Annotated in this window: 56 protein-coding genes and 3 tRNA genes (1 of these 59 cut by a window edge); 30 read left to right on the top strand and 29 right to left on the bottom strand. The window is 64.1% G+C overall.

What is annotated here, in order from left to right:
- Positions 1-813, bottom strand: partial view of an NADPH:quinone reductase gene (locus HSR6_RS02540; RefSeq protein ID WP_071932706.1) — the 5' portion only. The gene continues 144 nt to the left of window position 1, outside the view; 813 of the gene's 957 nt are visible here — the first part of the coding sequence; the start codon lies at positions 811-813; its stop codon lies beyond the left edge, outside the window.
- 76 nt (positions 814-889) lie between these two features.
- Here HSR6_RS02540 and sucC point away from each other — a divergent pair, with 76 nt between their 5' ends.
- Both sucC and sucD read left to right on the top strand, forming a co-directional pair.
- Complete coding sequence (gene sucC, locus HSR6_RS02535) at positions 890-2,032, top strand: ADP-forming succinate--CoA ligase subunit beta (protein WP_071932705.1); 1,143 nt, start codon at positions 890-892, stop codon at positions 2,030-2,032.
- Positions 2,029-2,904 carry a succinate--CoA ligase subunit alpha gene (gene sucD, locus HSR6_RS02530; protein WP_071932704.1) on the top strand — a complete coding sequence of 292 codons (876 nt, stop codon included), beginning with the start codon at positions 2,029-2,031 and terminating at the stop codon, positions 2,902-2,904. The genes sucC and sucD overlap by 4 nt, the downstream gene beginning before the upstream one ends.
- Here the strand turns inward: sucD and HSR6_RS02525 are convergent.
- The 4 genes from HSR6_RS02525 to HSR6_RS02510 all read right to left on the bottom strand — a co-directional run bounded on the left by HSR6_RS02525 (position 2,889) and on the right by HSR6_RS02510 (position 5,913).
- A complete protein-coding gene (locus HSR6_RS02525; protein ID WP_071932703.1) occupies positions 2,889-3,629 on the bottom strand; it encodes a DUF429 domain-containing protein in 741 nt (246 codons plus the stop codon). The two genes, sucD and HSR6_RS02525, sit on opposite strands and share 16 nt — an antisense overlap.
- 67 nt (positions 3,630-3,696) lie before the next feature.
- Complete coding sequence (locus tag HSR6_RS02520; protein WP_070364470.1) at positions 3,697-3,927, bottom strand: hypothetical protein; 231 nt, start codon at positions 3,925-3,927, stop codon at positions 3,697-3,699.
- 85 nt (positions 3,928-4,012) lie between these two features.
- Positions 4,013-4,630 (bottom strand): hypothetical protein, encoded by a 618-nt coding sequence (locus HSR6_RS02515; protein WP_071932702.1) that lies wholly within the window; start codon positions 4,628-4,630, stop codon positions 4,013-4,015.
- The gene (locus tag HSR6_RS02510) at positions 4,627-5,913 is read right to left on the bottom strand and encodes an outer membrane protein assembly factor BamB family protein (RefSeq protein WP_070364468.1); all 1,287 of its coding nucleotides are present in this window, start codon (positions 5,911-5,913) and stop codon (positions 4,627-4,629) included. The genes HSR6_RS02515 and HSR6_RS02510 overlap by 4 nt, the downstream gene beginning before the upstream one ends.
- 110 nt (positions 5,914-6,023) lie before the next feature.
- Here HSR6_RS02510 and HSR6_RS02505 point away from each other — a divergent pair, with 110 nt between their 5' ends.
- The gene (locus HSR6_RS02505) at positions 6,024-6,392 is read left to right on the top strand and encodes a hypothetical protein (protein WP_070364467.1); all 369 of its coding nucleotides are present in this window, start codon (positions 6,024-6,026) and stop codon (positions 6,390-6,392) included.
- Here HSR6_RS02505 and HSR6_RS02500 read toward each other — a convergent pair.
- Together HSR6_RS02500 and HSR6_RS02495 are read right to left on the bottom strand one after the other, a co-directional pair.
- Complete coding sequence (locus HSR6_RS02500; protein WP_071932701.1) at positions 6,350-7,135, bottom strand: HpcH/HpaI aldolase family protein; 786 nt, start codon at positions 7,133-7,135, stop codon at positions 6,350-6,352. The genes HSR6_RS02505 and HSR6_RS02500 overlap by 43 nt on opposite strands.
- A 42-nt stretch (positions 7,136-7,177) precedes the next feature.
- Complete coding sequence (locus HSR6_RS02495) at positions 7,178-7,642, bottom strand: FKBP-type peptidyl-prolyl cis-trans isomerase (protein WP_070364465.1); 465 nt, start codon at positions 7,640-7,642, stop codon at positions 7,178-7,180.
- A gap of 98 nt (positions 7,643-7,740) precedes the next feature.
- On the opposite strand from HSR6_RS02495, the gene HSR6_RS02490 reads away from it, so the two are divergent.
- The 9 genes from HSR6_RS02490 (at position 7,741) to HSR6_RS11445 (ending at position 16,018) form a co-directional block, all read left to right on the top strand.
- On the top strand, positions 7,741-8,988 hold the full coding sequence (locus HSR6_RS02490) for an MFS transporter (RefSeq protein WP_199399069.1): 1,248 nt from the start codon (positions 7,741-7,743) through the stop codon (positions 8,986-8,988).
- A gap of 401 nt (positions 8,989-9,389) precedes the next feature.
- Positions 9,390-10,040 carry a helix-turn-helix domain-containing protein gene (locus tag HSR6_RS02485; RefSeq protein WP_071932700.1) on the top strand — a complete coding sequence of 217 codons (651 nt, stop codon included), beginning with the start codon at positions 9,390-9,392 and terminating at the stop codon, positions 10,038-10,040.
- Positions 10,041-10,168: 128 nt separating this feature from the next.
- Positions 10,169-10,432, top strand: a complete 264-nt coding sequence (locus tag HSR6_RS02480; RefSeq protein WP_070364463.1) for a 4Fe-4S ferredoxin N-terminal domain-containing protein — start codon at positions 10,169-10,171, stop codon at positions 10,430-10,432.
- Between the two features lie 27 nt (positions 10,433-10,459).
- The gene (locus HSR6_RS02475) at positions 10,460-10,708 is read left to right on the top strand and encodes a 4Fe-4S ferredoxin N-terminal domain-containing protein (RefSeq protein WP_083258796.1); all 249 of its coding nucleotides are present in this window, start codon (positions 10,460-10,462) and stop codon (positions 10,706-10,708) included.
- Complete coding sequence (locus HSR6_RS02470) at positions 10,705-13,176, top strand: molybdopterin-containing oxidoreductase family protein (RefSeq protein WP_071932699.1); 2,472 nt, start codon at positions 10,705-10,707, stop codon at positions 13,174-13,176. Before HSR6_RS02475 ends, HSR6_RS02470 begins: the two co-directional genes overlap by 4 nt.
- Positions 13,173-13,931 (top strand): sulfate reduction electron transfer complex DsrMKJOP subunit DsrO, encoded by a 759-nt coding sequence (dsrO, locus tag HSR6_RS02465; RefSeq protein ID WP_070364461.1) that lies wholly within the window; start codon positions 13,173-13,175, stop codon positions 13,929-13,931. The genes HSR6_RS02470 and dsrO overlap by 4 nt, the downstream gene beginning before the upstream one ends.
- Positions 13,931-15,238, top strand: a complete 1,308-nt coding sequence (gene nrfD, locus HSR6_RS02460; RefSeq protein ID WP_070364460.1) for an NrfD/PsrC family molybdoenzyme membrane anchor subunit — start codon at positions 13,931-13,933, stop codon at positions 15,236-15,238. The genes dsrO and nrfD overlap by 1 nt, the downstream gene beginning before the upstream one ends.
- Positions 15,238-15,783 carry a TorD/DmsD family molecular chaperone gene (locus HSR6_RS02455; RefSeq protein WP_071932698.1) on the top strand — a complete coding sequence of 182 codons (546 nt, stop codon included), beginning with the start codon at positions 15,238-15,240 and terminating at the stop codon, positions 15,781-15,783. The genes nrfD and HSR6_RS02455 overlap by 1 nt, the downstream gene beginning before the upstream one ends.
- Positions 15,784-15,814: 31 nt before the next feature.
- On the top strand, positions 15,815-16,018 hold the full coding sequence (locus HSR6_RS11445) for a DUF7560 family zinc ribbon protein (RefSeq protein ID WP_449271675.1): 204 nt from the start codon (positions 15,815-15,817) through the stop codon (positions 16,016-16,018).
- Here the strand turns inward: HSR6_RS11445 and HSR6_RS02450 are convergent.
- A complete protein-coding gene (locus HSR6_RS02450) occupies positions 16,007-18,310 on the bottom strand; it encodes a hypothetical protein (protein WP_071932697.1) in 2,304 nt (767 codons plus the stop codon). The genes HSR6_RS11445 and HSR6_RS02450 overlap by 12 nt on opposite strands.
- Before the next feature lie 63 nt (positions 18,311-18,373).
- On the opposite strand from HSR6_RS02450, the gene HSR6_RS02445 reads away from it, so the two are divergent.
- Positions 18,374-18,883 carry a macro domain-containing protein gene (locus HSR6_RS02445; protein WP_071932696.1) on the top strand — a complete coding sequence of 170 codons (510 nt, stop codon included), beginning with the start codon at positions 18,374-18,376 and terminating at the stop codon, positions 18,881-18,883.
- A gap of 389 nt (positions 18,884-19,272) precedes the next feature.
- Here HSR6_RS02445 and HSR6_RS02440 read toward each other — a convergent pair.
- The 3 genes from HSR6_RS02440 to HSR6_RS02430 all read right to left on the bottom strand — a co-directional run bounded on the left by HSR6_RS02440 (position 19,273) and on the right by HSR6_RS02430 (position 20,163).
- Positions 19,273-19,347 (bottom strand) — tRNA-Val (locus HSR6_RS02440).
- Positions 19,348-19,396: 49 nt separating this feature from the next.
- Positions 19,397-19,927, bottom strand: a complete 531-nt coding sequence (locus HSR6_RS02435; RefSeq protein ID WP_070364456.1) for a cob(I)yrinic acid a,c-diamide adenosyltransferase — start codon at positions 19,925-19,927, stop codon at positions 19,397-19,399.
- The gene (locus HSR6_RS02430) at positions 19,924-20,163 is read right to left on the bottom strand and encodes a glutaredoxin family protein (RefSeq protein WP_070364455.1); all 240 of its coding nucleotides are present in this window, start codon (positions 20,161-20,163) and stop codon (positions 19,924-19,926) included. The genes HSR6_RS02435 and HSR6_RS02430 overlap by 4 nt, the downstream gene beginning before the upstream one ends.
- Before the next feature lie 113 nt (positions 20,164-20,276).
- On the opposite strand from HSR6_RS02430, the gene HSR6_RS11070 reads away from it, so the two are divergent.
- Together HSR6_RS11070 and HSR6_RS02425 are read left to right on the top strand one after the other, a co-directional pair.
- On the top strand, positions 20,277-20,444 hold the full coding sequence (locus tag HSR6_RS11070; protein WP_198400427.1) for a DUF7838 family putative zinc beta-ribbon protein: 168 nt from the start codon (positions 20,277-20,279) through the stop codon (positions 20,442-20,444).
- A gap of 40 nt (positions 20,445-20,484) precedes the next feature.
- Complete coding sequence (locus HSR6_RS02425; RefSeq protein WP_070364454.1) at positions 20,485-20,856, top strand: winged helix-turn-helix transcriptional regulator; 372 nt, start codon at positions 20,485-20,487, stop codon at positions 20,854-20,856.
- On the opposite strand, the gene gcvPB is transcribed toward HSR6_RS02425, so the two are convergent.
- From gcvPB to gcvT, 4 genes are read right to left on the bottom strand one after another with little or no spacing between them, the layout of a single operon-like run.
- On the bottom strand, positions 20,853-22,286 hold the full coding sequence (gcvPB, locus tag HSR6_RS02420) for an aminomethyl-transferring glycine dehydrogenase subunit GcvPB (protein WP_071932695.1): 1,434 nt from the start codon (positions 22,284-22,286) through the stop codon (positions 20,853-20,855). The genes HSR6_RS02425 and gcvPB overlap by 4 nt on opposite strands.
- Positions 22,286-23,605 carry an aminomethyl-transferring glycine dehydrogenase subunit GcvPA gene (gene gcvPA, locus HSR6_RS02415; protein WP_071932694.1) on the bottom strand — a complete coding sequence of 440 codons (1,320 nt, stop codon included), beginning with the start codon at positions 23,603-23,605 and terminating at the stop codon, positions 22,286-22,288. Before gcvPA ends, gcvPB begins: the two co-directional genes overlap by 1 nt.
- Complete coding sequence (gcvH, locus tag HSR6_RS02410; protein ID WP_070364451.1) at positions 23,605-23,979, bottom strand: glycine cleavage system protein GcvH; 375 nt, start codon at positions 23,977-23,979, stop codon at positions 23,605-23,607. The genes gcvPA and gcvH overlap by 1 nt, the downstream gene beginning before the upstream one ends.
- Positions 23,976-25,094: a glycine cleavage system aminomethyltransferase GcvT gene (gene gcvT, locus HSR6_RS02405; protein WP_070364450.1), complete on the bottom strand. Its 1,119-nt coding sequence runs from the start codon at positions 25,092-25,094 to the stop codon at positions 23,976-23,978. Before gcvT ends, gcvH begins: the two co-directional genes overlap by 4 nt.
- Before the next feature lie 120 nt (positions 25,095-25,214).
- On the opposite strand from gcvT, the gene HSR6_RS02400 reads away from it, so the two are divergent.
- Together HSR6_RS02400 and HSR6_RS02395 are read left to right on the top strand one after the other, a co-directional pair.
- Positions 25,215-25,655 (top strand): NYN domain-containing protein, encoded by a 441-nt coding sequence (locus HSR6_RS02400; RefSeq protein ID WP_070364449.1) that lies wholly within the window; start codon positions 25,215-25,217, stop codon positions 25,653-25,655.
- A gap of 37 nt (positions 25,656-25,692) precedes the next feature.
- Positions 25,693-26,541, top strand: coding sequence for a TatD family hydrolase (locus HSR6_RS02395; RefSeq protein WP_071932693.1), 849 nt, complete (start codon positions 25,693-25,695; stop codon positions 26,539-26,541).
- Here HSR6_RS02395 and HSR6_RS10765 read toward each other — a convergent pair.
- Entirely contained in the window at positions 26,538-27,086 is a 549-nt protein-coding gene (locus HSR6_RS10765) for a SagB/ThcOx family dehydrogenase (protein WP_083426082.1), read from the bottom strand. The genes HSR6_RS02395 and HSR6_RS10765 overlap by 4 nt on opposite strands.
- A gap of 174 nt (positions 27,087-27,260) precedes the next feature.
- On the opposite strand from HSR6_RS10765, the gene HSR6_RS02385 reads away from it, so the two are divergent.
- The 3 genes from HSR6_RS02385 to hmgB all read left to right on the top strand — a co-directional run bounded on the left by HSR6_RS02385 (position 27,261) and on the right by hmgB (position 30,666).
- Positions 27,261-27,842: a DUF2150 family protein gene (locus HSR6_RS02385; RefSeq protein WP_070364446.1), complete on the top strand. Its 582-nt coding sequence runs from the start codon at positions 27,261-27,263 to the stop codon at positions 27,840-27,842.
- 78 nt (positions 27,843-27,920) lie between these two features.
- Positions 27,921-29,168, top strand: coding sequence for a hypothetical protein (locus HSR6_RS02380; RefSeq protein WP_071932691.1), 1,248 nt, complete (start codon positions 27,921-27,923; stop codon positions 29,166-29,168).
- A 160-nt stretch (positions 29,169-29,328) separates the two neighbouring features.
- Positions 29,329-30,666, top strand: coding sequence for a hydroxymethylglutaryl-CoA synthase (gene hmgB, locus HSR6_RS02375; protein ID WP_071932690.1), 1,338 nt, complete (start codon positions 29,329-29,331; stop codon positions 30,664-30,666).
- Here hmgB and HSR6_RS02370 read toward each other — a convergent pair whose 3' ends face one another.
- Positions 30,667-31,371: a helix-turn-helix domain-containing protein gene (locus tag HSR6_RS02370; protein ID WP_071932689.1), complete on the bottom strand. Its 705-nt coding sequence runs from the start codon at positions 31,369-31,371 to the stop codon at positions 30,667-30,669.
- A 97-nt stretch (positions 31,372-31,468) separates the two neighbouring features.
- On the opposite strand from HSR6_RS02370, the gene HSR6_RS02365 reads away from it, so the two are divergent.
- The 3 genes from HSR6_RS02365 to HSR6_RS02355 are packed head-to-tail and all read left to right on the top strand — an operon-like array spanning position 31,469 to position 35,824.
- Positions 31,469-32,020 (top strand): GNAT family N-acetyltransferase, encoded by a 552-nt coding sequence (locus tag HSR6_RS02365; RefSeq protein WP_070364442.1) that lies wholly within the window; start codon positions 31,469-31,471, stop codon positions 32,018-32,020.
- Positions 32,021-32,045: 25 nt separating this feature from the next.
- Positions 32,046-33,488, top strand: a complete 1,443-nt coding sequence (locus tag HSR6_RS02360; protein ID WP_070364441.1) for a replication factor C large subunit — start codon at positions 32,046-32,048, stop codon at positions 33,486-33,488.
- A gap of 59 nt (positions 33,489-33,547) precedes the next feature.
- Positions 33,548-35,824 (top strand): NADP-dependent malic enzyme, encoded by a 2,277-nt coding sequence (locus tag HSR6_RS02355; protein WP_071932688.1) that lies wholly within the window; start codon positions 33,548-33,550, stop codon positions 35,822-35,824.
- Position 35,825: 1 nt separating this feature from the next.
- On the opposite strand, the gene HSR6_RS02350 is transcribed toward HSR6_RS02355, so the two are convergent.
- A complete protein-coding gene (locus HSR6_RS02350) occupies positions 35,826-36,440 on the bottom strand; it encodes a ribonuclease H family protein (protein WP_071932687.1) in 615 nt (204 codons plus the stop codon).
- Positions 36,441-36,512: 72 nt separating this feature from the next.
- Here HSR6_RS02350 and HSR6_RS02345 point away from each other — a divergent pair, with 72 nt between their 5' ends.
- The 3 genes from HSR6_RS02345 to HSR6_RS02335 are packed head-to-tail and all read left to right on the top strand — an operon-like array spanning position 36,513 to position 38,487.
- The gene (locus tag HSR6_RS02345) at positions 36,513-37,022 is read left to right on the top strand and encodes a CBS domain-containing protein (RefSeq protein WP_070364438.1); all 510 of its coding nucleotides are present in this window, start codon (positions 36,513-36,515) and stop codon (positions 37,020-37,022) included.
- 25 nt (positions 37,023-37,047) lie between these two features.
- On the top strand, positions 37,048-37,977 hold the full coding sequence (locus tag HSR6_RS02340; RefSeq protein ID WP_071932686.1) for a DMT family transporter: 930 nt from the start codon (positions 37,048-37,050) through the stop codon (positions 37,975-37,977).
- 24 nt (positions 37,978-38,001) lie between these two features.
- Positions 38,002-38,487: a GNAT family N-acetyltransferase gene (locus tag HSR6_RS02335; protein ID WP_071932685.1), complete on the top strand. Its 486-nt coding sequence runs from the start codon at positions 38,002-38,004 to the stop codon at positions 38,485-38,487.
- Here HSR6_RS02335 and HSR6_RS02330 read toward each other — a convergent pair whose 3' ends face one another.
- Positions 38,488-39,459: an aldo/keto reductase gene (locus tag HSR6_RS02330; protein WP_070364435.1), complete on the bottom strand. Its 972-nt coding sequence runs from the start codon at positions 39,457-39,459 to the stop codon at positions 38,488-38,490.
- 41 nt (positions 39,460-39,500) lie between these two features.
- Positions 39,501-39,734, bottom strand: coding sequence for a hypothetical protein (locus HSR6_RS02325; protein WP_070364434.1), 234 nt, complete (start codon positions 39,732-39,734; stop codon positions 39,501-39,503).
- A 218-nt stretch (positions 39,735-39,952) separates the two neighbouring features.
- Between HSR6_RS02325 and HSR6_RS02320 the strand changes: the two genes are divergently transcribed.
- Positions 39,953-40,381: an RDD family protein gene (locus HSR6_RS02320; RefSeq protein WP_070364433.1), complete on the top strand. Its 429-nt coding sequence runs from the start codon at positions 39,953-39,955 to the stop codon at positions 40,379-40,381.
- A gap of 5 nt (positions 40,382-40,386) precedes the next feature.
- Here HSR6_RS02320 and HSR6_RS02315 read toward each other — a convergent pair whose 3' ends face one another.
- Together HSR6_RS02315 and HSR6_RS02310 are read right to left on the bottom strand one after the other, a co-directional pair.
- Positions 40,387-41,469 (bottom strand): sensor histidine kinase, encoded by a 1,083-nt coding sequence (locus HSR6_RS02315; protein ID WP_071932684.1) that lies wholly within the window; start codon positions 41,467-41,469, stop codon positions 40,387-40,389.
- A 135-nt stretch (positions 41,470-41,604) separates the two neighbouring features.
- Positions 41,605-41,745, bottom strand: a tRNA-Met gene (locus HSR6_RS02310).
- 93 nt (positions 41,746-41,838) lie between these two features.
- On the opposite strand from HSR6_RS02310, the gene HSR6_RS02305 reads away from it, so the two are divergent.
- Entirely contained in the window at positions 41,839-42,708 is an 870-nt protein-coding gene (locus HSR6_RS02305) for a DUF7115 domain-containing protein (RefSeq protein ID WP_071932683.1), read from the top strand.
- Here the strand turns inward: HSR6_RS02305 and HSR6_RS02300 are convergent, their stop codons facing one another.
- The 6 genes from HSR6_RS02300 to trpD form a co-directional block, all read right to left on the bottom strand.
- The gene (locus HSR6_RS02300; protein ID WP_070364430.1) at positions 42,709-43,062 is read right to left on the bottom strand and encodes a DUF5830 family protein; all 354 of its coding nucleotides are present in this window, start codon (positions 43,060-43,062) and stop codon (positions 42,709-42,711) included. It lies immediately after the preceding gene.
- Between the two features lie 37 nt (positions 43,063-43,099).
- Positions 43,100-47,293 (bottom strand): LAGLIDADG family homing endonuclease, encoded by a 4,194-nt coding sequence (locus HSR6_RS02295; RefSeq protein WP_070364429.1) that lies wholly within the window; start codon positions 47,291-47,293, stop codon positions 43,100-43,102.
- A gap of 293 nt (positions 47,294-47,586) precedes the next feature.
- Positions 47,587-48,183 (bottom strand): anthranilate synthase component II, encoded by a 597-nt coding sequence (gene trpG / locus HSR6_RS02290; RefSeq protein ID WP_071932682.1) that lies wholly within the window; start codon positions 48,181-48,183, stop codon positions 47,587-47,589.
- Positions 48,180-49,745: an anthranilate synthase component I gene (gene trpE, locus HSR6_RS02285; protein WP_070364427.1), complete on the bottom strand. Its 1,566-nt coding sequence runs from the start codon at positions 49,743-49,745 to the stop codon at positions 48,180-48,182. The genes trpG and trpE overlap by 4 nt, the downstream gene beginning before the upstream one ends.
- Positions 49,745-50,368, bottom strand: a complete 624-nt coding sequence (locus tag HSR6_RS02280) for a phosphoribosylanthranilate isomerase (protein ID WP_071932681.1) — start codon at positions 50,366-50,368, stop codon at positions 49,745-49,747. Before HSR6_RS02280 ends, trpE begins: the two co-directional genes overlap by 1 nt.
- Entirely contained in the window at positions 50,368-51,372 is a 1,005-nt protein-coding gene (trpD, locus tag HSR6_RS02275) for an anthranilate phosphoribosyltransferase (protein ID WP_071932680.1), read from the bottom strand. Before trpD ends, HSR6_RS02280 begins: the two co-directional genes overlap by 1 nt.
- A 137-nt stretch (positions 51,373-51,509) precedes the next feature.
- Here trpD and HSR6_RS02270 point away from each other — a divergent pair.
- Positions 51,510-51,584, top strand: a tRNA-Val gene (locus HSR6_RS02270).
- 525 nt (positions 51,585-52,109) lie between these two features.
- On the top strand, positions 52,110-53,312 hold the full coding sequence (locus tag HSR6_RS02265) for an FAD-dependent oxidoreductase (protein WP_071932679.1): 1,203 nt from the start codon (positions 52,110-52,112) through the stop codon (positions 53,310-53,312).
- A 122-nt stretch (positions 53,313-53,434) separates the two neighbouring features.
- Here the strand turns inward: HSR6_RS02265 and HSR6_RS02260 are convergent, their stop codons facing one another.
- Positions 53,435-54,694, bottom strand: a complete 1,260-nt coding sequence (locus HSR6_RS02260) for an RNA-guided endonuclease InsQ/TnpB family protein (protein ID WP_070365134.1) — start codon at positions 54,692-54,694, stop codon at positions 53,435-53,437.
- Positions 54,695-54,767 lie beyond the last annotated feature (73 nt).

Here is a 54,767-nt window from a genome sequence, read left to right as displayed (position 1 = left end):
GGGGCCGAAACGTGGCGTGTTGAACATGCTCATCAACACGAGTTCGAGGTCCGTCGCTCGTGCCGCGGCAACGTTCCCAAATCCCGCTTCGGGCTCAGTGTTCCCAATTCCGACAACGCGAGTCCCCACACGGGCGACCTCGGCGTCGAACTGGAGGTACTCGTCGAGGCGATGATCGAGGATCACCGCCGGGCGACCCGCCTCGATGACGGCGTCAGCCAGGTCGTCCCGGGCGTAGTCCAGGGTGTGATCGGCCCCCAGCGCGGAGAGTTCGTCGTGGATCGCTGGCCGCCCGGTCGCGATGACCTCGGCCCCAGTCGCGGCCGCCAGCTGGACGGCCACATGGCCCACACCGCCACCGCCACCGTGTATCAGGCAGGTCTCGGCAGGTTCGAGCCCCGCGTGGTGGACCAGTGCGCGCCAGGCCGTGACGCCGACGAGAGCGATCGCGGCCCCCGAATCGAAGTCGATGCCGGCCGGCAGTGCGGCGAAATGTGTCTCCGGACCCACCGCGAACTCGGCGTAGGTTCCCTGTCGGTCCCGACCGAGCCCGGTGCCGAAGACCCGATCGCCCGGTTCGAACTTGCTGACATCCGGGCCAACCGCCGCGACGGTTCCGGCGACGTCGGCCCCGGGGATCATCGGGAGGCCGGCCGGGGTGTACGTGCCGGTTCGGAAGTAGGTGTCGACGGGGTTGACGGCGGCCGCCGCCACCTCGATCAGTAGTTCGTCCCCACGAGGTTCCGGCCGATCGACCGTCTCGACGGCCAGTACCGAAGGGTCGCCGTATTCGTGATAGCGAACAGCTCGCATACCCCAGTCCACGCCCGCGACCCGGTTAAGTCCCCGCCCGGGAAGGTTTATGTCCGATCCAGTCCCCTCATTTGGCATGCGCTTACACGAGTACCGGGCGAAGGAGGTCTTCGCCGCGGCCGGCATCGAGACGCCAGTTTCGAAGCCAGCCACGGATCAGTCGGCGGCACTCACGGTCGCCCGGGAACTCGGCTACCCGGTCGCGATCAAGGCTCAGGTCCCCGTCGGGGGCCGTGGCAAGCAGGGCGGCATCAAGATCGTCGCCACGGACGCCGAACTCCGGGCGGCCGCCGAGTCGATCTTCGGCATGGAGATCGGTGGCTACCAGGTCGAGACCGTCCTGATCGAGGACGCCGTCGAGGCCGCCCAGGAGCTCTATCTCGGGGTCACGATGGATCGGGGCGAGAAACAGCCGGTCGTGATGGCCTCGGGCAGCGGCGGGGTCGACATCGAGACCGTCGCCCAGGAGACCCCCGAAGCCATCGGCCGGGAACACGTCGATCCGGCCTTCGGGTTACATCCCTACCAGGCCAGAAACGCCGTGTACCGGGCCGGAATCGACCGCTCGGTCGCCGGCGACGTGGCGAGCGTCCTCGAAACCCTCTATGCGATCTGGGAGCGCCGGGACGCCACCGACGCCGAGATCAACCCGCTGATGGTCACCGCCGACGGGGACGTCATCGCGGCCGACGCCGTCCTCAATCTGGACGACGACGCTCTGTTCAGACAGCCGGAACTCGCCGATTTCGACGCCGAACGTCGGGAGGGAACTCTCGAAACACGGGCCGCCGACGCCGGCCTGGAGTACGTGCGACTCGACGGCTCGGTCGGGGTCGTCGGGAACGGGGCCGGCCTGGTCATGACCACGCTGGATCTCATCGATCACTTCGGCGGGTCGCCCGCGAACTTCCTCGACATCGGCGGCGGGGCCGACGCCGATCGGGTCGCTGCGGCCCTCGATGTGGTCTTCGACGATCCGAACGTCTCGGTCGTCCTGCTCAACATCTTCGGCGGCATCACGCGGGGCGACGAAGTGGCTTCGGGGATCAACCAGGCCCTAGAGCAGTACGAGACCCTCCCCGATCCAGTGGTGGTGCGACTCGCGGGGACCAAAGCGGAGGCGGGACGAAACGCCCTGACCGACGCAGTCGAGACCGTCGAAACCCTCGAAGGGGCCGTGAAACGGGCCGTCGAACTCTCCCAGGGAGGTGCCCAATGAGTATTCTCGTCGACGCGGACACGCGGGTCGTGGTACAGGGCCTCACCGGTTCACAGGGGCAATTCCACGCCGAGGCGATGCTGGAGTACGGGACGAACGTCGTCGCGGGGGCCGTCCCAGGGAAAGGCGGCCAGACCGTCGCCGGCGTCCCCGTGTACGACCGGGTCGAAACCGCCGTCGTGGAGACCGACGCCGACGCGTCAGTCGTCTTCGTCCCACCGGCCTTCGCGGGTGACGCATTGTTCGAGGCCCTGGCCGCCGATCTCGATCTGGTCGTGGCCATCACCGAGGGCGTTCCGGTCCAGGACATGGCCCGGGTCTACCGACGCAGCCAGGAGGTCGACACGACGCTCCTGGGGCCGAACTGCCCAGGTGTCATCTCCCCAGGGGCCGCCAAACTGGGCATTCTCCCGGGAAGTGTCTTCGAGCCCGGGTCCGTGGGCGTGGTCTCCCGATCCGGCACGCTGACCTACCAGATCGTCGAGAACCTCACGAGTGCCGGACTCGGGCAGTCCACCGCGGTCGGAATCGGTGGCGATCCCATCGTCGGGATGGACTTCCAGGACGCTTTGGGAGCCTTCGAGCGGGACCCGAAGACCGAGGCCGTGGTGATGATCGGCGAGATCGGTGGCGAGGACGAGGAGGCGGCCGCAGCGTTTATCGAGCGGGAGATGGACACGCCGGTCGTGGGGTTCATCGCCGGGCGGACCGCCCCTGAGGGCACCCGGATGGGCCACGCCGGCGCGATCGCCTCGGGGTCGGGCACTGGCACGGCCCAGCACAAGATCGAGGCCCTCGAAGCGGCCGGAGTCCCAGTCGGGGCCACACCAACCGAGGTTGCTGAATTGGTCGCCAGTCACTCCCCAGAGTAATAGACGATCTCGATCGGCCGGTCGAGTACCGGGTCGTGCTGTGGGGTTTCAGGCAACTGAGTCAGGGCCTCGGGGCCCGCTGCAGCCGCGGCCGCGAGGGCCAGCGCGTCCAGAATATCATCCGTCTTCGAGGCCCCGATCGTCGGGGCGTAGGACGGTTTCGTGAGGGTTTCGACACCGCGCTCGTAGGCCTCCACGAGTGTGGGATCGTGTGATTCGAGTGCGGCCAGTCGCGCCTCGCGACCGGCATCAGTTCCTTTCGAGGCCGAAATCGGTGTCCCGCCGTTCAGCCCGGCAAAACTGAGTTCCGGGTGGGCCTCCCGAAACGTCTCGGCCGGGATCTCCGGGAAGGCCTGGAGGAATCCATCGAGTTCCCGAATCCGGGGGACGATCGCCCAGGCCTGGTTCTGGACGCTGAACTCGGCCGGCCGCTGGCGCTCCTTCGCGGTCTCGATGTTCGGGGCGTAGACCGCCTCCCGCGTGGGGGTGAGAAAGACGCTCCCCTGCCGCCCGGCGAGTTCGCGTTTCGCGGCGAGGTCACACGCCCGCTTGCCGGTCTCGGTAAGCCCGATCGGGATGTCGATGAGAATCCGGTCGGCCTCGCGGTGGGCTCGCCAGAGGTTGAGGACGGTCGGGTAGAACGCTACCGCCGGCGATCCGGTCTCGGGGATCACCGCGGTGACCCAGCCGTTTCCGGCCCAGTCGACGCCGACTGCGCGTGCCATAGCTGAACACGGCGGCGAAGGTACTTAGTCGAACGGATGCCAGAAATCGTTTGGCTGTGAAAGGGGCTCAGTCGGCCATCGGGGCCGACGTCCCGGTGCTGACAGATTCAGTACTCGAGGATTGAGTGGAATCAACGGGGGCGTTGACGAACAGTGCGTGGCCGATCAGTCCCATCGCGAGGAGGCCGCCGACTGCGACGGCGATCTCGAATCGCAGACCAGCCAGTCGAAGCCCGCCGCCGAAGCCGAACAAGACCAGCGGAATGAGACCGAGGACGAAGTCGTAGTAGGTAGTCATGATAGTAACTCGTTTGAAAATAATGGAAAGAGGGTATATAATCCCTTTGGAGGGGTTAGCTAGTGCATCCACATAACTTACACAGCTAGTCGTCCCCTCGTTCCGGCCACCCCCGGTGAAGCTCCACCGAGAGCGCCACGCCCAAAACGGCCAGCGCTCCAGCGGAAGCCACACCAGCGACTGGCTCGGGAAGGAGCACACCTACTCCGATCGTCGCCGGACCGACCGCCACGAGGACGCCACCGAGCCTGGAGCGACCGCGCCGAAGGTACACCGCGCCGAGAAGAACAAGCCCCACCACGAGGAGCAGGCCTCCGAGTAGCCCAGGCAGCAGCCAGGCAATCGATGAATACGGGTCGGGCGCAGCGGTGTCGCCTCTGGCCACGGTCAGCCCGAAGAGCGAAATCGTAAACAGACTGGCCCCCAGGACGGCAGCGACCCCCGTACCCCAGAGCCATCCACTTCGCTCGCGATCCCGCCAGACCAGTGCCGCCAGCCCGACGAGGAGACCGAGCGCGGCCAGTACCGCCAGTACCGGCATCAACTCTCGCTCGATCCAGAGTGGACTGAAAGCCGGTGGATCGAACAGGTAGGACTGCCGGGGCCGGCTTCCGTACCAGGCGGGCGGAATCGCGGCCAGCAACGCGAGCAACCCACCAAAGAGCGCAGCGAGCGCCGGCCCATCTCGACGAAGGCTGGTCATGTCTCCGCGCCCGACACGGCGACGATTCGACCGCCTCGGGTACTCACGACCAGCGCCCCATCGAGTATGGCCGGCGGGTTGGTCCAGGTGTCCGATCGCCCGCCGCCCACCACGGCCCAGGGCACGGCCCCCGAATCTGCCGTGAAGGCGACGATACCGTGTCCAGCGTCAGGGCCGGTACCAACCGAGGTACTCGTCAGGGCGTGCTCGGCCGTCGCCGCTGCCATGGCACCATCACCGATCGCGGAACACCACCGGGGCGTGAGTCCGTCAGCAGCCCGCGAAAGCGCAAACGCGGCTGCGCCAGCCTCGGGTGGCTGCTCCACGGCATAGATCGTCTCGGGCGTGACGACCGGGGACTGAAGTGCCAGGTAGTCCCCACGGGTGTAGCGAAACTCCTCGGTTCCCGAACGGGCATCCAGACCGACCAGCCCATCTGTCGTGCCCAAAACGCAGATCCCGGCATCCAGAACTGGGGCGGACTCGGGACGGATCGAGCGGTGCCACAGACGCTCGCCGGTCTCCGGGTCGCGAGCTTCGATGCCATCCGCCAGCGGGAATACGACGGCCCGCGAGGTTGCTGCCGGCTGGTACTGCTCCCCATCGGCCTCGACAGCACGGTTCCAGCGTGGGGTGCCGTCCAGCTCCAGCGCTTGGACCGACTGGGCCCCCTGGACGTAGACTCCCGCCGCGGTGACCGCCGGTGGGGCGACAGCCTGCATCGCATCGACTCGCCAGCGCACGGTGCCGTCCGCGGCGTCGAGCACGACGAGTCCGTCCTCGGTGCCGACGAACACGTGCCCATCCGGACCAATTCGCGGGGCGATCGTCTTGGCCCGGTGTGAGTAACTGGGAATTTCGGTCACCGGGAGCGGCCCGAACTTCCATCGGGGCTCGCCGGTTCGGACCGACCGGGCGTGAACTCGCGTGGAGTCCGCGACGTAGACCTGCTCGTCGCCCACGACCGGGGCGCTCGCGACGACCCCAACACCGTCCTCGGTCGGGATGTCGAGATCGGCCCGCCACCGGAGTTCGAGATCCGCCGGGGGAAGCTGTCCGGTCGAGAACCCAGTGTTGGCACCCCCGCCTCGCACCGCCGGCCAGCGACCCTCGGGAGGGGCGCTGAATGGCCCGACTGGCTCGGCATCGATCGAAACCTGTTCGGCCGGGTCCGGCGGGTCACTGTCCGGACAGGACGAGGCACAGCCGGCCAGGGCCGTGAGCCCACCCGCCCCCGTCACGCCGGCAGCCGCTTTGAGAAACCCTCGACGCCCGAGTGCCATACCCACCCTCCACCCGCAGCGTGGAAGTAGATTTGGGAGCCTTCGACGGTCACTTGAGCGATTTCGACACCGGCGGGAAAATTTATTGGCATGCCGATAGATCTCGAAACATGAATCAACGACGACTCGCGATCGGCGTGCTCACGGGAGCGTTTCTTGGGCTCTTCTGCATTGTCGGGGTGGGGACCCGGATCGGTTTTGCGGGCAACGAACTGTTCCTCTTCGCGATGTGGTACAACCGGGTCGTGATGGGGCTCGTGATCGGGCTCGCCGGCGGACTCGTCCTCGTCGAATCGCGGTACAACGTCCTCCTCAGAGGCCTGCTACTGGGACTCGTGGTGACGGCGGCCATCGCGTTCACGAGCGAGTTCCGGGACTGGCCGAGTTTCTTCGCCGGCCTCGTCTACGGGCCGATCATCGACTGGGTCGCGACCCGCTACGGCGACTCGGCGGCCGCCGACTCGACGGCCCCCTGGTAATCGGAAACGCCCGCCCGCAGAAAGCCGATGTCCGTCCCGGCGACGAGGAAATCCATCTCCCAGTCATCGAACCGCCGACGGACCGACTCGGGACTGGTCGCGAGGGTGCCAACTGGCAGATCGGCCGCGTTCGCTTCCGAGACGATGCGATCGAGGGCCGCTCGGAAGCGCTCGGACTCGAAGTCCCCGAACACACCAAGTTGCGCGGAGAGATCCGCCGGCCCGACGAACATGGCGTCGAGGCCGTCGAGGGCGACGATTTCTCCCAGGCCCGACAGGGCCCCCGTCGTCTCGATCTGGAGAATGGTCGCGACAGTTCGATTGGCGTTCTCGACGGAGGCTGCCAGGTCGCTCCCGTACCCTGCAGCCCGACCGCCGGCGACGCCCCGATTGCCCGCAGGGGGGTACTGGGTCGCTCGAACGGCCGCCCTGGCCTCCGAGACAGATTCGATCTGCGGGATCACGATCCCGGCCGGACCCAGATCGAGCAAGCGACGGATCGCCGCCCGGTCGGAACTGGGAGCTCGAATCACCGGGACCGTCTCGGACTCGACGGCGTCGACCGCCCGGGTCAGATCGGCGAGATCACCGACCGTGTTCTCGGAGTGCTCCCCGTCTAGCACGAGAAAGTCGAGGCCCTCGTCAGCGAGCACTTCCGCGGCGACCGGCTCGCTCAACATCGACCAGGCCCCCACGAGTTTCTCGCCGGCACGCAGTCGGTCCGCAAAGTCGGCACTGTCCATACCACCTACACCCTCGCGAGCCCGAAAAAGGTAGCCGAACGGTCACTCGACGGCGAGGACCTCGATCTCGAACTCCAGGGTTTCGCCCGCCAGCCGATGGTTGAAGTCGACACGGACCACGTCCTCCTCGACCGAGCGGATCTCCGCGACCGACCCGTCCGGGGTCTGGATGTAGGCCCCGGCCTCGGGGAGCTGATCGCCGAGCTGGGCGCTGAGTTCGTCGATCTCGTACTCGCGGACCCGGCTCTCCTCCCACTCGCCGTAGGCTTCCGCAGGCGGGACCGTGACAGTGGCGGATTCGCCTGCCTCCATCCCCAGCAGGGCCTCGTCCAACCCCTCGATGAACTGGCCCGTCCCGACCGCGGCCTCCAGCGGGTCGTACTCCCGGTCCTCCTCGACCAGGTCGTGTTCCTCGGCCACGGCCCGCCGGGACGTGTCGAAGACCGTTCCGTCCTCGAGACGGCCGGTGTACTCGATTCTGACGGTGTCGCCGGATTCGATCGCCATACGTCAACCCGGCGGAGCAGGCCCAAAAGCCGTTTGCATCGAGTCCGAATCGAGCCGGACCGTTTTTCTCCCCAGGCGATGATGAACTCGGCGTAGCCGTGTCCACGACAACCGCGTCCCCCGAGCGGGAAAACGACCGCTCCATCGCGGCCCTCACCATGCTCGGCCACGGCCTGTTTCACTACTTCGAGATGGCGATCCCGATTTTGCTGGTCGTCTGGATCGATTCCTTTCCCACGGGCGTCGAGGTGGCCGGGCTGATCGTCGCAATCGGGTTTGCGCCGATCGGCATCGCGGCCTTGCCCGGTGGCATGCTTTCGGACCGCTACGGGCCGGGCGTCGTCCTTCTGGGAAGTATCGCGGGCATGTCCCTCGGGTTTGGCGCGCTCGCTCTCGCACCGTCGATCTACGGGGTGGGACTCGCGCTAGCCGTCTGGGGTCTGTTCGCCGGCGTTTATCATCCGGCAGGGATGTCCCTGATCAGCACCGGGGCCGCCAGCCGCGGTACTATCTTCGCCTATCACGGGATGGCCGGAAACCTCGGCACCGCTCTCGGGCCCTTCGTCGCCGCGACGCTCCTGCTCGTCTTCGAGTGGCGAGTGGTCGCCGGGCTGCTCGCACTACCAGGGGTCGCCGCATTCATGTACGGCCTCTCGATCGATTTCGACCCGACTGCCGCGGTGGACGAGCCGGCAGAAGCTGCGGCTGACGAACGGGACGAAACACCACTCATCATGCGGGGCCGCGAACTGCTGCACTCGCTTTTCCCCATCGTGCTGGCGATCGTCGTCTTCGATGGCCTCTTCTACCGTGGTGTCACCGCCTATTTGCCACGGATCCTCCGGGAGCTGTCGGCCATGCCAGCACTCACGATTACCGACGCCCTCGTCGGAGTCAACGTCGGGGACTACATCTTCGTGGGGTTGCTCGTCGTCGGCATCGCCGGCCAGTGGGTCGGCGGAACGCTCTCCGATCGGATCGCCGTCGAGACTGGATTGACCGGGGGGTTTGCCCTCCTCGGACTGTTCAGTCTCCTCTTCGTCCCGGTCGCAGGCGTCGGGTTCGCCCCACTGTTGCTCGTGAGTGCGTTGCTCGGATTTTTTCTCTTTTTCGTCCAGCCGATGTACCAGGTGGCGGTGGCCGTCCACACGCCCGCGGCGACCCGTGGGCTCTCGTATGGGGTTACGTACCTCGGTGAGTTCGGTATCGGCGCGCTCGGGATCGCGCTCGGCGGGGTGTTGCTCGGGTCGTATTCCACGAGGTCGTTTTTCGTCGTCATTGCTGGATTCGCATTTCTCGCCACATTCCTCGCCGTGCTGCTGGGCGTGAAATCGAGGCGATCCTGAGCGAGGCACGCGTTTTCGCCCGGAAAATTGTGTGATCTGGGAGCGACGGAACAAGCACCCGGGTGTCCCCCCGATGACAACGGCGTGTCGGTGTGGGATTGTCACGTGGGTTATCGGCACAAATGACGGTTCGACCAGTGTTCAAAAATGTCCCCCAGGTGCATCCACAAGTGTGACAGTCCATCGAATTTTCCCCTACTAACTCAAACTCTGGAACCTGTCAATCGCCACCAGATAGCTACCAATCAGATTCTAAATATTATAACCCATCAGTATAACCCGCTGACTGGGAGCGGTTATGGAGTTATTAAGCGATACTGATAACAATGGAGTGACTTTTCGTTGTCAAGCCCCTCGTTTGAAGTACCGACCGTCGAGCCAGCAGCCAAGCGAAAATACTCATGCCAGAGACAGCCGGCGACACCGATCAACCCGTGGACTGTGACCCGCCGACCGCTCAGACACGGGATCGACGACAGCTCTTCGTCGAGTTAGAGGTATCGATGGCCGAGTCCTGTCCGGCTCGGGACCTTCCAGAATCGGTCACGGCAGTCAACGTGATTCGTGACCACCTGGGCCAGTGTCACTGCGACATCCGCGGGGAGGCAAACGAGGACCCGGTTCACGTGACAGAACAGGTCTCCCGCACGTGTGCGTGTTCGATCTTTGCGGCCCACGGCTGTGTGCCAAAGATCGAACCGACGGCAGGCGACCGCTCGCGGATCACCACCTATCTCCCGAATCGGACGGTCCTGGGCGAGTTGATCGAGGACCTGCGCGAGAACGCCCGAAGCGTGAGTCTGCTTCGCATCGTGGACTGCTCGCAAGCGGATAGCGAAGACGGACTCACCTTCGACCTCACCGATCTGAGTGAAACCCAGCGGGACACCCTCGAACTCGCGGTCACCGAAGGCTACTACGACGATCCACGGGGTATCTCGCTGGCCGAACTGGCCGAGAAACTCGGCGTGAGTAAATCCGGCGTGTCCCGACGTCTCTCCCGCATCGAGGCGACCATCCTGACGAACATCGTCTCGAAGACCTTGGGATAAGTTCTCAATCCGAGAAGCTGACCTGTAGTTGTAGCAATCTTTTATTTATTGCCCCGTATATAAACTCGCAACTATTGAGGAGAATCTGGTTGGACCCTTCCCGAATAGAGTAACCTGGGTCATGAACTGTGAGCGGTCCACCAAATCTCGAGGACGCCCCGCTCCTCCCGGATGGAACGGACTGGGAGGACCGCATCAAAGCGATTCTGGACGGGGACGACCAGGAACCGGAAGTCGTGGCACTCGGCCAGGAGATGGCCCGGGATGCACTCCGGGTCTCGAAGGGCGAGCTCAGCGATGACGCGTTCAACGCGAAGTATCGGACGAAAGTCAGGCAGGTCTTCGGCAGCGACGCGGCGGAGTTCGGACCGAACGAGACAGACGAGACGTGACGACCTATCGACCAAATATCAAATACTATGAATACACAAACCGATCCACCGGGAACCGATCCCGCAGACGACACCGCATTCGAGTTGAACCAGGACGAAGCGACGAAGATCCTCGAGGGGAGTGATTTCGACACGGAACTCGGCCGCGAACTGGCCCGGGACGCGATCGCAGTCGCGAACGGTGACCTGGACGAAGCGACCTTCCACGACCGCCATCACGAGGCCGTCATCGACGAGTTCGGCGTCGACGAGCGACCGACAGGTGATGGGCAATGAGCGAGAATCCCGCCGAGACGAACGTCTCGCGGCGGACCGTCCTCCGTTCGACGGGGGCGGCTGCCGCGGCGCTCGGTATCGGTGGTGGCGGACTCGTCTCCCTGAGCGAGGCGGCCGATGATGAATCTGGTGTCTTCACCGATTACGTCGGCGAGGACGAGGTCATCCCGAACTCCTGTGCCCCGAACTGCCGGGGTCGCTGCCCGATCGAGGTCCACGTCAGGGACGGTCGCGTGCAGAAGACGGAGCCGGGGATCCCGGAGAACCGGGAGTACAAACGCGGGTGCACGCTCGGGCTCTCACATGCCCAGCGCATCTACAACCCGACCCGGCTCAAGTATCCGATGAAGCGCACCGGCTGGTCCGCGGACGACCCGAACGTCGACGGGCGGGGTGAGGACGCCGAGTTCGAGCGCATCTCCTGGGACGAGGCACTCACCATTATGGCAGACCAGATGGAGGCTGCCAAAGCGGAGTACGGCTCCGAAAGTGTCTATTTCGAGTCCGGCTCCGGTGATTACGGGACCGCCAGTGACCACCAGGCCCGACTCGCCTCGCTTTTCGGTGGGACACGGATGGACTGGTCCATCGACATCAACGTCGGCCAGGGCTTCCGGCGGGTCGGCGGCGCTGGGTGGTTCAACGTGCCGACCAACCAGGCCTCCGATCTGAAGAACGCCAATACGATCATCGCCTGGGGCGGGGACATCTTCGCGAGTCGGCTCCAGCAGGACTCCTCGAAGATGCTGGACGCCATCGAGAACGGCGGCAAACTGGTCGTCGTCGACCCCGTCTACACCGGGACGGCCGCAAAAGCCGACCTGTGGCTCCCGGTCAAGCCGGGCAAAGACGTTCACCTGGCCCTCGGGATGATTCATCACATCTTCGAGAACGAACTCTACGACGCGGCCTTTCTCCGCAAGCGCACGCTCGGACCCGCACTCGTCGGCCCCGACGGCACCCTGCTGAAAGCCGCCGATGTCCTCCCGGGCAGTGACGAGGACAAGCCAGTCGCCTACAATACGGAAACCGAGCGTGTCGAGATTCTGGAGCCCGAGACCGAGGGCGCCTATGCACTCACCGGCGAGTTCTCGGTCGGCGAAACGACCGGCCGAGTCGCGCTCGACGCACTCGAAGAAGAGGCGGCGAACTACGTCCCGGAAGACATCGAAGAGACGGTCGGCGTCGAAGCGGGGAACATCCGCAAAGCTGCCGATTGGCTCGCGACCCGCGGGCCTGGCGGGGTCGTTCCTGGCCTCGGCGTGGACCGGTACAAGTACGGCCACATCTTCGGCCAGGCATACGCGGTCCTCGTCGCGCTGACCGGAGACTACGGTCGCAGCGGCTCGTTCCAGGGCGGGTATTTCAACGGTGCCGCCGCGGACTTCGGCGATTACAGCGCCCCGGAGGGCAGCCCCGGCTACGAGTTCATCCGCCAGACGAAGATCCTCACCGGGATGGAATCGGGCGATCCGTTCCAGATCAAGGTCCTGTTCGCCCAGGAGTCGAACTTCATCGCGAACCAGCTCCCGGACAGACAGCGGTGGCTCGAGGCCGTCAAGAATCTCGACCTCATCGCGGTCTCGGACATGCACCACACGCCGACGACCCAGCACGCGGACCTCATCCTGCCCGCGGCCCACTGGTTCGAGAAGGTGGGCGCGACGTCACCGAGCACGCATCCCCACGTCATGTACCGGGAGAAGGCCCACGACCCACTCTGGGAAGCGCGCTCTGACTTCTGGATCAACAGCCGGCTGGCGAGGAAACTCGGGTTCGGCGAGTACTTCCACGACACGAAGCCCGAGGAGCTCGAATCGATGCTCGAGGCCGACGAACACGTCGATTACGAGACACTCAAGTCCCAGGGCACGGTCGAAAAGCCGGTCCCCGTGGTGAAGTACACCGGCGAGTTCAACACGGACTCCGGTCGCCTCGAGATCTACGACGAGGACGCCCCCAGTGAGGAAGGGATCTCCCTGGAGGTCCCCCGACCCGTGGAGAGTCGAACGGCAGAAGACTGGGAGGGGGCGGACGAGTACCCGCTCACCTTCATGCAGAAACACTCGAAGTGGCGCATTCACTCCCAGTTCGAGTACCAGCCCTGGCTCCGGGAGCTCAACCCGGAACCCCAGCTGGACATCAACCCGAAAGACGCCGCCGAGCGCGGCATCGAACACGGGCAGTACGTCCGTGTTCACAACGAACGCGGCGAAATGGTCGTCCGGGCGAAGGTCAACGATGCGATCCAGCCAGGTCTGGTGAACACCGATCAGGGCTGGTACACCGACGACTTCGTGCGGGGCCACCACAACGACCTGACGCACACGGACGTGAGTCCCGTGACCGGGAACTTCGCGTTCTACGACGTCCGCGTCGAGGTCGAGCCCGCACCGGATGACATCGAGACGAACATGTACACCGAGAATCCGACGGGGGTCCCCGAACGCACGGGTGATCGCCAATGACACGATACGGACTGGTCATCGACCAGGAGCGCTGCATCGGCTGTCAGGCCTGTGCAGTGACCTGCAAGCAAGAGAACAACGTCGGCCTCGGCCAGTTCTGGAACCGGGTTCTCACCGAAGGTGGGGACCACCTGGACACGCCGGAGGGAGGCTACCCGGAGCACGGCCAGGATGGCACCCTCAGCATGAATTATCAGCCGACGGCGTGCCAGCACTGTGAGAACGCTCCCTGTGTCAAGGTCTGTCCGGTCAACGCGACGTACATCCGCGAGGACGGAATCGTCGAGATCGACTACGACAAGTGTATCGGCTGTCGCTACTGCATGGCGGCCTGCCCGTACAACGCGCGGGTCTTCAACTGGGACGAACCGGAACACGTCCCCAAAGAGGGGACTGGCGATGTCGAAGCCCGCCCACAGGGAGTCGTCGAGAAGTGTACGTTCTGTTCCCACCGCGTCGAGGAGGGCCTCGATCCGGCCTGTGTCGTCAACTGTCCCTCCGACGCACGGATCTTCGGGGACCTGGAGGACCCCAACAGCACCGTCTCGAAGTACATCAAGAAGTACGACACTCACCAGCTCCTGGAGGATCGGGAGACCGACCCGAGCACGTACTACATCAAAGGCGAGATGAGTCCGGGTCGCCCCCAGATCTCGGACAAGATGGAGTCGGAACTGAGCCCGGCCGAACGCGAAGAAGCGGGTCTCAGACCCACCCCGCACGTGCCGGAATCGGCCGCTGGAGGTGACGACTGATGGCCGCTGACACCAGCGCCGACCGGGGCGGCATCCTCGCCGTCGACAGCTTCGGCACGCTTGGCAAGGTCTGGCTTGGATTCCTCGGGCTCCTGATCCTCGGTGGCGCAGTGGCCTGGTTCCAGCAGATCCAGCTGGGTCTGGCAGCCACCGGCATGCGAAACGTGTTCTCCTGGGGTCTGTACATTATGCTGTTCGTGCTCTTCGTTGGTCTCTCTGCGGGCGGATTGATCATCTCCAGCGCGCCGAAGTTCTTCCACTCCGATAAGTACGAGAGTCTGGCGCGGTTCGGCGTGCTGTTGAGCCTGGGCTGTATCGCGGTGGCCGGTCTGATGATCCTCCCCGACCTCGGTCGGCCGGGCCGGATCTACCAGTTCATCACGTCGCCGGACGTCCGGTCGCCGATGGTCTGGGACTTCACGATCGTCCTCCTGTACGGCCTGTTCAACGTCGGGTACCTGTGGCTGTTGACCCGCCGTGACCTCGCAGCCCGCGGCTCCTCGCTGGCACTGGGCGTCAAAGACACCATCGCCGGGCGCAAGCGCGATCGAAAGCTGGCGTTCTGGAGCGCGGCGTTCGCGTTGCCCCTGGCGGTGATGCTGCACTCGGTCACGGGCTGGATCTTCGCGACCCAGATGGGTCGTGGTGACTGGTTCAGTCCGCTCGTCGCGCCGACCTTCATCGCGAAGGCTCTCGTTTCCGGGCTCGGCCTGCTCCTCGTGGCTGCAATCGCTGCGGATCGGCTCACGAACTTCGAGTTCGACGCGGAGCTCCGAACCCGGCTGGGCAAGTTCCTCGGCGTGTTTCTCGCGATCCACGTCGTCTACCTGCTGGCGGCCGAGCGGCTCCCCCACGCGTGGGCCTCGAACTTCGAGTTCTGGGCCATCACGAGCGGGTTCCTGATCGGCGACACGTCCTACTTCTGGCTCTGGACGGTCGTCGGCGGCGCGATCCCGATCGCCCTGCTGGCGATCCCGTCGCTGCGAAAGCAGGCCTGGGCCGTGCTCGTGGCTGGGGGCCTCGCCGTGTTTGGCGTGGTCTTCGAAGGTGTCCGCTTGATCTTCGTGGGCTATGAGAGCGTGAACATCTCGCTCGCACCCGGTGTGTCCGTCGGTGATTACGGTGGCCTGGGCTCGACCGTCTGGGCAGTCACTGGCGTGTACACCCCCACACTGATCGAAATCGTCGTCGCTGCGGGGTTGATGGCCTTCGGTGCGCTCATCGTGACGCTTGGGCTCAGGATCGTTCCGGTCCAGTCACAATCCGTGCGTGAGCCGACCATGACAGATGGAGGGACCGAGAAGTGATGGCCGCCACGTCACCACCGACTGACCCAACATCGACGCCGGTCGACGAACAGTACGCCGTGCTCGCGGCCTGCTGGCGACATCCCGACGAGGGTGTCATGGATGCGATCGACGCGGGCCTGTTCGCGGACGAACTCCCCGAGCGGCCGGCAGGACAGGCCCTCTCGGTCGAGTACTCCCGACTGTTCGATGGGCCGGGGGACCACCCATGTCCCCCCTACGAGAGTGTCTACCGTGACGCCGAACCGGATCAGGAGTTCGGACTCGTGATGGGGACCTCGACGGGGTCGGTCGAGGAGTACTACGCGGCGCACGGCCTCACCGCGGACGCCTACGCCGAGTTGCCGGATCACGTCGCAGTCGAGCTGGAGTTCGCCGGACTCCTGAGCGCCCAGGACGAGGCAGCTTTCGACGACTTCGCCGAGGAACACCTCCGGACCTGGCTGCCGTCGTTCACGGAACGAGTCGAGGAAGCGACCCGAGAGCCGTTTTACGCCGCAGTGGCGTCGGCGACTCGGGAGTTGATCAGGGCCGACTCGGACTGAAACCCGGTCAATCCCCCGTCTGTAAACACCGATGAATCACGAGACAGCTACAGAAACAACGCCGATGTTCACCCCCTTTCGAGTCGTCTGCCCCGGGTGTGGGCTGACGGTACTCGTGGATGCGAAGGTCCGAGGGGAGTTACTCGCGGGCGGCTGTATTCGCTGTCAGCGGGACCTGATCGCGGACGACTTTCGCGCGAAGCCACGGCCCGTGCCCGAGCGATCATCGGTGTAGCGACCGAGTCAGGGTAAACACCAACAACGCGATCAGGAACGCACCGATGAACCCCTCGATGTCGGCCAGCAGCCGGATTGCCACGGGATTTACTTCTGCGCCGCCGAGGACCAGTGACGTGAACGATTCCAGGCTGAGCAACAGCGACCCGACGAACCCGCCATAGATCTCCGAGTAGCCGGGGCGCTGGGAACCCAACCACCAGTAGAGCCCGGTAAATCCCAGCACCGATCCGACAGCCGTGCCCAGAACTCGTCGCGGCCGTTCGCCATACCCCGAGATCAGATCGAAGGACGCGTTCCAGAACCAGTCCCCCAGAGCTTTGAGCCGACTCACCGGTGTTTCGGCGTCGAGCAAGTGCTGTCGATGGCGTTTTCGCCGTGCTCGCAATTCGTTGATGAAGAAGTTGGCCGCCGCAATGCTGTCGCCGACGTCGTCGGCCCCCTTCCGGGCCATGATATAGGTCGTTTCGATCTGGGGAATTTCGGGCGTGATATCAGTTCCTGAGCCGAGTTCGCGAGCGAACGCAGCAGCCAGGGCGTCGGTCGAGTCAGAAATCGTCGATGGCTCTCCAGTCCCCGTCGCGCTCGCGACCTGCTGCAGCTCCGTGTGGGCCGACGGCAGAAGCGATTCTAGTACGGTCTCTCGCCCTTCGAGTTCACGTGCCAGGAGCGTGAGAACCCCGACACGGTATCGCTCACGAGCGTACAGTGCTGGTCCAAGGAGGTCTGCCGACTCCGGCCCGTTCCTGGCGAGCCGTCGTATCTGGCCCTCGGACAGCTCCGAAAGGACCTGCTCGGCGAGCGACTCTATCTCTGGACCCTCCGATTCTTCAGCCAGCCACCTCCGGGTCTCGGCTTGGACTCGACAAATGGTTCCAATATCGATCGCCAGTTCGAGCGCCGTGGGATATTCACGGGCCACCGCGATCTGGGATTTCACGTGCTCGGGCACCCGATGCAGGGACCAGTCCTTCTGGGCGAAGTCCTCACGACTCTCGCTGAACTGAAAGCGGTCGAAGGTCGTTCGATCGAACCAGAAGTAGTTCGCGACCGACTCGCCGTCCCCCGAGAGTGTCACCTCCCCAAGTGTTGCCTCCGCGAGGTCGTAATAGACAGGTCCCTCCGCCTGGGGTTGGTCGAGTCGGCCGCGCTTGACCTCGCTTTGCCCCAAATTGACGACTGGCGGTCCGAGACCGCCGATCCGGGGGGCGATGTCGAGGCGGCCGAAGGTCCCACCGGAGAAGTCGAGGAACTGCCCGACGACGGGATCGGTACCGAACCGCTCTCGGCCCACGAATTTGAACGACCCACCGACAAAGGCATTCGAAAAGTCGAGGCCGCCGTGGAACTGGGCTTCCTGAAGTTCGGTTCCGTCTTCGACGCCGAAGTAGACCCCTTCCTCGATGGTCGCGTCGGTGGCGTCGAACCGGCCGCCGATATCCATGTCGTACCCGATCAGATGGCCATCACAGAAGGCACTCTGAATGCTCACCCCGCCAGTCGTCGTCAGCCCACGAAACTGGAGTCCTGGATACTCGCTGTCGGGGTCAGAACCAGTCACGTCGAGTTTGTCAGCCCGGACCTCGGACACGGTGGCTTCTTTGAGGGAAAATCGGCCGACAAAGCTGGTGTTTTCGGCCCGAATCGCTCCCTCGGAGCCCCCAAAGGCGAAGTCGAATCGGCCGTCGATGGTAGCCTGGTCGAGATTTACTGCGCCCTGAATCTGAGATTGGCGGAAATTGAGGTGACCCCCGATGTCGCTCTTCGAGAGGTCAACGGCTCCTTGCACGGTGCAGTTCGAACCTTGGATGCCACCAACAATCTGCAGCCTCGTCGCCGAAAGTTGCCCCACCGTAGCCGAATCGAGTCTGATCGGGACTGGCAACTCGGATTCGTCCAGGTACAAGCCGTCGATGTTCGAGCCCCGAAGATCAAGCGGGTATGTTCCATCAGCCGAGAGTCGGCGGCGGCGAAGATCGATTTGCCCCACATCGAGACCGAGACAGCGTGTAACCGCTTTTCGTGGTTCTTCGGGGTAGGCAGCACTGATTCGCTCGGTCGGATCGACAGTCCCTTCGATGGCGCCGACGATTTCACGCGTAACGGCTTCGTCTGCGGCCGCCGGATCGTGAATCACACACCGTTCGGATTCCCGGTCAGCCCGGACAATCCGTGGACAGCGCCAGACACCGTCCTCGTCGGTTGGGAGCGTTGAGGCCCCCGAATTGCCATCGGCGGCCCGGGAGAGCCGGTCCGAAAGAACAAGCGAGAAGGAACATCGATTGGGCATGGGCCACCGATTCTGGGGCCTGGTACTTCTATATTGTCGCCGAACGGTACCCCACACCAGAGAATGCAGTTTTCAGTCGTCCAGGGCGACATCGCGGCCCAGGAAGCAGACGCATTGGTGAATGCAGCCGGGACGAGTCTCCGGATGGGCAGCGGTGTCGCTGGCGCACTCAGACGGGAAGCAAACGGCCCGATCAACGAGGAAGCCATCTCGAAGGGGCCGGTCGAGCTGGGTGCAGTGGCCGTGACAGACGCCTACGACCTCGATGCCGGGTACGTAATCCACGCCGCGGCGATGCCCCACTACGGAGACGGTCGTGCGACTCCCCAGAGCATTCGTGAGGCGACGCGAAACGCCCTCGAAGCCGCCGACGAACTGGGGTGTGAAACACTCGTGCTCCCCGTTCTTGGTACCGGGGCGGCTGGCTTCGACTTCGAACGCGGCGCGGAACTCGTCTGTGGAGAAGTCTGGTCCTACGAGCCCACGTCGCTGAGAGAGGTTCGTGTGATCGCCTACTCGGAGCGGGACTATCGAAGGGTCGAGGAGATCGCGGATCGTCTTCGATCACCGTAACACGTCGAAACGGGCCATGCGGGCAGGCGGACCTGATTTTTCCCGGAGCGCGAAGCGCTCGGGCAAAAACCCCCGAAGGGGGTGACGAAGGCTTTTGGTCTGCTCACGAAGCGAAGCTTCGTGGCAGTGCCAGACCGCTCTGCGGTCTGGCTTGCAGTCAGAAGCAGCGCTTCTGACGACATCCAGCAGGAGCTTTGCTCCTGCGCGACAGATTCAGCAAGCCGAGCGGAGCGAGGCGCAGCAAACGGTGGATGGGTCGGGGCGGATTCGAACCGAAATCACTTCGCTCGCAAGCTCGCTCGTGATAGGGCTCGAATCCGCTGATCCCTTTACGAGCAATCACACGTCTCGGGACACAAGCGTCCCTCGCCGGTGTGAGTTGCGAAGAATGGGTCGGGGCGGATTCGAACCGCCGGCCTGCTCCGTGTGAAGGAGCCGTCATAGCCTGACTAGACCACCGACCCGCTGACTTGCTCTAGTGACAGGACGCTCTTAAGCGTTGTCGATTCGGGTTCAATAGGTGGGGTGGACCTCGTCCACACCGTCCCGCTTGTTCGCCAGCCGCGCCGTCACGAAGAGCAGATCCGAAAGTCGGTTGAGGTACACGAGCGGTGCCTGTTCGACGTCCTCGGCCTCGGTCAAAGCCATAACCTGCCGTTCAGCCCGTCGACAGACTGTCCTGGCGTGATGTAACCGCGATCCGGCCGCTCCGCCCCCGGGAAGAATGAACTCCTGCTGGGGCTCGAGTTCCGCTTCGATGTCGTCGATCCACGACTCCAATGTCTGGACGTGCGAATCGTCGATCGCCGGTTCGCCTCCTGTTTCGGGGTTCGCGAGCACGGCCTGCAGAATGTGTAGCTGGTTCTGTACCCTTTCCAGGCGCTCGTCGATATCAGCGTAACCGGTTGGGCGTACCATCCCGACCAGGGCGTTGAGTTCGTCGACCGTCCCGTAGGCTTGCACCCGCAAATTGGTCTTTGCCACTCGTGACCCGTCGAAGAGATCGGTTTGTCCCTCGTCACCCCGCCCGGTGTAGACCGTCATGCAAGCGTCGTCTCGACGTACTCGATGATCCGGTCCGTGTTGGCCATGACGACCGAACGGTCGTCGTCCTCGAGTACGGGAACCCCACGCTGCTCACTCACCGCCTTGACCTCGTCCCGCTCGGAGAACAGGGCATCAACCCAGTGGACCTCGTACTCGATCTCGTTTGCGTCGAGGGTCTCCATGACCCGTTCACAGGCGGGACAGCCGTCGAGTGCGTATAGCGTAATCGTCATACTCTCCAGAAGGCCCTACCCGGGTAAATGTGTTCGGCACCCGGTCCGGGTCGCGGGTTCGACCCGCAGGAAATCAGTATTTTCAATGTGGCGGGGCACACAGAGTCGGTACGATGGAGATCGAACACTACTGTCCGGAGTGTGGCGAAGAGCGGTCGTTCTCGCTCATGGCGAGCAACCAGATGCACCTCGGCAAGAAGACGAAGTGGTGGTGTGAGGAGTGTGGCTACGAGATGGTCCTGATCGGCGAAGACGTCGACACCGCGAGCGCCCAGGCCTGAAACTCCCCTCTCTTAAGTACGGGCCGGTCGTTGCTGTGGTATGAGCGAGCGCGGGATTGCCGTCGCGTGTGAGGGCGAGGACTGGTGTCCGATCCAGGCGACTGCCATTCTCTTCTGCAAGAAGTGGCACCCGGTCGTCGTGCATCGACTACTGGTCCACGGCCCGCTGGGATTCAACGCGCTCCAGGCCGAGGCCGGCGGGATCTCGAGCAAGGTACTCTCCGATACCCTCGATGAACTAGAGACCTACGGGATCGTCGAGCGAAACGTCGTCTCGGAGAAACCCGTCCGGGTCGAGTACGCACCGACCGACCGCGGAGCGGCACTCGAACCGATGTTGCAAGCGATGCGTGAGTGGGGCGAAGAACACCTTCTAGAGCCCGCCGATGCGGACGACCCGGTGGAGCCCTAGTTCTCGTCGAGGGCCTGCCAGGAGAGCCGCGGGTTGCGTGCGGCGTCCGCCTGGTCGATCCGGCGGGCCGTCGTCCGATGGGGTGCACTCGAGAGTGCCTCCTCGTCGGAACGCTTCGCCGCCTTGAACGCCTCCGCGAGGAGGTCGAGTGTCTCTTTACTCTCGCCCTCGGTCGGTTCGGTCATCAGGGCCTGCGAGACGATCTCCGGCCACTTTGTCGTCGGTGGGTGGACGCCGAAGTCAAGCATCCGCTTTGCCATGTCCGAGGCGTCCAGGTCGCCGGCACTGGCCACGAACTCGTGGTGGAACGGCTCGAAGGGAATGTCCAGGTCGATCTGAGTCGCCAGGTAGTTGGCGTTGAGCACGGCGTTCGCGCTCGTCGCGCACAGCCCCTCGTCGCCCAGGCGGGCGATGTAGGCCATGGCCTTGATCAGGACCAGCCAGTTCCCCTGGTAGTTGTGAACTTTGCCGATAGTCTGTGCCGGCTCGAACAGTTCGTAGCCCTCGCCGCCGTCCTGCTCGCGAACCTGTGGGGTCGGGAGGAACTCGGTGAGTTCGTCGACGACACCCACGGGGCCGGCCCCCGGACCGCCGCCACCGTGTGGCGTGGCGAAGGTCTTGTGCACGTTGTAGTGCATGATGTCATAGCCCATGTCGCCCGGTCGGGCCCGGCCGAGGAGCGCGTTGAGGTTCGCCCCGTCGTAGTAGACCAGGCCGCCGGCCTCGTGGACGATTTCGGCGATGTCCTCGATGTCACGCTCGAACAGCCCCAGGGTGTTGGGGTTCGTGAGCATGAACAGCGCGGTGTCGTCCCCGACTGCAGCCTCCAGCGCGTCGAGGTCGACCCGGCCATCCTCGCCGCTCGGAATCTCGACCACGTCGTAGCCGGCCATCGCGGCGCTCGCGGGGTTCGTTCCGTGAGCCGTGTCCGGAACGACGACCTCGCTTCGGTGACCCTCGCCGTTTGCCTCGTGGTAGGCGGCGGCGATGCGGTTGCCGGTGAACTCCCCAGCGGCCCCGGCGGGCGGCTGGAGGGTCACGGCATCCATGCCGCCGATCTCCGCGAGGTACTCCTGGAGGGTGTAGAGCAGTTCCAGGTTCCCCTGGATGGTCTCCCCGGGTCTGTCGGGGTGGACCATCCCGTTGGGGTCCGCCGCCACGTCCTCGGTGAACGGCGGGTTGAACTTCATCGTACAGGAGCCAAGCGGGTAGGGTCCCGTCTCGATGGCGTAGTTCTGCTGGGAGAGCCGGACGTAGTGCCGGGAGAGTTCCGGCTCGGCTGGGGCCGGAAGTTCCAGTGAGTCCCGTGTCAGCTCGTCGGGCAACGGAGTGTCCTCGACGGCCTGCTCGGTTCCGAACTTCTCGGAGAGCAGCGGTTCGTACTCCGGGCCCTCGTCGTCGTGGAAGCGGGCCTGATCGTAGTGTCGCATCAGGCGACCACCTCCTCGACGGCGGCGATTAGATCATCGACTGCGTGTTCGTTGGTTTCGGTCACGGTAAACTGGAGTTCGTGATCGTCGACTGCCTGCACCGCGAAGCCTTCGTCCTCGAGGGCCGCAACGATCTCCGAGGCGGGAGCCTCGGTTCGGGCGACGAACTCGCGGAAGTGATGGCGGTCGTGAATCGGGGCCTCGATTCCCGGCAGGGCATCGAGCTGGGCGGCCAGGTCGCGGGGCAACTCGACCATCTGTTCGGCCAGGTCCACGAGCCCGTCGGGCCCGAGGGAGGCCGCGTGGATGGCAGTTCGGAGCGCGACCCAGGCCTGGTTCGTACAGATGTTACTCGTTGCCCGCTCGCGGCGAATGTGCTGTTCGCGGGTCTGGAGGGTGAGCGTGAACGCCCGCTTGCCGTCCTGGTCCTCGCCGATCCCGATCAGGCGACCGGGAACGTGTCGCAGGTAGTCGTCCCGGGTGGCAAAGATGCCCAGGCCCATGCCGTAGGCGTTTGGCATCCCCAGCACGGCATCACCCACGACCACGTCAGCGCCGAGATCGCCCGGCGCCTCCAGGATGGACATGGCGACTGGGTCGCTCGCCACGGTGAACATGGCGTCGTTCTCGTGGGCGATCTCGCCGATCTCGGCGAGGTGTTCCTCGATAGTTCCGCGGGTGGTCGGGGACTCCGCGTAGACCATCAGGGTGTCCTCGTCGACGGCCGCAGTAAGCGCATCGATGTCCAGGGTGCCGTCTGCGGTCCCGACTCGCTTCACGTGGATGTCGTGACCGGCGACGTAGTTCTCCAGGACCGAAACCCGCTCTTCGCGGACGTACTCGGGGACCAGCACGTCGGTCCCGTCGGCGTCCCGGATGCGGGAGGCCAGCAGGGCAGCCTCGGCCAATCCACTCGCGGCGTCGTACATCGAGGCGTTCGCGACCGGGAGCCCCGTGAGTTCCACGAGGATCGACTGGTACTCGAAGAGTGCCTGCAGGAAGCCCTGGGTGACCTCCGGCTGGTACTGCGTGTAGGAGGTCAGAAACTCCGAGCGCAGGCTGAGGCGGTCGACGACCGAGGGGACGTAGTGATCGTAGTACCCACGACCGAGGAACTCGGTCATGTCGTCGTTGTTCCCGAGCATGTCCGAGACCATATTGAGGACCGCCGGCTCGGACCGGGACTCGATGTCGAACTCACCGTCGAACCGGACCGGCTCCGGAATGTCGAACAGCTCCTCGACGTCTGATACCCCGACCGCGTCCAGCATCTCCGACGTGTCCGTCTCGGTATTTGGCGCGTACGGACTTCCTGACATTACAGCTGGGACTCGTATTCTTCGGGTGTCAGAAGCGATTCGACCTCGTCTGTGGAGTCGAGATCGAGCTCGACGAGCCAGCCCTCACCGTACGGATCGTCGTTGAGGAGTTCTGGCTCCCCTTCGAGGGCCTCGTTGACGGCGGTTACCTCGCCGCTGACCGGCGCGTAAATGTCGGAGACGGCCTTGATACTCTCTACGACGCCGAGTTCGTCGTCGGTCTCGAGGTGATCACCGACGCCGGGGAACTCGACGAAGACGATGTCGCCAAGTTCGTCCTGGGCGTAATCGGTGATCCCGATCTTGCCGGTCTCGGGGTCGACCCACTCGTGCGATTCGGTGTAGTACAGGTTCTCGGGTATGTCAAAGCTCATTGGTTTTCTCCTATGAACGGGGGTGTTCGAACGACTGCTCGCTTTCCTTCGTCCCGAATTGATATAAATACTGTCTCGCCGTCCTCGGCCCGACCTTCGTCAACGTATCCCAGCCCGATCGGCTCCCGCAGCGTGGGACTCATCGTCCCACTGGTCACCGCACCGATCTCCGCACCGTCCTCGTCGGTGATCGAGTAGCCGTGTCGGGGGACGCCGCGTTCCTCCAAGACGAACCCGGTAAACACCTGCTCGACACCGGACTCCTGCTGGGCCGCGAGTGCGTCGCGACCAACGAAGTCGGTGTCGAGGTCGACGGCGAAGCCGATCCCGGCTTCGAGGGGCGTTCGCGGGTTCTCCTCGGGGTTGAAGTCCTGGCCCGAGAGCAAGAGTCCGTACTCGAGTCGGAGCGTGTCCCGGGCTCCGAGCCCACAGGGCTGACAGTCGAAGGCCGCCCAGACGGGCTCCATTTCGTCCATCGGGACGACGATCTCGTAGCCGTCCTCGCCGGTGTACCCGGTTCGGGCGACCCAGGCCGGCACCTCGGCGATTGTCATCGCTTCGGCGCTGAACCGGCCGAGGTCCCGGGCCGCCTCGCCGGCCGCTGCGGCAACCAGATCTTCGGCGTCCGGTCCCTGGACGGCGACGATGCCGTACTCGTCGGTCTGGTTCGTTACGTCGGCGTCGAGATCCCATTGCTCGCGATGGGCGGTCCATCGCTCGTGCATCTGGGCGTCGTGGCCGGCATTCGGGATGAAGAGGTAATCGGCACCGGCTCCAGGGGTCCCCTCGGGAAGGGAGTCCGGGAGTCGGTAGACTACCGTGTCATCGATGATGATGCCCTCCTCGTCGGTGATGGCCGCGTACTGGGCCTCGCCCGGTTCGAGGGCGGCAACGTCGTTGGTCGTCAATCGATTCATCAACTCGGTCGCGTCTGGCCCCGTGACCGTGATCTCTCCCATATGCGAGACGTCGAAGATCCCGGCAGCCGTCCTGACGGCCTCGTGTTCTTCGTTGATCGAGTCGAACTCGACCGGCATCTCCCAGCCGCCGAAATCGGTAAACGACGCGCCTCGCGTTTCGTGAACCGCGTGAAGCGGTGGCGTCCGCAGGGCCATGAGGTAAACTCACAGGCGCCGGCAATTAATGCCTTCCTATATACTGGAAGGTTGCTGGAAGATGGAGCCGGTGAGCGGGCGATCAGAGCCCATATATTCGTGTCCCGCCCACGAGCGGGTATGGGATGGCTCTCCAGCCGACTCGGGTCGACGGCCCGGGTCGGGCTGTTCGTCGACGGTCCGAACGTCCTCCGTGAGGAGTTCGACGTGGACCTCGACGAACTCCGCGAGACCGCCGGCGAACGCGGCGCACTGGGGATTACACGGCTCTACCTCGACCAGAAGGCCCCATCCGGCCTGATTCAGGCCGGCGAGGCTCACGGGTTCGACGTGCGCGTCACCAGCGGCGACGTGGACGTAAAACTGGCCGTCGATGCCACGGCAGCGATACACGACGCTGATCTAGACGTGCTCGCGATCGCCTCCCGGGACACCGACTTCAAACCCGTGATCGAGTTGGCCAACCGCGCCGGCATCGCCACGCTCGCGATCGCACCCGGCACTCACGGGCGATCCGATGCGCTCGTCTCGGCCGCGACCGAAGCCGTCGTCCTCGACTGACCAGCACGATTTTCCCGTCCCGTACCCAGGAGCCGATATGCGCGATCTGGGGACCCCAGTGCTCGACGACCACCTCCATCTCGACCGGGCGGGAAAGGGCATCGAAGCCGTGAAAGACTTCGTTCGGAGCGGCGGGACCCATCTCCTCGTCTGTAACAAGCCGTCCTGGCACCTCGATGTTGAACCGGAGACTGGTGCAGACTTCCGGCCCGTCTTCGAGACGACCCGTTCGCTGGTGGCCGAAGCAAGCGAGGTGCTGCCGGGGCGCGCCTGGCCCGTCCTCGGCGTCCACCCGGCACTCATCTCCCGGCTGATCGACGACCGCGGGCTGGCCGTCTCGGAGGCTCGTGACCTCATGATGGCCGGAATCGACGTGGCCGGTGAGCTGGCTGCCTCGGGGGATGCCGTCGCGATCAAGTCGGGCCGACCGCACTACGACGTCGAGCCGGCGGTCTGGGACGCCTCGAACGCGGTGCTCAAACACGCCCTGGAGGTCGCCGCCGACGCTGACGTGGCCGTCCAGCTCCACACCGAAGAGACCGAAGACCTCACGGCGGTCGCCGACTGGGCCACCGATCGGGGGCTCGAACCGAAACGGGTCGTCAAACACTACAGCAGCGGCCGGCTCACGGGCGTGACACCGAGCGTGATGAGCCAGCAATCCTACCTGGAAAAAGCCGTGGCGGCCGGCGAGCCGTTCCTCATGGAGACAGACTACGTTGATGACCCCGATCGACCGGGGATGGTCATGGGGCCGAAGACCGTCCCGCGCCGGGTGAACTGGTTGCTCGAACAGGGCCACGAGGAGGCTGTCGAACGCGCCCACGTCGAGACGCCGCGCTCAGTCTATGGAATCGACACGCGGGCGACCCTCGACCGGGATTAATCCGCCCGCTGGCCGATCGGGTAGATCGCGAGCGGCCGCTCGTCCTCGAAACCCATGACATCGGCGACCGCTGTGTCCTCGAAGCCGCCCACCGAGACCGTCGCGAGCCCGAGTGATTCGACTTGCAGGTGGATGTTCTCCCCGACGTGACCGGCTTCCATCGGGACGTAGAGTTCGCCCGCTCGGGCCCCGTATTCCCGGGCCGTCCGCTCTTCGACACCGGCGATAAGTAGTGCCACTGGGGCCTCCTCGACCCACGCCTGGTCGTAGGACGCGGCTCGAAGCTCGGTCTGAACCGGTTCGCTCCCGACCTGCACGAGGCTGTGTGACGCGGGCCGATACCGATAGATCCCTGCATCGAGTTCGGGAACGCCATCCCTCGCAACGAGACAGAATACTTCGAGGGGGTAGGTCGCACCCGCACTCGGAGCCGCGCGGTGGCCGTCCGCGTCGGTCTCGCCTTGCGCGGCCCAGAGCAGCTGAGAAACGTCGCCAAGCTCAATCGGCCCGGACTGGAACTCCCGCCGTGAGCGGCGCGCGGCGATTCGACCGACTGGGAGCCCGCAGTCTGGGGTGCGGGGAGCTCGATTACCGCCTCAGGACTGGGCGCTGTCTCGGTCATAGGGCCGCGTTCGGCGGCCACCACATAAGCCCCGGCGTTCGAGCACAGCTCGGTGGCGAAGGAAAGGCCTTAATCCGGGGCGCTCTCCAGTCCGGGTATGAGTGCCCCCGACGCGGAGTTCTACTCCGAAGAACGCTGGGAGAACTGGCTGGATCGCCTGCGCGAAGAAGACATCGACCCGGAGGACGAGGAGTCCGCCCGACTCCTCCTGAACCTCCAGGACGACGTGGCGATCGCGGTCGCGAAGATCCTGACCGCCTACACCGACGAGGAGATCGATGGCGAGCAGACGTTGAGCGAACTCGCGGAGATCCGCGATGTCGTCCTCTCGGACCCGGAGATCGAGAACGAGGACACCCTCATGCTCGTCGACGGCGTCCAGACCAGTCTGGTCGCGGTCTTCTACAGCGCCGAGCGCTTCGTCGCCGAGGGGCCAGTCGAGGACGGAACGGTCGAGGAGCACATCCGCCACGCCGCCGCGGCGGAGGGCGAGGAGGATCTGGACGCGGCCCTGGGCCATGCCTCCGCGGCCGGCACCCAGTTGATCGACGGCGACTCGCTGGACATCGGTGTCACCGAGGAGATCGAGTACGGCCTCGTGACCGAGTGGGTCAACGGGCTGGATTCGCTCCGCGAGGCCCTGGCCGATCCGGAAGTCATCGAACCGGACGAGGAGTAGGCCCGTCGCGGGGCACGGGCGAATCGGGTTGTGCTGACGTACATCTAAATACGCGGGGGCCCTTTGTTCGGCCAACCAATGCGCGATGGGCTCGATTTCGGCGACGACCGGGGCGTTTCAGCAGTCATCGGGTTCATCTTCATCTTCGCGATTTTGATGATTCTGCTGTCGGTCAATCAGGCCCAGGTCGTGCCGGCGGAGAACGAGCAGATCGAGTACCAGCACTTCGAGGACGTTCGAAACGACCTGGTGGACCTTCGGAGCGCGATCTCGACGGCGGGCCAGAACGACGTCTCACAGTTCCCGACGGTGAAACTCGGGACCGCGTATCCGCCACGCGTACTCGCGGTAAACCCACCACCGGCCTCGGGCACACTGCAGACCAGTGAGGCCTACAACATCACGATCACGGACGAGACGGGGACGACCGAGCGAATTCCGACTCGCTTCCTGGAGTACCAGCCGGGGTACCACGAGTTCCAGTCGGGACCGACCTGGTACGAGAACTCGGTGTTGTACCTCGATGAGAGCCAGCGGGGCGGAATCGTCATTATCGAAGAGCAGAACCTCGTCACCGACGACAACACCGTCCGGATCACGGCCCTCCAGAACGACTTCCGGCGGAGTGGCACAGGTCGTGTGACCGTCGAACTCTACCCTACCCAGGCGGGCGATCTCTCTGCGTTGACAGGCGAACTGGAGATCGCGATTCCCACACAACTCTCGGGGGACACGTACTGGAATGACGCCTTCGACGATGACGTGACGGTCGACCCAACGGTGACGCCCGATTGGTACGAATCAGGCGTTCACGCGCTGAATCTGACGGTCGAGAAGGATAATTTGAAGATCAACACCGTGGGGATTCAGGAGGAGCCTGAAGCAGGTGGTGTGAAGGAGAACGTGGGAACTGGTGCAACGACGCCACCTTCCCAAGGCGATCAAACAACCTATCTCACAAATACCGGGGATACAACGATTGGCGACGGTCAGAAGACGATCGAATTTAGCCTCAGAAACAACGGCGATTCTCCAGCCACTATCACCCAAATCTCTGTCGACAGCACTACTGCAAACGCCGATTCCATTGACAACGGTGACGGATATGAGTTTGAGGGAGCAGGTGGTAATTTGAATACGCCCATCTCAATCGGAGGGCCATCTTATTCATTAGATGAAAGTGCAACTATTACTGATGGGGCCACCGAGACGTTTACGCTTGGGGAGTTCGAGGCCAAGGGAAACATGAAAGGAGAAAGTGTGACTTTAACATTGTACTTCGCCGACGGCAGTGACCAACAATTTACTATTGACATTCCAAAATAAAATTGATGAGGAAATTAGCCGGCTATTTGTAGGCAATAACTTCTGCCAGAAGGTGGGCTACAAATTTTGGTGGGCGTTTTTCTCTAATACCGATATTCAACAATCGTCGAACTCCCTATCGACAGTACCATAAGCCATCCCGAAGTATCGCCGCCAACCCATGACTGCAGTCGGCATCGACGGCATCGAGATCTGGTCGGGGAAACTCAGTCTGGACCTCCCCGAGGAGTTTGCACCCGTGATGGACGACGACCCGGAGAAGTACACCAAGGGGCTGGGCCTCTTCCAGAGTTCCTTCCCGGATGCCTACGAGGACATCGTCACCATGGCCGCGAACGCGGCCTATCGACTGATCGAACGCAAGGACATCGATCCCGCCGACGTCGGCCGGATCGACGTCGCCACCGAGAGCGCCTTCGACAAGTCAAAGCCGGTCTCGACCTACGTCGCCGGCGCGCTGGAGCGGGTCCTCGACGGGGAGTTCCGCCACGCGAACAAGGGCGAGCGGAAGTTCGCCTGCATCTCCGGCACACAGGCGCTCAACGACGCGATGAACTGGATCGCCGCCGGGCGGAATCGGGGCCGCGGAGCCATCGTCATCGCCACTGACACCGCACTCTACGAACGGGGCGACCCCGGCGAGGCCACCCAGGGGGCCGGCGCGGTCGCGATGTACGTCACCGAAGACCCGTCGATCGTCGAACTCTCGATGGAGCAGGGCTTTGGCTCGGTCGACGAGACTGACTTCCTCAAGCCCAACCAGCAGTTCCCCAGTGTGGACGGCAAGCGCTCCATGCAGGTCTATCTCGCCCGGATGCGGGAGGCGCTGGAGGACTTCGAGTCCGTGACGGGGAAGAGCCACCCCGAGGACTACCGATTCATTCCCTTCCACACGCCGTTCCCGAACATGGTCCGAAAGGCCGCGGTGCTCGGCTACCGGCACATGATCCGGGATACCGACATCGAAGACGAGCTGGCCGCCGAGATCGGACGCCAGCCACGGCCCGAGGAGTACGAGGACGATGAAGCTTTCTCCGAGGACATCCAGGCCTACATGGACGCCCTCTCGGAGACCGAGGCCTACCGCGAGTGGTACGAGCGAACCATCGAACCCACGCTGGACATCTCCAGCCGAGTCGGGAACTGGTATACGAGTTCGGTGCACCTCGCCCGTCTGAGCGCGTTGATCTACGCGAAGCGGGAGGGCATCGACCTCGCGGGGGAGACCCTGCTCGTCGGGTCCTACGGCAGCGGGGCTCAGGCCGAGATCCACGAGGAGCGAGTCGTCGAGGGCTGGGAATCCGAGATCGACGGCGACAGCGTCGACGAGCTGCTCGCCGCCCGCCACCCGATCACCTTCGAGGAGTACGAGCGGGTCCACGACCAGCACAACCACGCGAAGGAGAAGACCCTCGAACCCTTCACGGCCCCCGAGGGCGAGTTCGTCTTCGACGGCTGGGGCCCGATGAACGAGCGCCAGTACACGTTCATCGAGTGATCAGGGAAACTCGCGAAGGCGGGCCCGGAGTGTCTCGGGTTCGAGTGGCGTGACAGCGAGCGAGACGCCGTCCCGTCGCGCCAGATCGGGGGCGTGTTCCCAGAGGTCCGATTCTTCGATCCCACACAGGAGCACCGCGTTCGGTTTCGGATTGACAACGCGCAGTGCCACCAGCGGCGATTCCCCCCGGGTGACGTTCGTAAATCCCAGGACGCGGTTCGTCGACTGGCCATAGAGCCGGTAGAACTCCTCGGAAGGGAGCTCGGCGATCGCCCGGATGCTGTCGATGACGGTGTGCCCGCTGATCGCGGAGCGATCGCCCGCGGCGACTTCCGTGGCCCCAATGTGGTCGTAAAACTGGGCGAGCGGGACCGAGCGCGAGTACTCGCGCAGGTCCAGTACCACATCGCTGTCGAAGCCGGCAGAGAGGACCCGGGCGAACTGGCGGGCGTGTTCGCCCCCGCGGCGCTCGTCGATAGCCAAAAGCGCCCGAACGAACCGGGCCACCAGATCTGCGCCGGGGCTGGCCCGGCGCCCGCTCTCGTAATCGGAGACGACGGAGGGAGAGACCTCGAGCTCGCGAGCCAGATCGGTCTGGGAGACCTCGAAGTCGGTTCGCCACTTGCGAAGGGTTTCGCCCGGTTCGTCGCTGAGTGTCACCTCGCCCGCGATTCGCTCTGCGAGGCCCGTCCGCGGGTCGTCCATGAACTCCGGTTGCGAGCCGTTGCCGAAAAGGGTATCGACAGGTGCCGAACTCCGAGCGAAGCGGTACCCTCACCTGGGTGGCCGGTCGAGTGTGGCTATGGCGAGAGCGTACCGACCGGACGACGCCGACGCCCTCTGGGAACTCAAGCGCGGCTTCGAACTCGGGCTCGGCTCGGGAACGGGAGACGGGTCGAAAGCCGAGCGGTATCAGGCGAAACTCGATGCCGAGTACCGGCGGAGCTACCTCGACTGGGTTGATCGGTGTATGGAGGAGGAATCCCGGGCCGTCCAGGTGACCGAGCGCGAGGGGGACGTGGTGGGCTATGTCTTCGTCCTCCCCGAGACGATGGCACACATCTGGGACGGGGCAGTGCTGAACGAGATTTACGTCGAACCAGCCCATCGCGGGACCGACGTCGCCGACGAGTTGATGGCCGCGGCCATCGCGGTCGCCCAGTCACAAGCCCTCCCGCTCGATCGATTCCTGCTCGACGTCGACCAGTCGAACGAGCGGGCCCACTCACTCTACGAAAACTACGGCTTCGAGCACTGGGGCGAAATGATGGCACGGGAGTTGTCTCCGAAAAGCCGTGAGGCCGCGGGAGAGGGCCGGCACCCACCTGGTGGGGAATCGACCCGGAACCGATAAACGCGGGACCCAGCAATAAGAAATAATGGCGGATTGGACCGAACGGTATCGGCCGACGACCCTCGGCGAGGTCCGCGGGAACGACTCGGCCCGCGACGAGTTCGAGGAGTGGGCCGACACCTGGCCGGACCACCGCGAGGCGGTCATCCTGCATGGCTCACCGGGCATCGGCAAGACCTCCGCAGCCCACGCGCTGGCCGCGGACAAGGGCTGGGACGCCGTCGAGCTCAACGCGAGCGACCAGCGAACTGGGGACATCATCGACCACGTGGCCGGGGAAGCCGCCCGCACCGGCACGCTCGGGGGCGGCACGGGTGGTCGCAAACTCATCATCCTCGACGAGGCCGACAACCTCCATGGGACCGTCGACCGGGGCGGAACGGGAGCGATCACACGACTGGTCAAAGACGCCACCCAGCCGGTCGTGCTCATCGCAAACGAGTTCTACGACATGTCCCGGGGCCTACGAAACGCCTGCCGGGACATCGAGTTTCGGGACGTCTCGAAGCGCTCGATCCTGCCCGTGCTGCGTGACATCTGCCGTCGTGAGGACGTGACCTACGAGGACACAGCCCTGGAGGCCATCGCGGAGAAGAACGATGGGGACCTGCGCTCGGCCATCAACGACCTGCAGGCTTTAGCCGAGGAGAATCAGCTCCTCACGGCCGAAGACGTGGTCACGGGCGATCGGGACTCGACGGCGGATATCTTCCCGTTCCTCGATGTCGTCCTCAAGGAAGGCGATGCCGAAACGGCGCTCAAGACCGGCTACGACGTGGACGAGACCCCCGACGACCTGATCCACTGGATCGAGGACAACATGCCCAAGGATTACGAGGGGGCAGAACTGGCCCGGGCCTACGACGCGCTCGCGACCGGCGACCGATGGCTGGGTCGGGTTCGGGCAACCCAGGACTACAGCTACTGGCGGTACGTGAGCGACAACGCCGTCGCAGGGGTGGCCGCCGCCCGGGAGGGGACGAAAGGCGGCTGGACACGCTACGGCCCGCCGAGTTACTGGTCGAAGCTCGGTCGCTCGCGGGGCACGCGGGAGACCCGCGACTACGTGGCCCGAAAGATCGCGGAAGTCGCCGGGTTGAGCATGGGGACGGCCCGGCGAGCGGTCCTCCCCTATCTCGCGGCGATGACCCATCACTGCAAGAACCGGGAACTGACCGTCGCCATGGCCGCAGCCTACGAGCTAGACGAGTCACACGTCGCCTTCGTCACGGGGAGCGGCGAGGACACCAACAAGGTCCAGTCGATCGTCGAGGACGCTCGCTCGCTCCGGGAGGAAGCCGCCGTCGAGCATTCGGGTGGGGCCTTTGCGGGGAGCCACGGGTCCCAGTCCGAAGGGATCGAAACGGAGCCAGCACAAGGGGCCGAGGAACCGAGCGAATCCGAGTCGGCTGCGGAAGACGAAGAGGAAGAGGAGGACTCTCAGTCCGGCCTGGACGACTTCTTTTGATCGGGATCGACCGCCGCTGAGCGGGTAGACTTTTGCTGCCGGGGCCGGGTTGGGAGCACATGGGACTCGACGAGGACGCTTTGGAGTATCACGCCCGGGACCCGCCGGGGAAAATCTCGATAGCGACGACGAAGCCGACGAACACCCAGCGAGATCTGAGCCTGGCATACTCGCCAGGAGTGGCCGCCCCCTGCGAGGAGATCGCGGCCGACCCGACCGACGCCTACACCTACACCGCCAAGAGCAACCTGGTGGGGGTCATCTCGAACGGCAGTGCAGTACTCGGGCTGGGGGACATCGGGGCCGACGCGGCCAAACCAGTCATGGAGGGGAAAGGGGTGCTCTTCAAGCGCTTTGCGGACATCGACGTCTTCGACGTGGAACTCGATCTCGACGATCCGGACACCCTGGTTCAGACGGTCCTCGCGATGGAGCCGACCTTCGGTGGCATCAACCTGGAGGACATCAAGGCCCCAGACTGCTTCGAGATCGAGGAGCGGCTCCGTGAGCAGATGGACATCCCTGTTTTTCACGACGACCAGCACGGGACGGCGATCATCACCGGGGCGGGCCTCCTGAACGGGGCCGAAATTCTGGACAAAGAGCTGGACGCCCTCGAGGTAGTGATCTCCGGAGCCGGAGCGAGTGCCATCGCGACCGCCCGCTTTTACACGGCACTGGGGGTCCCACGCGAGAACGTCACCATGTGTGACTCGACGGGCATCATCACCCAGGAGCGCGTCGACGCTGGGGACGTAAACGAGTACAAGGCCGCGTTTGCGCAGGACCGGCCCGCGGGCGACCTCGCAGACGCCATGGCGGGAGCTGATGTCTTCGTCGGCCTCTCGGTCGGCGGGATCGTCTCCCCGGAGATGGTCCGATCGATGGCCCCGAACCCGATGGTCTTCGCCATGGCGAATCCCGACCCCGAAATCGGCTACGAGGACGCCAAGACGGCCCGCGAGGACACGGTGATCGCGGCCACCGGCCGATCGGACTTCCCGAACCAGATCAACAACGTCCTCGGGTTCCCCTTCATCTTCCGGGGGGCGCTGGACGTGCGCGCGACCCAGATCAACGAGGCGATGAAAGTGGCTGCCGCCGAGGCACTGGCGACCCTCGCCCGGGAGGACGTCCCTGACGAGGTCGTCCAGGCCTACGGCGACCAGCCGCTCCAGTTCGGCCCCGAATACGTGATTCCGAAACCGCTTGACCCACGAGTCCTCCTCCGGGTCGCACCCGCCGTGGCCGAGGCGGCCATGGAGACGGAGGTGGCCCGTCGGGAGATCACTGATCTCGACGCGTATCGCGAGTCACTCGAAGCCCGGCTGGGCAAGTCCCGCGAGATGATGCGGATCATCTACAACAAGGCCATGGCCGACCCGAAGCGGATCGCCCTCGCGGAGGGCGGGGACGAGAAGACGATCAGAGCGGCCAACCAGATGGCCGATGCGGGCATCGCCGAGCCAGTGCTCATCGGGGAGACGACGGCGATCGACCGCCAGATCGACGAGCTAGGCATCGAGTACGAGCCCGAGATTCTGGACCCCCAGCAGGCGGACCTCTCCGATCAGGCAACGTTCCTCTACGAACACCGACAGCGAAAGGGGATGACCCGCAACGAGGCCCAGGAACTCGTCAGACGGGACCCGAACTACCTGGCGAGCGTGCTCGTCGAGCGAGGGGAGGTCGATGCCATGCTCACCGGGCTGACCTACCACTATCCCTCCGCGCTCCGGCCGCCCCTCCAGGTGATCGGTACGGCCCCGGAGGCGGATTTCGCGGCCGGGGTCTACATGCTCACCTTCCAGAACCGGGTGGTGTTCGTGGCCGACGCGACGGTCAACCGCGATCCCTCGGCCGCGTGTCTGGAGGAGGTGGCCGAACACACCGCCGCGCTGGCCAGAGAATTCAACGTCGAGCCACGGGTGGCGCTGCTCTCCTATTCCGACTTCGGCAGCGTGGACGACGCGGCCACCCAGGTGCCCCGCGAGGCCGCGACGCGACTGCGCGAGCGGGCCGACATCGACTTCCCGGTCGACGGGGAGATGCAGGCCGACACCGCGCTCGTCGAGGACATGCTGTCGGGAACCTACGACTTTTCGGCCCTCGAAAAACCGGCGAACGTCCTGGTCTTTCCGACCCTCGAAGCGGGGAACATCGGTTACAAACTCCTCCAGCGACTGGGCGAGGCCGAAGCCATTGGTCCAATGCTCGTCGGGATGGACAAGCCGGTACACGTCCTCCAGCGCGGGGACTCGGTCGATGACATCGTGAACCTCGCGGCCGTGGCGGTGGTCGACGCGCAGAACGGTCCCTCGACGAGCACTCGCTGAATCAGTCCCCGGCGTGTCGATCCGCTCGTGAGGGAGGGGGAACCTGCTCGGTGGACTGCCGTGTGGGCCGCCCGCTGGCAGTATTCCGGTTGACGTGTGCGTACTCCTCTGGCGCGTTCGCCAGCGGATGGGCCGGGTTCTGCCCGCTCGCGACGGCCGCGGCTCGGACCGTCTCGAAGCCGGCGATCCGGGCCCGAATGCCACGCCAGTGGTGGGCCGTTCCCGGCGGGTGGCTCAGGCCGGCCACGGTCCGAAACTCTCGGTCCCGACCGGCCAGCACGGCGGCGTTGACGTTGCTCGCCAGGTCGTCGTGATCGACGAGGACGCCGACGGCAGCCGATTCCGGGGCCCGGGCTGCAAGTGCGTCGAGCCCGAGATGAAGCGCCCGATACTCGGCGACGTTGTTGTCGGGAGCCCCGTCGGGAATGGCGAGCCTGGCGACCCGCTTGCCGCTCGCGGTCTCGATGATCACACCCAGCCCGGCGCCGGTCGACTCGAAAGAGCCGTCCGTTGCGACATAATAGTCACGTCGGTGAGTGTGTGGCGGGTGGGCGATGTGCGGCGTCGGTGACTCGTCGAAAAGGTCACGCAGTCGTGGCCGGCCCATGGAGGCCATATGCTCGCTTGTGGGCCCGATTACATAAACCGCTCGCCAAAACTGATAGTCCCCGGCCACGATGTCGGGTGTATGCAGGCTCACGAGTTGATGACGGCCGACGTCGAGACCGTCCAGCACGACGATTCCGTCGGCGAGGTACTCAAGAAGATGTCCCAGCGGCCGTTCAACGGCTTTCCCGTCGTGGACGACGACGGTCGGCTGGTCGGAATCGTGACCCAGCGGGACCTCGTGAACATCTTCGAGCCAAGCGATCGCACGTTCTGGATTCCGGTGGGGCTACCGCCCTTCCTGGAGCCGGTCGATTACGCCATCGAGGCCTCTTTCGGCGATCTGGACCTGGAGATCGACCTGGCTCGCCATGCCGGGGACCCGATCAGCACGGTGATGACCGAGGACGTCGTCACCGTCGGCCCGGAGGAGGACATCGAGACGGTCATCGAGATCCTGGCCCGCCCGGAGCCGAACGTCAATCGGGTCCCGGTGGTACAGGACGGCTTCGTCGAGGGCATCATCACCCGACAGGACGTGCTCACGCATCTCCATCAGACCGGTGGGCTCGGCGGGGAGTCGGAACCCTGAAAGTATCGAGGGTGTAGTACCGACCGTGTCGAAAACGAGGCAGGCTTTGGCGTGGCTTCTCCTGTCGGCCATCTGGGGCACGGCGTTCATGGCGATCAAGGCCGGGCTCGGCCCCTTTGGGGAGACGCCGGTCCTCTTTGCCGCGTTTCGCTATGACCTCGCGGGCGTGCTGATGCTGGGCTACGCGATCGTGGCCACCGACCAGTGGCGGCCCGAATCGCGGGCCGGCTGGATCGTGGTGCTAGTCGGTGGGGCCTTCATGATCGCGGGGTATCACGCCTTCCTCTTCGTCGGCGAATTGAACACCACGAGTGCGGTGGCCGCCGTCGTCGTGAGCCTGAGCCCGATCTTGACCACCGGGTTCGCCCGCGTCTTGCTCCCCGGACGAGCGCTCTCGCGGTTAGGCACGGTCGGTCTGGTCCTCGGGCTCCTGGGGGTCGTCGTCATCGCCCAGCCCGATCCAGCCGCACTGTTGGGGAGTGGTATCGGCGAGTTTCTGGTGTTTCTGGCTGCCGTGAGTTTCGCGCTGGGGAGTGTTCTCGCGACGGCCGTCGACGCCGCCCTCCCGATCGAGACGATGGAGGCCTGGTCGATGGTGCTGGGGGCGATCATGCTCCACGGGATCAGTGTGGGCCTGGGCGAACGCCTCGAATCGGTCGTCTGGTCCGGCGAGGCGTTTCTCGCACTCGGCTATCTCTCCGTGGTCGCCAGTGCGATCGGGTTTCTCATCTACTTCGACCTGCTGGACCGGTTGGGCCCCGTCGAGATCAACCTCGTCTCGTATCTGGCCCCGATCTGGGCGGCCCTCACCGGGTGGCTGGTTCTCGACGAGTCGGTGTCCGCCGCCACTGCGATCGGCTTTGCGATCATCGTGGTGGGGTTCTGGCTGATCAAGCGGGAGGCGATCGGGCGGGCACTGGGCGACCGGCTGCCGACGCTCGGACGCGACCGATAAGGGCCTCCCCGTTCAAGGACCGCTATGGACATTCGAGACGCCACGACCTCGGACATCGAATCGATCCGCGCGGTGGCCGAGGCGGCCTGGCGAGCCGACTACCCGGACACGCTTTCCGCGGACACCATCGAGTCGGGCGTCGCCCACTGGTATGGGGATCCAGTCGTCGAGATGGAACTCTCGAATCCCGGCACCGAGTTGCTGGTCGCCCTGCGAGACGGTGAGATCGTCGGATTCGTTCACGGCCACCGGGCCGGCGAGACCGGGACGATTCTCCGCTTACACGTCGATCCAGCCCACCGCGAGGCGGGCGTGGAAACGGCACTGTTCGACGCGATCGAGGAGGCGTTCACGGCGGACGGAGCGGACACGCTTCGAGCAACAGTGCTGGAGGCCAACGATCACGTGACCGAGTTGTACCGATCCCGTGGCTTCGAGCAGGTGGATACCGAGCGAACCACGATCGATTCGAACCAGTACGCGGAAGCGGTCTACGAGCGGCCGGCGTAGCTACTTGGCGGTCGCGATTCGTTCGACTTGCCGGGCGGACAGGCTGATCTGTGTCGACGCGAGATCCTCTTCGAGCTGGTCGATGGAGGTCGCGCCGACGATCGGCGCGATCACCTGGTCGTGTGCCAGCAGCCAGGCGAGGCTTACCTGGGCCGGGGAAGCCTCGACCTCCGCGGCGACCGCTTCGACCTCCTCCAGAACGTCGAAGTTCTCGGCGGTGAGATAGGAGTCGACGAACTGCTCGTCGGTCGCCCCACGGGAATCAGGGGGCGGTGCTTCTCCACGCGTGTACTTCCCGCTGAGAAAGCCGCCGGCCAGCGGCGACCAGGGGATGATGCCGATGTCGTAATCCCGGCACATGTCCAGATAAGTCCCCTCGATCTCCCGGTTGACCGCGTTGTACCGCGGCTGGACGACTTTGAAGGGTTCGTAGCCCTCCCGCCGGGCGATCTCGTTTGCCTTGACGACCTTCCAGGCGTTTGGCTCCAGTGTGGAGGCGCCGAGGTAGTTCACGGCCCCCCGCCGGACGAAATCGTTCAGCGTTCGCATGAACTCCGGGGCGGGCGTCGTGTCGTCCCAGCGGTGGATGTAAAGCACGTCGAGGTAGTCGGTACCCAGCCGGTCTCGGATCCGGTCGATCTGTCGCCGGAGATGCTTGCGACCCAGGCCCCGACCGTTCGGGTCGTCCTCGCGGGTCGGCCAGTAGATCTTCGAGGCAACCACGAAGTCTTCGCGGTCGCGTTCCGCGAGCCAGTCCCCGATATAGGCTTCGGCCCGACCGTCGCCGTACATGTCAGCGGTGTCGATGAACCGACCGCCGGCCGCCTCGTAGGCGTCAAGCAGTCGATGAGCCTGATCGCGATCGATCTCGATCGCCCCGGTGTCGTCCGTGCGGCCGAACCGCCAGGTTCCAAAGGCGATCTCCGAGACCCGCGTCCCAGTCCGACCGAGCGGGACTGTCCCCAGTTCCATGCGTCAGCGGACGGCCCCGAACGAGATAAAAAGCCCCGTTCTCAGTCGGCGTTGTACCGGTGGCCGGCGATCAGTGCCAGCAGATGAACCACGATCAGCACGGCGACGGTCAACTGCATACTCGACGTGTCGAGACCCCGCAGAATGAGCGGCACGTAGATGAAGGGAAGCGCAACGGCGGCCCAGAATCCCACGGCCTCGAGTGGGCGCAGGAGCGGGCCGTGCCCGGGTGGCGATGCACCGGTCGGATCGTGGGTGTGGGAGGGACTGGACATGGGGACCACCGCTACTAACAGAGAGGCGCCCTGGGTCCATATAGCCGCCTGAACGTTGGCGTCAATTCAGTCTGCTTTACCGTCAGGCGCGGCCTTTTACGTCGTTTAATAAATCGATTTCCACCTCCGAAACGGTTTATCGAGGTTACTCGTGGCCGAACAGGGGGCCGGCAACGCCGCCCGGATGTTTAAGTGCGAAAACAGGGCCAACCAGGCCCATGGTGCGATCGAACCCACGACTCGAAACGAGAAACGACACCCTAATTGCTCGCTTGCTCGCCTTTGCCGTCGACGCGGTGCTCCTCACGGTGGGCCTGGCGGTGCTGGGCGGGGTTACCGCTACCGTCGCTCCCAGGCTCGTCGGTGTGGTCGGGCTCCTGATCTGGCCGCTTGCCTTGGGCTACTTCGTCGTCTTCGAGTGGACCAGCGGACAGACACCCGGCAAGCGACTGTTCGGGATCACGGTCGTTCAGGCGGACGGGCGGCCCGCAAGTTTGCTGGCGGCAATCCTTAGAAACGTCCTCCGAATCGTCGACGCGCTGCCGACCGCGTACCTGCTGGGTGGCGTTCTCATCTATCGTTCGGATGACGGGCAGCGACTCGGAGACGTGATCGGGAACACCGTGGTGGTGAAAACCGGTTCCTGAACGACTCAATCGGGAAACTCGACGCCGTCGAACTCAAAGCGGGCCCCACCTGCCCTGCTTTCGGTGACGGCCACCTCCCAGTCGTGTGCCACACAGATCTCCTGGACGATGTTGAGCCCCAGACCGGTCCCGCTCTCGGCTGTCGTGTAGCCGGGCTCGAAGGCCGTTTCTCGGTCCGACTCGGGAATTCCGGGGCCGTCGTCCGCGACGTAGAACCCACCCGCGAAGTCCCCGACCGTCACGGTAACTGCTGTACCGCCGTGCTCGATTGCGTTTCGGAAGAGGTTCTCGAAGAGGTGTCGGAGCTGATCCGGTTCGGCCAGGACCTCGGTCTCGGTCGCGATCTCCAGATCGGCAGCTTCGGTTTCGACTACGCCCCAGGACTCGCGGGCGATCGCCGCCACCGCGACCGGTTCCAGTGCCGCCGTGGACTGGGTGCTGTGTGCGAGCGCGAGCAATTCCTGGACCATCGTCTCGATGCGTTCGAGGGCTTCGACGAGCGGGGCGGCGTGTTCCCCGGCCATGTCGGCATACCCCTTGGCGACGGTCAGCGGATTGCGGATATCGTGAGAGACGAGTGAGATGACACCGACGAGTCGATCCCGGCGGACCGCCAGTCGGTCGGCCCGATCCCGAATTTTGAGGTACTGGTAGGCATACACGAAGTTGAGCACCGCACCGATCGCCATCGCATTCAACAGGAGATACAGTGGCTTGGCCGGCAAGGGCTGTTCCAGACTGAGGAGGAGCCGCATGTAGGTCGCGATGACGACGAACACGCCCATCCCGAGGAGGACGGACAACCCGAGGACGGCGATCTGCCAGGAGGAAAACCCATGCTGGCGGGACTGAAATCCAACCCAGATGAGCCCAATACCGACGGCCATGGGGAGCAACAACTCGAGGACCCGAATACCCGGATTGGCGTTCCCGTAGACGAAAAAGACGAGTTCGGAGAGGGCCGTCAAGCCGATGCCGGAGCCGACGAGCAGCCAGCCACCCATCGGGGAAGCCGTGTCGACGAGGTGGCCGACCGCTGTCCGAATCGACGAAAGCGACGAGCCCAGCAGATCGGTTTGCGAAGACACGCCACCCGGTTATTTACAACCCCGCATAAATCCTCGTCCCGAGCTATCAATCGAGAAAACGGCGACCGGTGCAGGGGGTGGATCGGTGTGGGAGCGCTGGTCGGTCGGACGGGTACCTGACAGGACAGTTAAAAGTGCCCGGGGAGGGGTTCGAACCCTCGACCTCCGCATGTCCCAGGTCCAAGGCTCGGTCGACCTGAGATGCGAGCCACCGATGGCCGCACCGAATCTCGAAACCCTATGAGTGCGGCGCTATGACCACTAAGCCACCCGGGCTCACGCCCGGCTTAGGTACTGGTCCTCTAAAACCTTTGTATCTCCGATAGGGCGACCCGCCGAGTTTATCACGGCGGGGGAAGACCTGCCAACATGAACGTACCGTCGGCCGTCGCGGAGGCCCTGGGGGACGAGACGGTGTCGGCGACCGTCTCGCTCAAGGGCGAGGACGCGCTGTACGTGACCCCCACCCGGACGATTCACTACGGGGCGGAGGGCTTTCTCAGCGACGAATCGGTCGAATCCTATCCACACGAAGCAGAGCGGGTAACCGTCGAGGAGGGGCGACGAAAGTCCACTATCACGTTCGATTATGGGACCGACGGGACACGGTCGCTCACCGTCCCGGAGAAGTACGTCTCCGATTCGCTGCACCCGATTCTCGCGGGCGTATTCCGCGCCAGGGAGGTTATCGAGCCCGGCGAGACCGTCAGTGCGACCTACCGCTTCGGTGAACTGACACTCGTGGTGACGAACCGTCGGCTGGTCAAACACGTGGGCGCGGCGGTCTGGGACGAGGAGTACGTGGCGGTCCCTTACGAGTCGGTCCAGGGCCTCGAAACCGAGAAGGGCAGTGTCGCATCCCAGCTCGTGATCTCGACACCGGACCGAACCGAGCGAATCAAGACACCCAACGAGGGCTTTCGCCGCGTGGACGAGACGATCCGGGACGCCATCTACCAGTTCTACGAGGTGCCAGACCAGGCTGCCTTCGAGGCGGCTGTTCGACCGGCGGAGGACGAGGAGCCAGACACGGACGAGGAATCGACGACTGCTGGCAAACCGGAGCCAGCGGAGTCGGCCGCGTTTGTTTCGGCGGTCGATACCGCGTCGATCCTCGACGAACTCGACGAACTCGAAGCGCTCCTGGACGACCAGGAGACACTCCTCGAAGAGCAACTCGCAGCGATCGAAGACCAGCGCTCGCGGCTCGACCGGTTGCGATCCCAGATCGAGGACTGATCACTCCCGCCCGGTGACTTTTCGGATACAGGAGGAGCCGAAGGGGCCATGTTCGCCCGCCTCCAGATTCAGAAAGTACCCGGTAGTGATCGAGGCCCCACAGCGACGGCAGGTGAACTCCCCCTCTTTCGTGACGACCTCGGCCTCGAAGCTGACGTAGTTCGATCCGGCGGGGTAGACGACCCCCGAGTCCCGCTCGATGATTCCCTCGTTTTCGGCTCGTTCCAGAATCTCGCGGGTGGTTCGCGGGTCGGTCGTGATCGTCTCCAGGCGGTCGATGACCTCGGCGACTGAAAGTTCCACGTCCTCGAAGCGGTCGAGAAGTTCGACACCGAGTTCGACGCGGTCGGTCACAGCGAAACTCCACACGAATCGGGATTAAACCTTGTCCCTAACTGCACTCACTCCAGCCACACGCCTGGCAGGTCTTACAGCCCTCGGAGTAGTACAGATCCATCGAGCCACACTCGGGACACTCGGGGCTCTCCCCGGCGTCGATGAGCGACTGGGTTGACCCCTCCGATTCCGTATTTGTGGCGACCGCGCCGCCACCGTCAGTTTCGGTGCCGCTCTCTTCAATGCCGTCCAGCGTCTCCTGCTGGGGATAGGGCTTGTCGACCTCGTCCTCCAGATATCGGTACATCGCCGTGCCGATGGCATCGGGGATCGAGTTGATCTGCTCGCCCTTGTCCCAGGCGACCTTGGGGCTGCGGGTTCCCTTGAGCTCGTCGACGATCTCGTAGGGGTCCACGCCGGAGCGCAGCGCCGTCGAGATGACCTTCGCGAGGGCCTCGGTGAACGAGTTCGTGAAGCCGCCGGAGTGGCCGATGTTCGCGAACAGCTCGAAGGGGCGCCCATCGCCGTCCTCGTTGATCGTCACGTAGAGCTTGCCATAGCCAGTGTCGATTCGCTGGCTCACGCCCTGCAACGCGGCGGGTCGAGCCCGTTTCTCCGCGTAGTCCGGCCCCTCGATGGAATCGAGTTCGCTCCCCAGAAGTTCGGTGACGTCCTCGCGGTCGAGGAAGGACTCGAACCCGCCGAAGACAGTCTCGATCTGCTCGATGATGGTCTCGGCGACCTCGGCCTCGTCCATGTCCGCGAACTCGGTGTTGTCCGCGCGGGTCGTGAGGACTTGCTTCGAGCGGGTGCCGTCTCGGTAGACGGTCACGCCCTTCCCACCGTGGTCGTAGATGTAGCGCAGGACTTCGTCCATGTCCTCGACGGTCGCCTCCCGCGGGAAGTTCACCGTCTTCGAGATCGAGGAGTCCACGCCCTCCTGGAGGGCGGTCTGGATCGAGGCGTGTTCCTTGCCCGTGAGGTCACTGGAGGTGACAAAGAGTTCCGCGATGGCATCAGGCACCGTCGAGAGTCCCTCGACGCCGTCGAACTCGTTTGCGGCCATCTGCTCGGTAGCCTCGGCTTTCACGTCCTCGACGTCGATGTCGTTTGCCTCCAGGGTCCGGAGGAAGTAGTCGTCGAACTCGACGAGCATCTCCTCGCCCTGCACGTCATCGGAGACGTTCTTGTAGTAGGCCACGTTGAAGATGGGCTCACAGCCGCCGGTGGTGTTGCCGACCATCGAGGTCGTCCCCGTCGGGGCGATCGTGGTCGTGTTGTGGTTCCGGATGGGATAGCCCTCGGGCCAGTCCTCGGGGTCCTCGCCGGTGTGATGCTCGAACCACTCGGCATAGCGGGTGGGGTCGGCGTACTTGGAGTTGTCCCACTCCGCGAAGCTGCCCCGTTCGAGGGCCAGTTCGTGGGAGACCCGCTTGGACTCGTGGTTGATGTGGGTCATGAGCTGGCGGGCGACCTCGTTTGCCGGTTCGGAGCCATAGCGCATGCCGAGCTGAACGAACAATTGGGCGATACCCATGATTCCCAGCCCGATCTTGCGCATTGCACGCACCTTCTCGGTGATCTCCTCGACCGGGAAATCCGACATCGTGACCACGTCCTCGAGGAACCGGGTCCCGATCCGGATGCGGCGGTCGAACTCCGCCCAGTCGATGGCCCCCTCAAGGAACGCCTCGACGGCCGCCTCCCGGCTGTCGTAGGCGTCCTCGTTGGCGGCCGACCAGGCCCGCCAGTCGGAACTGTCAGTCGCAGCGATAGTCGAGAGGTTCACGTGACCGAGGTTACAGGCCTCGTACTCCTCCAACGGCTGCTCGCCACAGTTGTGGCAGACGAGGCCGTTCGCGACGAAGGAGTGGGTGTCCGGCTCGGTCAGGTCGTACACCGGTTCGTGGCCGTCCGCTTCGACCGCCGACACCGTCGCCTCGAAGGCGTCGCTGTACGGGCTGGTCGTGTATTCGGCCAACCGATCGTCGAGCGCGTCATTTTTGTCCTCCCGGAGGAAGCCGATTTCCTCACGGAAGGTGACCAGCGAATCTTTCGAGATGACGAGGTCGTGGTCCGCCTGGCGTTCGTAGGTCTTCGTACCACCCTTCCCGTCGGGCATCTCCTGCCTGCCTGCCTCGTGGCGGTCCTCGTATATCTTGCTGAAGATCCCGAAGTTCAACAGGAGTTGCTGGACCTCCTGGAGAAGGTCAGTGTCGGTGCTGGTGAGACGGACCGAGACGCCTTTCTCCACGTTCCCCTGAACGCTCCCATCCGCGGTGAACAGGGCTCTGAGGAATCCCCGGGCCATCACTTCACTGCCTCGCATGACCGCCTCGGGAACCTGGAGCTTTTCGTCGGTGAGTCCAGCCTGTTCGGCGTACTCGTAGAGGCGTGCCGAACGGACCCGTTGTTCGATGGCCTGGGCGCCGCGATACCCGTCTCCCCGGGAAATCTCGCTGACGCCGATCTCGTAATCCGCGTTGCCGCGCGGATCACGGACCACGTCGTTGACGTCTGCGGCGAACTGCTCGGAGATTTCGGCGTCCTCGTCGTAGAAGTTGAGAACGGCACGTTCCTCGCCGTTCTTGAGGTGCCCGTCTCCGACGAGCCAGCCCAGCACTCGGCCCTCCTCGGCGGAGCCGTGGTTCCCGAACTGGCCTTTTCGGTCCTGCACGTGGACCGTGTCGCCTGGCTCAAGGTTCTTTGCCTCTACCCACCCCTCGTCGGTCATCATCCGATGGTCAGCAGTGAGGCGGAGTTCGTACCCTTCCTCGGTGGAGAGTTCGTAGACGTCCTTTACGCCAGTCTTGAACACGCTGCTGGCTTCCTTGGTCGCATCGTCCTCGCTCAGCCGACTGTCGACGACGACGTCGCGTGCGACTCCCTGCTCGTAGAGTTCTTCGGCCGGGACGAGGCCGTCCTCGGTGCTGATCAGCGTCTCACCGGTCACACAAGGGTTGGTCGCGAGCATCCGGTGGTCGGGATGCTCCTCCACGTCGAAGGAGTGTTCCTTGTTCGCCCGCTCCAGATAGATCACGCCGGGCTCGCCGTTCTCGTGTGCGCCCTCGACGATCCGGTCCCAGAGCACCGAGGCGGGCAGGGAAAGTTCCTCGCCGACCTCGACGTACTCCCCGAGATCGTAGCGGGAGTACATCTCTTTTGTCTCGGCCGTCGCGATGTGGGGTTCTTCCGTGCGTGGGTTCGTGAGCGTGTACTCCGCGTCGTTCGCCAGCGCCTCCATGAAGCCGTCGGTGACCCCGACAGAGATGTTGAAATTCGAGAGGTGGCCTTCGACGGCGTTCCGGAGGTGTTCGGGCACCCGTCCCTCCTCGTCGATCAGTGCGCGGGCCTCTTCCAGGGCTTCGGAGAAGTCGGTGTAGGTCGGGTCGTCCGGATCGTTGAGCTTCAGCGTGTGAGCCAGCGAGACGTCCTTGTTCTTCGAGTGGATGAACTCGATGACGTCCGGGTGGGAGATGCGCATGACCGCCATCTGGGCCCCGCGGCGGGTGCCGCCCTGGGCGATGGTCTCGGTCATCTGGTCGAAGGTCCGCATGAACGTGATCGGGCCGGAGGCGATGCCGCCAGTCGAGCCGACCGCGTCGCCGTAGGGCCGTAATTTCCAGAACGCATACCCCATGCCGCCCCCGCTCTGGAAGGTTAAGGCGGCCTCTTTGGCCGTTTCGTGGATATCTGCGAGATCATCGTCCGGAGAGTTGACAAAACAGGCCGAGAGCTGCTGGAGCTCGTTCCCCGCGTTCATCAACGTGGGCGAGTTGGGCATAAAGGAGAGCGTGCTCATCAGCTCCTCGTACTGGGCGGCCAAATCCTCGACGTGGGCTCGAATCTCGTCGGGGACCTCGGGCACGACGGTCTCGTAGGCGAACTTGTTGACGTTCTCGGGAGTGAGCTCGATCTCGACGTCGTCCTCGACGGTCGTCCCCTCCCCAAAGACCTCAGCGGCGAGTTCGTCCCGACGCGGGTGGTCGGGCTTGACCTGGTCCGGCCGCACCGTGACCGTCAGATCGCGGTTCGCTGCCTCGTAGGGTACCTCCGCGAGCGCGATGTTCCGCGCGACCCGAGTGAAGAGGTCTTCCTGGGTCTCGACCAGGTCCCCGTCGGCGTCTTTCTTCAGGTAGCGGGCCGGGAGGATGTTCTGATAGGCGTTGGCCGTGAGCCGCGTTTCGAGCGTGTCGCCGGTGACCCGCTTGACGGGGAGTTCGTACTCCCCTGTCCGCTCCGTACTCATCTCGATACCTCCACAGTCAGTCGTGTGCGTGAATGTCCAATGTACATGTGTGCCGGGAGATGCGGGTAGCGAACGAAGCCGCTCGTCCGGTAAACCCGCGTCGGTTCGACCCGCCAGCGGGTGTGTCTTCCCATGCCACACCTGGCGGGTACGGAGCCACTACTTCGGTAACGGGGGCACCAGTATAAGCCTACTCCCGGCGGAGCGAAAGTGAAATTCGAAGCGAAATCGACCGAAATCAAAACGAGCTCAAACCTCCGATTTCCGGGGACTGAGCGGGAAATCGTGAGTTTCTACGCCGCCAGCAGGAAGTGCTCGATCAACTCGTGTCCGACCGGCGTCAGCACGCTCTCGGGGTGAAATTGCACGGCGACGAGTGGGTGCTCGCGGTGTCGAATCGCCATCGGAATCGACTCGCCGTCCTGTTCGGTTCGAGCCGAAACCTCGAAGACCCCAGGCACGTCCAGTGCGATCAGCGAGTGGTAGCGACCGCCCTGGAACTCGGGTTCGATTCCCTCGAAGATGCCCCGGCCGTCGTGGGTGACCGGGTCCGCCTTGCCGTGGACCGGTTCGGGCGCCGTACCGACCTCGCCCCCGTACACCGAGACCGCCGCCTCCATCCCGAGACAGACACCCAGCGTGGGCACCCGCGGGGAGATCTCCCGAAGGACCGGTGTTGAGACGCCCACGTCGCGGTCGTTTGCCGGGTGACCAGGCCCTGGACTGATCAGGATCGCGTCCGGGTCGACCGCGCGGACGGCCTCGAGATCGGCGGTGTTTTTCAGGACCGTAATCTCGGGGGTTGTCCCGTCCGGCAGCGTGACCTTCGAGACGTACTCCACCAGGTTGTACGTAAAAGAATCGTAGTTGTCGATCACGAGCACCTTCATCGGGGCACCTCCAGCCCGTTCTCGATGTCCCGGACCGCCGTCAGGGCCCCGTCCATCTTCGCCTCGGTCTCTTCGTACTCACTCGTGGGATCCGAATCGGCCACGACTCCAGCACCGGCCCGAACCCGAAGGCGGTCAGGGTCCCCAGCTTCGATGGTCGCCGTCCTGATCACGATCGCCATGTCCATGTCCCCCTGCCAGGAGACATACCCCACGCCGCCTCCGTACACCCCCCGTGGCGAGGCTTCGAGGTCGTGAATGAGCTCCATCGCCCGGCTCTTGGGGGCCCCCGAGAGCGTGCCGGCGGGGAAGCAGGCCCGAATCGCGTCAAAGGCATCTTGATCCTCTCGGAGACGGCCAGTCACGGTCGATTCGATGTGCTGAACGTGGCTGTACTTCAGCACGCGCATGAACTCCGTCACGTCCACGCTCCCGGGCCGAGAGACCCGTCTGACGTCGTTTCGCGCCAGGTCGACGAGCATCGTGTGTTCGGCCCGCTCCTTGTCGTCGGCCAGCATCTCGCCGGCCAGTCGACGATCCTCCGCGGGACTGGATCCCCGTGGACAGGTCCCCGCGATCGGGTTGTTCCGAACCGTCTCGCCGTCGACGGCAACGAGCGTCTCGGGACTCGCACCCACGATCGAGCGGTCCCCGTATGACAGCAGGTACATGTATGGCGACGGGTTGACCGCCCGCATCGAGTCGTACAGGACCACCGGATCGATGTCACCTTCGAGTTCACGCGTGCGCGAAACGACTGCTTGGTACACCTCTCCCTCCGTGACCGCCTGCTTCGCGGTCGCCACGGCCTCCTCGTAGGCGTCCTGTGAGCCCGCTCGCTCGCCTGTTCGACGGAAGTCCCCCTCAGCCGGCGATTCGGCCCCTTCCAGTCGTTCTTTGACCGAGCGCGCTTCTGCGAGCAACTCGTCGTAGAGCTGATCTGGATCCGTCTCCGGGGCGACCACGGGCGTGAACAGGAGCGAGACGGTGTCTGCCACGTGATCGAAGACGAGTGTCCGTGTCGTCAGCGCGAACTGGGCGTCGGGTACCGGGCTCTCCGGCCGCTCGATCCCGAGCTCCGAGAGCCAGAGGTCGTACACGGCGTCGTAGGCCAAAAAGCCGACCAGCCCTCCGGAGAGGTGTTGCCGATCGGCCGCTGGGAACCCCCGTCGCTCGATGTCGGGCAGCCCCCGCCGCAAGCGGTCGAGCACGTCACCCGTCCCAGTGGCCACGAGGTCGGCCGCCGGCGAATCCCGCAGTCGCGTGATGCTGTCGCCGTCCGCATCCAGCGTGAGTACCGCGTCGGGGTCGTAGCCCACGAAGGAAAACCGGGCGTGTCGGTCCGTGGAGTCACTGGCGGAGAACGCATCGGCCGGATCGCTCGCGGCCGTCTTCTCCCCGCTCTCCAGGAGGAAACTGAACTCGCTTTCGTCGTCTAGGGCGACGGCCGCCGAAAGCGGCGAGACCGAGACCGGGAGTTCGGCGGCGACCCGGACGACCACCGGTTCCGCGGCGTCCAGGAGGTCCGCGAATTCCGAACGCGAGCGGTCGAGCAGCCTCATCAGTCTCGCCCCCTCGCTGCAGCCACGAACTGATCCATCGCCGCCGCGTCTTTCTGCCCGGGTTCCGCCTCGACTCCGGACGCCGCGTCGACGGCGTAGGGGCCGACAGTCGTGACCGCCGAGCGGACGTTTTCGGGTGTGAGCCCGCCGGCGAGCACGATCGGGGTGTCGAGCTGGGTGAGTTCCCGGGTCGCCGTCCAGTCGTGTGTCTGCCCCGTTCCGCCGGCGCCGGACTCGTCGGTCGAGTCGACCAGCAGCCCATCAGCGGCGTCGGCATACTCTTTTATCGCCGGTTCATCGTGGCCAACGGCTGCAATAGCGGACGTTTCCTCGGCAAGGGCCTCGACAGCCGCCGGAGCGAGACCGGCATGAACCTGGATCGCGTCGGGGTCGACCCGGTCGATCAGTTCCCGCGCTCGATCGACGGATTCGGGCATCGTCACGAGGACGGTACTGACGAAAGGCGGAACGGCCGCAAAGAGCCGTGCTGCATGCGTTACCTCGACCGCTCGTGGTGTCTCGACTGGGACGTCCACGATCGCGCCGACGGCGTCTACCCCGGCCTCGACTGCACGGGTCACGTCCGCCTGCCGGGTGAACCCACAGAGCTTTACGCGAACCATCAGACCGCCGGGACGGCTTTCAGGGCCCTTAGTTTCTCCATTGCAGCACCGGAGTCGATGGCCTGTGCGGCGACCTCGGCACCCTCCTGGATCGAGGCTGCTTCCCCGGCCACAAAGATCGCTGCCCCGGCGTTTGCGAGAATGATGTCACGCATCGGGCCCTGAACAGTCCCGTTGAGGATCCCTGTCAGGTGTTCGGCGTTCTCCTCGGGGCTCCCACCAGCTACGGCCTCGATTCGCGCCCGTTCAAGCCCCATGTCGGCGGGCTGGAGGGTGTACTCCTCGATCGAGTCGCCGGTCACCTCGGCGACGACCGTCTTATCGTGGATCGCGATCTCGTCGAGGCCCGAACCGTGGACGACGAGGGCGTGTTCGACAGGCATGTGTGCAAGCGCGCGGGCGACCAGCGGCACGAGTTCGGGATCGTACACGCCCAGGACCTGTGCATCCGCCCCGGCCGGGTTCGTTAGCGGGCCAAGTACGTTGAACACGGTCCGAATACCCAGTTCCTGGCGGGGGCCGATGACGGCTTTCATCGCGGGGTGGAACACCGGGGCGAGCATGAACCCGATCCCGGACTCCTCGATGGCCCGTTCGACGGCCGGGGGTTCGGCCCCGACCGGGACACCGACTGTCTCGAGGACATCAGCGCTACCGGACGAGGAGGAGACCGAGTAGTTGCCGTGTTTCGCGATCGGGACGCCGGCCCCGCTGGCCACGACCGCACTGGCCGTCGAGACGTTGATGGTGTCGTAGTCGTCCCCGCCGGTCCCACAGGTGTCGACCAACCGGTCCCGTTCGGGCTCGATGGTCCTCGCAGCCGCTCGCATCCCCTGTGCAAACCCGGCGATTTCGGCTTCTGTCTCGCCCTTCGAGCGCATGGCCGTCAGCAGGGCCCCGATCTGGGCGTCCGTCGCATCCTCGAAGACGGCTGTCGCCGCGGCTCTGGCCTCCGAAACGGAGAGGTCCTCGCCGTCAGCGACGCGTTCGATGTATCCTTGCATTGGAATCACGAATGTACTGTTTCGGTATCTAATGAACAGGTTTGTACATCACTTAACGTTTTCGTAATCGCCGTTCGCCGTCGACCGTTTCGAAACCTTCAACTGTTCTGCCCCGATACGATTGGGTGGAAGCACGAGGGTCGGTGGTCTAGTCTGGCTATGACACCTCCTTGACATGGAGGAGACCGGCGGTTCGAATCCGCCCCGACCCATATTTTGCCGGCGCTCACGTTTCGAGCGCCGGCTGTGGCGCGGTCGGACGGATTCGAATAAGAGAAACGAGCGACCGACGGGAGCGAGTTTCGCGTCGTTCGAATCCGCCCCGACCCATTTTCAGCGATTCTCACTTCGCAGCGACCAGCGTGCTGTGTCGCTGCGATGAGATCGCGGTCGTAAATTGGGCAGCGGATTCGAGCCCTATCACGAGCGAGCTTGCGAGCGAAGTGATTTCGGTTCGAATCCGCCCCGACCCATCCACCGTTTGCTGCGGGCCGTCGCTCGGCGTGTGAGAATGAGTAAGCGGCCATTGGTATGAGTGGTCTTGTCACATCCCTGCAAGCAAATTGTCGATTTATCACCATGTATATGAAATTGGTGAGATGACCATGCACGCGGCACTCAGAAGGGAGGACGGAGCGCCAGTGGCACGTCAAGACGCCACCGACCAACACGAATCGATGGCCGCTCTCGATACGAGGAGCAGCCCGATCACCACTACGATCTAATTTTCCACAAACATGAGTGTCGCCGTAATTGGGGCCGGAATCGCTGGAATCGCGAGTGCCCACACGCTGCAAGCCGATGGGCTGGAAGTGTCACTCTTCGAAAAGCGGGACTTCAGTGACGGGGACGTGCCCGACCAGCCAAGATTCATCGCCGCTTCCGACGACGCCGTTCTCGATCTCGCGTCAGGTCTCGGCGTCGAGGACGCCGTTCGGCCGGTTCCGCTCGAGCGAATGGGCGCGTTTCAGGACGGGGAAATCACCACCTTCGATCAAATGGAGATTTTTCTCAAACCGCGCCAGGACCTGTCGCTGTTTGAAAAAATCATGCGGGTGGTGTTCGCGCCAGTAGTGGGGCTCGACCGGGCATCGGTCAGGGAGTTCCACTCGGCGCTCGCGGATCACCAGTTCGATCCGCTAGACCGTGATCTCTACAACGAACGGCTCCACGAGCAGTCGATCCAGGAGTGGATGGCACAGTTCGACGACGGGCTGCAGGAACTGCTCATCAAACCAACACTCCGTGCGATGACCTACGACGACGACTTCGAGCACACGAGCGCTGACCGGTCCGTTGCAGCGTTGAAGAAGGTAGTCCGGATGGTCCAGGACGGAGCGTCTGTGCTCCCAAACGGTCAGCGGCCGTTCTACGAGGCGCTCGGTGAAGAGTTGCCAGCGGAGAATCTGCGGACCGGGACCGAAGTGACGGCTATCACGGCAGAAACGGACAGCGTCCTCGTCGAGTTCCGGGACGATGGGACGACGACAGAAGCGTCGTTCGACGCCGCGGTTCTGGCCACACCAATCGATCGGAGTGCCGAATTGCTGGAAGCGGATTTCGACTTCGAGTACAACCAGACCCGGGGGGTGGTCCTCGACGGGACGCTAACCGAAGACCTCGCGCTGCTGATCGGTGGCGACGAGGCGTACAACCTCCGCAGCGTCGTCGCTGTGGGGGAGACCCACAACGCGTTCGTTCGGGACATGAACACGGATATCGACGTCGAGGCAGTCTACGACGGCGAGCCGACGAGGCGAGCAGCAGAGACCGTGACCACGACACCCCACATCGAGCCGGGAAAGTCAATTCCCGAGATCCAGTACGACGATCGGGTCTTCCTCGCGGGTGACTTCCGATACTATCCGAGTTTCGACACTGCCGCTCGGACCGGCAGAGCCGCGGCAGCGAAGGTCCGAGAACAACTCCGTGGACGTTGACCTCCTCCCACGTTCACAAGACCTTCGGCCTTGTGCAGCCCACCAGAACGCAAAGCGTTCTGGGGACGGCTAAAGCCGTGGGATTCCCACGGTACCGCACCGCTGGATTGGGATATTGTGGTTCACGGAACCACCTGTTCTTGTGGGGCAATTTGCCCCGTCTGTTTGTCGAACAGGCGGACCGATGGCTGGGCCAAACAGCCGTTACTCCTATCCTGTGAGGGATTCGGAGTTACCGTCGCTCGCATATTCTCCGCCGCATTCAGATCACTATTCGCGACTAATCCACAGGCCTCACAGACGTACAACCCACGCTCAACACGGTTTGAATCCGACACCATCCCACACTCACAACACGTTTTCGAGGTTTTCAGACTGCCTTCATCAACACGTTCAGCCTCTATCCCACGCTCTTCGGCCTTGTACTCGATCTGCTGGATGAGTGTTTCAAACGCCCAGTCATGCAGGCGTTTGTTCCCGTGTCGTCCCCAGTCTCCATCCTGGCGGATGTTCTTGGGATGACCGACAGCTATCGTCCCCACATTTCGTTCATCGCACTCTTGAACGATATCTTTCGAGACAGCGTGCAGAAAGTGCTCTTGGCGTCGGGCCTTTTTCTGTCGCGCCCACTCAGCCGTCTGACTCGGTCCGTCTTCACCTTCTGTGTCGTACTCGATTTGCCGGAAGTAGTGGGCGTCTTCTTTCAGCGCGTTGCCCGGGTACAATAGCGTCTCGTCTCCAACTGAGACTGCCGCTGTGTTCGAAATCCCAAGGTCGATCCCCGCGGTCTTCTCACCGCCACTCTCCGCTGTTTCCATGGGGAGTTTGGAGACGAAATGCAACTCCCATTTTTCGCCAGTCCAGACCGCTCGAACGGTTTGGACTCGGTCGATATCGTCGAGAGAATAGTCGGCTTGCTCCTCGTATTCGCAGAGGATGTAGTCAGCGGCATACCGTGAAGGCTTCATGTTCGCCCCTTTCGAGAGGCGGACTCGGTTGTTGTCCGTATCCAGCTTGAAGCCGTTATTTTTCCAGGTCACTGTCGAACGCGGGTGAGCGTCACCGCGCTTCCGGTAGCCAGGCGGGTTGTGATCTGGGTTGTCCTGTTCGTACCAGGAGTGAAAGGCGTCAGAAAGCTCCTGAAGAACTTTCTGACTTGATTGACTGTGCAGGTCGTCGTATCTGGCGTGGCCTTTCAGGTACGACGTGAGTTCAGTAGCCTCAGGGATGTAGCCAATGGCATCCCAAACTCGTTGAACCGTCCACCGCCCGACGTTCCAGAGTTTACTAGCGGCGTAGGCATGCGAATCGAGGTCGTCACGGACCTGTGGCTGGTTTTGAATGCTGGCTTTCACCGTCCGTGTGACGACCTGATTCGACACAAGTAAGCATAGTCGTTTAATTTATATAATTATTTGGGATTTCGAAAACGTGGAATATCCAATTTAGTGTAGG

It is taken from the genome of Halodesulfurarchaeum formicicum (assembly GCF_001886955.1).
GTDB classification, from domain to species: Archaea; Halobacteriota; Halobacteria; order Halobacteriales; family Halobacteriaceae; genus Halodesulfurarchaeum; species Halodesulfurarchaeum formicicum.
This window is presented reverse-complemented; position numbering and strand designations above follow the sequence as displayed.

Coding starts and splice junctions, on each gene's coding strand:
- HSR6_RS02455 (WP_071932698.1), top strand. CDS start 15,238: ATGGCCGCCACGTCACCACCGACTGACCCAACATCGACGCCGGTCGAC.
- HSR6_RS02325 (WP_070364434.1), bottom strand. CDS start 39,734: ATGTCCAGTCCCTCCCACACCCACGATCCGACCGGTGCATCGCCACCC.
- HSR6_RS11445 (WP_449271675.1), top strand. CDS start 15,815: ATGAATCACGAGACAGCTACAGAAACAACGCCGATGTTCACCCCCTTT.
- HSR6_RS02525 (WP_071932703.1), bottom strand. CDS start 3,629: ATGGCACGCGCAGTCGGCGTCGACTGGGCCGGAAACGGCTGGGTCACC.
- hmgB (WP_071932690.1), top strand. CDS start 29,329: ATGACTGCAGTCGGCATCGACGGCATCGAGATCTGGTCGGGGAAACTC.
- HSR6_RS02305 (WP_071932683.1), top strand. CDS start 41,839: ATGAACGTACCGTCGGCCGTCGCGGAGGCCCTGGGGGACGAGACGGTG.
- gcvPB (WP_071932695.1), bottom strand. CDS start 22,286: ATGCGACACTACGATCAGGCCCGCTTCCACGACGACGAGGGCCCGGAG.
- trpD (WP_071932680.1), bottom strand. CDS start 51,372: ATGCAAGGATACATCGAACGCGTCGCTGACGGCGAGGACCTCTCCGTT.
- HSR6_RS02330 (WP_070364435.1), bottom strand. CDS start 39,459: ATGGAACTGGGGACAGTCCCGCTCGGTCGGACTGGGACGCGGGTCTCG.
- HSR6_RS02485 (WP_071932700.1), top strand. CDS start 9,390: ATGCCAGAGACAGCCGGCGACACCGATCAACCCGTGGACTGTGACCCG.
- trpG (WP_071932682.1), bottom strand. CDS start 48,183: ATGAAGGTGCTCGTGATCGACAACTACGATTCTTTTACGTACAACCTG.
- HSR6_RS02280 (WP_071932681.1), bottom strand. CDS start 50,368: ATGGTTCGCGTAAAGCTCTGTGGGTTCACCCGGCAGGCGGACGTGACC.
- HSR6_RS02265 (WP_071932679.1), top strand. CDS start 52,110: ATGAGTGTCGCCGTAATTGGGGCCGGAATCGCTGGAATCGCGAGTGCC.
- HSR6_RS02500 (WP_071932701.1), bottom strand. CDS start 7,135: ATGGACAGTGCCGACTTTGCGGACCGACTGCGTGCCGGCGAGAAACTC.
- HSR6_RS02430 (WP_070364455.1), bottom strand. CDS start 20,163: ATGACGATTACGCTATACGCACTCGACGGCTGTCCCGCCTGTGAACGG.
- HSR6_RS02345 (WP_070364438.1), top strand. CDS start 36,513: ATGCAGGCTCACGAGTTGATGACGGCCGACGTCGAGACCGTCCAGCAC.
- HSR6_RS02400 (WP_070364449.1), top strand. CDS start 25,215: ATGGGATGGCTCTCCAGCCGACTCGGGTCGACGGCCCGGGTCGGGCTG.
- gcvH (WP_070364451.1), bottom strand. CDS start 23,979: ATGAGCTTTGACATACCCGAGAACCTGTACTACACCGAATCGCACGAG.
- sucD (WP_071932704.1), top strand. CDS start 2,029: ATGAGTATTCTCGTCGACGCGGACACGCGGGTCGTGGTACAGGGCCTC.
- dsrO (WP_070364461.1), top strand. CDS start 13,173: ATGACACGATACGGACTGGTCATCGACCAGGAGCGCTGCATCGGCTGT.
- sucC (WP_071932705.1), top strand. CDS start 890: ATGCGCTTACACGAGTACCGGGCGAAGGAGGTCTTCGCCGCGGCCGGC.
- HSR6_RS02515 (WP_071932702.1), bottom strand. CDS start 4,630: ATGACCAGCCTTCGTCGAGATGGGCCGGCGCTCGCTGCGCTCTTTGGT.
- HSR6_RS02365 (WP_070364442.1), top strand. CDS start 31,469: ATGGCGAGAGCGTACCGACCGGACGACGCCGACGCCCTCTGGGAACTC.
- HSR6_RS02450 (WP_071932697.1), bottom strand. CDS start 18,310: ATGCCCAATCGATGTTCCTTCTCGCTTGTTCTTTCGGACCGGCTCTCC.
- HSR6_RS02425 (WP_070364454.1), top strand. CDS start 20,485: ATGAGCGAGCGCGGGATTGCCGTCGCGTGTGAGGGCGAGGACTGGTGT.
- HSR6_RS02355 (WP_071932688.1), top strand. CDS start 33,548: ATGGGACTCGACGAGGACGCTTTGGAGTATCACGCCCGGGACCCGCCG.
- nrfD (WP_070364460.1), top strand. CDS start 13,931: ATGGCCGCTGACACCAGCGCCGACCGGGGCGGCATCCTCGCCGTCGAC.
- HSR6_RS02505 (WP_070364467.1), top strand. CDS start 6,024: ATGAATCAACGACGACTCGCGATCGGCGTGCTCACGGGAGCGTTTCTT.
- HSR6_RS02380 (WP_071932691.1), top strand. CDS start 27,921: ATGCGCGATGGGCTCGATTTCGGCGACGACCGGGGCGTTTCAGCAGTC.
- trpE (WP_070364427.1), bottom strand. CDS start 49,745: ATGAGGCTGCTCGACCGCTCGCGTTCGGAATTCGCGGACCTCCTGGAC.
- HSR6_RS11070 (WP_198400427.1), top strand. CDS start 20,277: ATGGAGATCGAACACTACTGTCCGGAGTGTGGCGAAGAGCGGTCGTTC.
- HSR6_RS02495 (WP_070364465.1), bottom strand. CDS start 7,642: ATGGCGATCGAATCCGGCGACACCGTCAGAATCGAGTACACCGGCCGT.
- HSR6_RS02520 (WP_070364470.1), bottom strand. CDS start 3,927: ATGACTACCTACTACGACTTCGTCCTCGGTCTCATTCCGCTGGTCTTG.
- HSR6_RS02335 (WP_071932685.1), top strand. CDS start 38,002: ATGGACATTCGAGACGCCACGACCTCGGACATCGAATCGATCCGCGCG.
- gcvT (WP_070364450.1), bottom strand. CDS start 25,094: ATGGCCCTGCGGACGCCACCGCTTCACGCGGTTCACGAAACGCGAGGC.
- HSR6_RS02360 (WP_070364441.1), top strand. CDS start 32,046: ATGGCGGATTGGACCGAACGGTATCGGCCGACGACCCTCGGCGAGGTC.
- HSR6_RS02295 (WP_070364429.1), bottom strand. CDS start 47,293: ATGAGTACGGAGCGGACAGGGGAGTACGAACTCCCCGTCAAGCGGGTC.
- HSR6_RS02435 (WP_070364456.1), bottom strand. CDS start 19,927: ATGACGGTCTACACCGGGCGGGGTGACGAGGGACAAACCGATCTCTTC.
- gcvPA (WP_071932694.1), bottom strand. CDS start 23,605: ATGTCAGGAAGTCCGTACGCGCCAAATACCGAGACGGACACGTCGGAG.
- HSR6_RS02445 (WP_071932696.1), top strand. CDS start 18,374: ATGCAGTTTTCAGTCGTCCAGGGCGACATCGCGGCCCAGGAAGCAGAC.
- HSR6_RS02350 (WP_071932687.1), bottom strand. CDS start 36,440: ATGGCCTCCATGGGCCGGCCACGACTGCGTGACCTTTTCGACGAGTCA.
- HSR6_RS02510 (WP_070364468.1), bottom strand. CDS start 5,913: ATGGCACTCGGGCGTCGAGGGTTTCTCAAAGCGGCTGCCGGCGTGACG.
- HSR6_RS02395 (WP_071932693.1), top strand. CDS start 25,693: ATGCGCGATCTGGGGACCCCAGTGCTCGACGACCACCTCCATCTCGAC.
- HSR6_RS02370 (WP_071932689.1), bottom strand. CDS start 31,371: ATGGACGACCCGCGGACGGGCCTCGCAGAGCGAATCGCGGGCGAGGTG.
- HSR6_RS02385 (WP_070364446.1), top strand. CDS start 27,261: ATGAGTGCCCCCGACGCGGAGTTCTACTCCGAAGAACGCTGGGAGAAC.
- HSR6_RS02475 (WP_083258796.1), top strand. CDS start 10,460: ATGAATACACAAACCGATCCACCGGGAACCGATCCCGCAGACGACACC.
- HSR6_RS02470 (WP_071932699.1), top strand. CDS start 10,705: ATGAGCGAGAATCCCGCCGAGACGAACGTCTCGCGGCGGACCGTCCTC.
- HSR6_RS02320 (WP_070364433.1), top strand. CDS start 39,953: ATGGTGCGATCGAACCCACGACTCGAAACGAGAAACGACACCCTAATT.